This window comes from Variovorax boronicumulans (assembly GCF_040544675.1).
Taxonomy (GTDB): Bacteria; Pseudomonadota; Gammaproteobacteria; order Burkholderiales; family Burkholderiaceae_C; genus Variovorax; species Variovorax boronicumulans_D.
Window position 1 is genome coordinate 53,603 of record NZ_JBEPKK010000010.1, and the last position, 55,616, is coordinate 109,218.

The following is a 55,616-nucleotide window of genomic DNA, read 5'->3' on the forward strand; positions in this document are numbered from 1 at the left end:
CGGGGCACATCACGTCGGCCACGTACTTCAGTTCGCTGAAGAACGAATGCAACGACCGCTTCATCGCGCTGTGGCGCAAGCGCTATGGCGACCGGCCCACCAGCATGTGGTCCGAGGCGGCCTACAGCCAGGTCCACCTGTTTGCGCGGGCGCTGGAGCGCAGCGGCAGCCTGGACACGCGCAAGCTCGTCAATGCCGTGCGGGCGGTACGCTTCGAGTCGCCCGAGGGGCCGCTGTCCATCGATGCCGAGAACAACCACACTTTTCTCACGCCGCGCATCGGCGTGTGCCGCGGCGACGGGCAGTTCGACCTCCTGTGGGAGGGCGCGGAGCCGGTCAAGCCCGATCCCTATCTGTCGACCTTCGGGTTTTCCGAGTTCTGGCTGAGCTGACCCCATGAGCAGCTTGCGTCGCCTCTACGATGACCTGCGCAGCATCTGCGTCGCGGTGGTGTACCCGCCAGGCGAGGACCGCGACATTCTTCTCGACCAGCTCAAGCGCATCGGCTGCCGGCTCAAGATCATCTGGCCCTTTCCGCCGGCGCCGCCCACGGGATGCGACGTCATCTTCTTCCAGGTTTCGCAGGAACTGCAGGACAGCACCAGCTGGTGCGCCAGCGCGGTGGAGGCAACGCTGATCGCGCTGTCCGACTACGAGAGCCCGACCACGCTGAAGCTGCTGCTCGACACCAGTGCGCACGGCGTGCTGACCCGGCCGTTCCGTTCTTCGGGCGTGCTGAGCACGCTGGTGCTGGCGCGTTCGTCGCGCGGCTACCAGGAGCGGCTGCAGAGCAAGGTCAGCAAGCTCGAGGAGACGATCAAGTCGCGCCGGCAGATCGAGAAGGCCGTGCGCATGCTGGCCGAGACGCAGGCGCTGACCGAGGCCAAGGCCTATGAACACATGCGCACGCGTGCCACCACGCTGCGGGTCACGGTGGCGGAAGTGGCGTCGATGGTGGTCGAGGCGCACGAGGCGATGGAAAAGCTGGGTCTGGGGCGCTTGCGCGAGGGCGGCAGCGGAAGCTGAGCGGCGCCAACGCGCCGCAGTGGGCAACGGCCGCGTTCCTCAATTCCTCCTACACGGGCGAAAGCTGCCCACCGACGATTCGCGTGGCGTGGCTTGCCTAACTTTGGTCGAAGTTTTTTTCCTTCGCCCCTTCGCTCTTCAGCCCCACGCCCATGTTCGAACCCGCGCCCGACGACGCCCTGCGGCAACTGCAGCTTCGCCATGGCTGCGACCTGGCACTGAAGCATCTGGTGGATGCAGGCATCGATGTGCTGCCGCGGCCCGGCGCCGGCCAGACCCTGACGCGCTGGCGCGTGCTGGCCGAGGTGGCGGCCCACGACCTGTCGCTGGTCAAGCTCTTTGAAGGCCACACCGATGCGCTCGCCATCCTGGCTGAACTCGGCGGCGCGCCGGACACACCGGCCGGCGCATGCTGGGGAACATGGTGTGCAGAACCGCCCGATGCGCGCGTTGTGCTCGATGCGGAAGAGGGTGGCCGGGTCCGTCTGACCGGCACCAAGGCCTGGTGCTCCGGCGCAGCCAGCGTCACCCACGCGGTGGTCAGTGGCTGGAACGCCGAAGGCCAGCCCTGCCTGGCTGCGGTGGCGATGGACCAACCCGGCGTGCGCGTGACCGGCGAGGGCTGGCACGCGGTCGGCATGGCCGGCAGCGCCAGCGTCGACGTGCGCTTCGACAACGCCACGGCCGTGCAGATCGGCCGGCCCGGCGACTATGTGAGCCGTGCCGGCTTCTGGCAGGGCGGGGCGGGCATCGCGGCCTGCTGGTTCGGCGGAGCCTTGGGGCTTGCGCGAACAGTTCATCAATGCAGGGGACCCAAGCCCGACCCGCACCGGCTCGCGCACATCGGCGCCATCGAGGTGGCCCTGAGCGGCGCCGCCGCGCTGCTGCGCGAAGCCGCCGAGTGGATCGACAGCCACCCTGAAGAAAACGCCCAACGCATCGCCATGCGCGCACGCCTTGCGATCGAGCAGGCGGCCCACCAGGTCATGCATCACGCCGGCCGCGCGGTCGGCGCCGGCCCGATGTGCCGCGACCCGCGCTTCGCCCGCGCGATGGCCGACTTGCCCGTGTTCCTTCGCCAGAGCCACGCCGAGCGCGATCTCGCCGCGCTGGGCCAACTGGCCGCTGCCGAAACGGAGGCGCCGTCGTCATGGACTTTGTGACTGCAATGAACGCTGCCGACGTTGAAACTGAAACCGGCCGCGCCATCCGAGGCGAGGGCACCACCGAAGCCGAATGGCACAGCTGGTCCGGCCTGGCGAAGCTGCCTGTGATCGCACCGCAAGACCTGGTGCCCGAAGGCGCGCGCGCGGTGGTCGTCGCGCCGCACCCCGACGACGAGATCCTCTCGGTCGGCGGCTTGCTTGCACATCTCGCCGACCGTGGCCGGCAGGTCGAAGTGATCGCCGTCACCGACGGCACCGCCAGCCACCGGGGCTCCACCGAATGGCCCGCCGAGCGCCTGGCGCGCATCCGCCCCCGCGAAAGCAACAAGGCGCTGCGCTGCCTGGGCCTGTCCGTCGAGCCCACGCGGCTGGGCCTGCCCGACGGCGGCCTCAAGGAACTGCGCGCCGTGCTGGCGCTCAAGCTCGCGGCCTTGCTGCGTGCGAGCGACGTGGTGTTCACCACCTGGCGCAAGGACGGTCACCCCGACCACGAAGCCACCGGCGAAGCCTGTGCGCTGGCTGCGGTGAGCGCGGGCGCGCGGCTGGTTGAAGTGCCCGTCTGGGGCTGGCACTGGTCCCATCCCGGCGATGCGCGCATGCCTTGGCAACGGGCGTTCCGTCTTCCCCTGAGCGACGACGCGGTGCGGCGCAAGCGCGCGGCCGTCAACGCCTTCACCAGCCAGTTGCTGGGCGATGCGTCCACCGGCTCCGGCCCTGTGCTTCGGGCCAGCACTGTCCAGCGCGCCGCGCGTCCTTTCGAGGTGATCTTCCTGTGAGCAGCAACCCCAACACCGACAACGGCCACCGGCCTTATTTCGACGCGCTCTACGCCGCCAGCGAAGACCCGTATGCGCTGCGCCAGCGCTGGTACGAGGCGCGCAAGCGCGCGTTGCTGCTGGCCGCCTTGCCGCAGGCGCGCTACCGGCGCGTGTACGAGCCCGGCTGCGGCATCGGCGAGCTCACGCTGGCGCTCTCGCACCGCTGCGACCATCTGCTGGCCAGCGACTTTTCGGCCCACGCTGTGGAAATCGCACGCAAACGCACCGGCGCGCTCGCCAACGTGCGTGTCGCGCAGCACGCGCTGCCGGCCGACTGGCCGCGCGATGCGGGCCGCTTCGATCTCATCGTGCTGAGCGAGCTGGGCTACTTTCTGGACCGCAACGACATGCAGCGCCTCGCCCGCTGCTGCGAAGAAACGCTGGAGGCCGACGGCACGCTGGTGGCCTGCGACTGGCGGCCCGACTTCGCGCAACGCAGTCTGTCCACCCAGGAGGTGCACGGCGCGCTCGCGTCGCTCGGCCTGGCGAGGCTGGCACTGCATGAAGAAGACGATTTCGTGATGCAGGTGTGGACGCGCGACAGCCGCTCGGTGGCGCAGCGGGAGGGCATCCGGTGATCGGCGTCGTCATTCCCGCGCACAACGAGGGCGAGCGCATCGCTGCCGCGCTGGTCGCGGTGCTGGAGGCGGCGGCGCATCCGGCGCTGCTCGGCGAAACGGTGGGCGTGGCGGTGGTGCTCGACAGCTGCATCGATTCGACCGACGCGGTCGTCGCGCAGTACCCGGTGACACGGCTTGCGGTCGATGCCCGCAACGTCGGCGTGGCGCGAGCCGGCGGCGCTGGGCTGCTGATCGAGGCCGGCGCGCGCTGGCTGGCTTTTACCGACGCCGACACGCGTGTGTCGCCCGACTGGCTGGTCAAGCAACTGGCCGAGAACGCCGATGCCGTCTGCGGTTCGATCGGCGTGGACGACTGGGGGGTGCACGGCCTCGAAGGCAGCGCGGTGCAGGCGCACTTCACACGCCACTACGTCGATGCCAACGGTCACCGCCACATCCACGGAGCCAACCTGGGCGTGTCGACCGAGGCCTACCGCCGGGTCGGCGGCTTCCCGCCGCTGGCGTGCAGCGAAGACGTGGCGCTGGTCGAAGCCCTGGAGGCCGCCGGTGCCCGCATCGCCTGGAGCGCGGGACCGCGTGTGACGACCAGTGCCCGCACCGACGCCCGCGCACGCGGCGGTTTCGGCGACACCATCCTTGCGATGGTCGCGTCGCTTGCGAAGACGCCGGAAACGGGGCTGACCACGCTGTAGTCGACAGACAAGACTGACGCGCACCGCGTCCGTCTTCTTACCCGCGGCACGGATCGCGCGCCCAGCATGGAACGCATCTTCATCAACCGAAGGAGCACTGACATGCCCAGAGGCGACAAGTCGTCCTACACGGACAAGCAGAAACGCAAGGCCGAACACATCGAAGAAGGCTACGAGCATCGCGGCGTCGGCAAGGCCGAGGCCGAGCGCCGCGCCTGGGCCACCGTGAATGCGGAAACCGGCGGCGGCAAGAAGAGCGGCTCGGGGCGCGGCCAGGCCGAGAGCCACGCGCCTTCGCGCAAGGGTGGTCACAAGGGCGGGGCGGCTGCGGCATCCCGCACGGCGGCGGAGCGTTCGGCGTCCGCGAAGAAGGGCGCTGCCACCCGCAAGCGCAACGCCGAAGCGCGGCTGAATCGCACGGAGTGACCTTGTTGAGGGACCGTATCTCGGCGTCGGTCAAGAAGCCTTGAGATCGGTCATCGGACTGTCCGACTGCCGCAAAAGCGACTCGCTATCGGCGGGAACGCGACATTCCGAAGCTATCTTTGGCGTCATCAAGCCAACTTGCAATTCCGCGCCTTGGCGCCCCGAGGGCGAGAAGGCGTTGCGTTGCGCGGGCTTGGCCTGAACGGGTTGTCTATGCCGGCCAACGTCGCGCAAGTGCAGGTCATTCCGCACCCGCATCTGCGGTTTGCCGCAACGAATTCGCGTCGATACGATCCCGCGCCTTGCCCCTCAAAGGAACGCGCGGATGCCGCCAACGATTGTTTCTCCCTCGACGCTCGCACAGTCGAAAAACACCGACTGGCAGCAGCGCAGTCGGCGCCATGTATGGCACCCGTGCACGCAGAGCATCCGGCTTGAAGCGGTGCCGCCGTTGCCGATTGCGCGTGGCGAGGGTGTGTGGCTCTTCGACGCTGACGGCCGCCGCTATCTCGATGCCACCAGCTCGTGGTGGGTCAACCTCTTCGGCCATGCGCACCCGGCCATCAACGCGGCGCTGAAAGACCAGCTCGACACGCTCGCGCACGTGATGCTGGCCGGCTGCACGCACGCGCCCGCGGTGGAACTGGCCGAGCGCCTGGCCGCGCTCACCGGGCATGCGCTGGGCCATTGCTTTTATGCCTCCGACGGCGCCTCGGCCGTGGAGATCGCGTTGAAGATGAGCTTTCATGCGTGGCGCAATGCGGGCCATGGCGGCAAGAAGAACTTCGTCGCGCTGCGGCAGGGCTACCACGGCGAGACGCTGGGCGCGCTGCATGTGACCGACGTGCCCGTGTTTCGCGATGCTTATGCGCCACTGCTCGGCAATGCGCACTGGGTGGCTTCACCGGATGCGCGCTCGGCGTTGCCGCACGAGGACGCGCTCGACGTTGCGCTGCGCGCCGCCGGCGAGCTCGAAGCATTGCTGGCCGCGCAACATGCGTCCATCGCCGCCGTGATCGTCGAGCCGCTGGTGCAGTGCGCCAGCGGCATGGCGATGCACGACCCCGAATACCTGCGCCGCGTGCGCGCACTGTGCGACCGTTACGGCGTGCACCTCATCGCCGACGAAATCGCGGTGGGTTGCGGGCGCACGGGCAGCTTCTTCGCCTGCGAGCAGGCCGGCATCTGGCCCGACTTCCTGTGCCTGTCGAAGGGCATCAGCGGCGGCTACCTGCCGCTCGCGCTGGTGATGACGCGCGATGCGATCTACCAGGGCTTCGTGGACGACGACGTGGCGCGCAGCTTCCTGCATTCGCATTCCTACACCGGCAATGCGCTGGCCTGCCGCGCGGCGCTCGCGACGTTGGACCTGTTCGAGAGGGAAGACGCATTGCGGCGCAACCGCGATCGCGCGGCACGCCTGCTGCAAAGGCTGCGCGAAGGCTTGGAAGGGCTCGACGGCCAACCCGTCGTTCACCTGCGCCAACGCGGAATGATCACCGCCTTCGACGTGCGCGAGCCCGGCCCTCGCTTTGCCGAGCGCTTTCATCTGGCGGCGCGCGCCAACGGGCTGCTGATGCGCCCCATCGGCGCGACGGTCTACCTGATGCCGCCGTACGTCATCGACGACGACGAGATCGACATGCTGGTCGACGGCACGCTGGCCACGCTGCGAGCGGTTGCCACCGCCGATCGCGCGGAAGAAGAGAAAGAAGGAGGCGGACATGTTGCGCTTGCTTGAACGCCTGCAGGACGAGATCACCGCGCTCGATGCTCAGGCGCTGCGCCGCCGCCGGCAGATCGCCGAAACCGCCTGCGCACCCGAGCAGTCGCTCACGCTGGCCGGCACATCGGCACCGCGCACCATGCTCGGCTTCAGCAGCAACGACTACCTGGGCCTTGCCGCGCACCCGGCGCTCGCGGCCGCGCTGGCCGAAGGCGCGGCGCGCTATGGCACGGGCAGCGGCGGGTCGCACCTGATCCTCGGCCACTCGCGCGCGCATGCCGAACTCGAAGAGCTGCTGGCCGGGTGGATGGCCCCCTTCATTCCCGAGGCGCGCAGCCTGTTCTTCTGCACCGGCTACATGGCCAACCTGGCGGTGCTGTCGGCCCTGGGCGGCGCCCAAGCGGTGATCTTTTCGGAGTCGCTCAACCATGCGTCGCTGATCGACGGCGCACGGCTGGCCAAGGCGCGGGTCGAGCGCTATCCGCATTGCGACGTGGCAGCGCTGGATGCACAACTGGCCGCCTGCGATGCACCAGTCAAGCTGATCGTGAGCGATGCGGTCTTCAGCATGGACGGCCACATCGCACCGGTGGCCGAACTGCTCGCGCTGGCCGAGCGACACGACGCCTGGCTGGTGCTGGACGACGCCCACGGCTTCGGCGTGCTGGGCGACACCGGGCGCGGCGTGCTGCAGGCCCTGGCCCTGCGCTCGGAGCGGCTGGTGCTCATCGGCACGCTGGGCAAGGCGGCCGGCGTGTCGGGTGCCTTCGTAGCGGCGCACCGCACCGTCATCGACTACCTCGTGCAGCGCGCGCGCCCGTACATCTTCACCACCGCCGCGCCGCCGGCCATTGCGCATGCGCTGCTGGCGAGCCTGGCGCTGATCGAGGGCGAGGAGGGCGCCGCGCGCCGTGCGCAACTGAACGCGCGCATCGCCCAGCTGCGCCGGGGACTCGAAGCCATCCTCCCGGACGACGGCAGCGCATGGCTGCCCGATTCGCCCACGGCGATCCAGCCGCTGATCGTCGGCGACAACGCGCATGCCATGCGGACGATGGCGCAGCTCGATGCCCGCGGCTTGCGCATCGGCGCGATCCGTCCGCCGACCGTGCCGGCCGGCACGGCGCGGCTGCGCATCACGCTCTCGGCCAGCCACACCGAAGCCGATGTGCAGCGGTTGATCGACGCGCTCGGCAGTGCATTGGCCGAGCCCTGGAAGGAGGCGGCATGACGCAGCGCCGCTGGTTCGTGACAGGCACGGACACCGGCGTGGGCAAGACGCTGGTCAGCAGCGCCATGCTGAGCCTCCTGGCCGCATCGGGTCTGCGCGCGGTCGGCATGAAGCCGGTGGCCGCGGGGCTGGAGCAAGTCGACGGCGCATGGCGCAACGACGACGTGGAGCGCTTGCTGGAAGCCGGCAATGTCGATGCGCCGCTCGCGCTGCGCTGCCCGTACCTGCTGCGCGCGCCGATGTCGCCGCACCTGGCGGCCAGGGAAGAGGGCGTGCGCATCGCGCTGCCGCCCTTGCTCTCGGCTTTTGACGCGCTGTCGGCGCATGCCGATGCGGTGGTGGTCGAAGGCGTGGGCGGCTTCTGCGTGCCCTTCGGAGACGACCTCGACAGCGCCGATCTGGCCGTGGCGCTCGGCCTGCCGGTGATCCTGGTGGTGGGGCTGCGGCTCGGGTGCCTCAACCATGCATTGCTCACCGCGGAAGCCGTTCGCGCGCGCGGCCTGGTGCTGGCGGGCTGGGTCGCAAGCGTGATCGAGCCGCGGATGCTGGCGCCCGAGGCCAACCTGCAGACGCTGCGCAGCCGCCTCGGTGCGCCCTTGCTCGGGGTGGTGCCGCACCTGGCGCAAGCCGATGCAGCAAGCGCGGCGCGGCACCTCGACCTGCGCGCCCTGCGCGCGACGGCGGCCCACGCCGCGCGCCGTTCAGCCGCGCTGGCGCCGGCCTGAACCCGTCAACGCGTGAAACCCCTCAGGCGACGTGCTTGTCTCGGTTCGCGCGCTGGCGCTGCAGCATCCAGCCGGGGTACTCGGCCGGCAGCGCGCTCACCTTGTCGAGCGTCGCCAACTCGTCGGCCGACAACTTGATGGCCGTCGCCGCGATGTTGTCGTCCAGCTGCTCGGCGCGCTTGGCACCGACGATCACGCTGGTCACCACCGGCTGGTGCAGCAGCCAGGCCAGCGCGATCTGCGCGACCGACACCTTGCGCGCTTCCGCCAGCACGCGCATCGCGTCGATGCAGTCGTAGGCGCGGTCGCGGTTCACCGGCGGAAAGTCGAAGGTGGCGCGGCGCGTGCCTTGCGCCGCTTCGGTGTGGCGGTCGAACTTGCCGCTCAGCAAGCCGCCGGCCAGCGGGCTCCAGACCATCAGGCCCACGTTTTCGCTGCGCAGCATGGGCACCAGTTCGCGCTCCAGGTCGCGCCCGGCGATGGTGTAGTAGGCCTGCAGCGACTCGAAGCGCGCGAGCCGGTCGCGCTCGGCGATGCCCAGCGCCTTGGCGATCTGCCAGGCCGCCCAGTTCGACACGCCCACGTAACGCACATGGCCCTGCCGCACGAGGTTGTCCAGCGCGTGCACCGTTTCCTCGATGGGCGTGAGCGGGTCGAAGCCGTGGATCTGGTAGAGGTCGATGTGGTCCAGTTGCAGGCGCGCAAGGCTCGCCTTGACGCCGTCCATGATGTGAAAGCGCGAGGCGCCTGAAGAGTTCGGGCCCTTGCTGCCGGTTTCGCCGAGCACCTTGGTGGCCACCACCACGCTGTCGCGCGGAATCTTGAGGTTCTTGAGCGCCTGGCCGGTGATGATTTCGGACTGGCCTTCGGCGTACACGTCGGCGGTGTCGATGAAGTTGATGCCGGCATCGATGGCGCGGCCGACCAGGCCTTCGGCCTCGCTTTGGCCCAGGTCGCCGATCTGGCCCCAGATGCCCGAGGAGCCGCCGAAGGTCATCGTGCCGAGGCAGAGTTCTGAAACCAGGAGGCCGGTGCGGCCGAATTTGCGGTACTGCATGTCAAGGTCCTTTGCGTTGGAGAGGCGGGGAGCGGGCGTCGGCAAAAAGTATCCGCCCGCTGTGGCGGACGCGGCGAGCGCGTTCCTGCAAAGTCCTTGCCCATTTCTCCAGACCTCGCTCCGGACACGTGCAGAGTCGCAGGCGCGGCGCTAAGCTGCAAACCACCCGATCCTCCACGGTGCGCGCCACCGTGCTCCCAACCGCGACAAGGCCCTCTACATGTCCGACGAAACACCCGAAATCGCAGCCGAAATCGCTGGAGCCCTGGCCCAGCCGATGCCGCTGGAGCCCGAACTCGACGAAGCCAGGAAGGAACTGGTGGCGCTGATCAACCGCATCACCGGCGGGCGCGACGGCACGGTGGAAACGCCGGTGGCCGGCTTGCAGGTGTTTTGCATCAGCAAGCCCGACAAGCCCAAGCACGCCTTCGCCACCCCGGCGCTCGGGCTGATCGCGCAGGGCTCCAAGCGGATCATCATGGGCGACGACATCTATGTGTACGACCCCATGCACTACCTGGTGACCTCGGTCGACCTGCCGGTGTGCGGCCAGGTGCGCCTGACGAGCGACAACGAGCCTTACCTGGGCCTGCGGCTGGAGCTGGCGCTCGACGAGATCGGCGAGCTCATCGGCGACGAGAAGCTGCCCGCCAAGGCCAACGCGCCGGCTTCCCGCGGCATGTATGTCAACCGCATCGCCATGCCGGTGCTGGAGCCGGTGCTGCGATTGCTGCGGCTGGTCGAGACGGCGGAAGACATACCGATCATGGCGCCGCTCATCAAGCGCGAGATCATGTACCGCCTGCTGGTGAACGGCGAGGGCGCGCGCCTGCGCCAGATCGCGCTGCAGGACAGCCACACCCAGCGCATCGCCAAGGCCATCAGCGCGCTGCGCGTGAACTATGCGCAGTCGCTCAGGGTGGAAGACATGGCGCGCGCGGTGCACATGAGCGTGTCGTCGTTCCACCACCACTTCAAGGCCGTGACCGCGATGAGCCCGCTGCAGTACCAGAAGCAGCTGCGCCTGCAGGAGGCGCGCCGCCAGATGCTGGTGACGGGCATCGATGTGGCGAGCGCGGCGCACAGCGTGGGCTACGAAAGCCCCTCGCAATTCGCGCGCGAGTACGGCCGCATGTTCGGTGCGCCGCCGCTGCGCGACAAGCAGCGCTGGCTCAGCGAGGCGGGCAACGACGCGCAGGCGGCGGCGTCGATGCAGGCCGCCTGAGCGGCCCCGCATGTGACGGAAAAAGCGGAAGCGCTTTTTCCGTCACCTCCTGCCATTCCGTGCCTTGTCGCGAGGATGGCGGCAAAGCGATATCGCAAGGCCGCGCGAGCATCTGAACAAGACAGCGGAGGACCTGTGCGAGCACGGATTCGCACGGCCCGATAGCATCACTGGCTCGCGGCCTCACACCACCTCGGCGCTCACCGGACACCCTGTCCGGCGCAGCCTGCCCGACCCCGCGAAGAACCCCATGAGCGCCAGCACCAAAACTACAAACCGCCCCCTGGTCATTGCGTCGATCATGGCTTCCATGGCCATGGTCGCCATCGAAGCCACCATCGTCTCCACCGTCATGCCGCAGATCGCCTCCGAGCTCGGCGGGCTGCATCTCTACAGCTGGGTCTTCGCTTCGTTCCTGCTTGCACAGACCGCGATGACGGTGGTGTTCGGCAAGCTCTCCGACCTGTATGGGCGCAAGCCGGTCATGTACGTGGGCATCGCGATCTTCGTCATCGGCTCGGTGCTCGCGGGCTTTTCGTGGTCGATGCCGGCCATGATCTGCTTCCGTCTCATCCAGGGCATCGGTGCGGGGGCGATACAGCCGGTGGCGCTCACCATCGTGGGCGACCTCTATCCGGTGCGCGAGCGCGGCAAGGTGCAGGGCTACCTGGCGAGCGTGTGGGCCGTGTCCGCGGTGGTGGGGCCGATGATCGGCGCGCTCATCGTGCAGAAGCTGTCGTGGGCCTGGATCTTCTGGGTCAACGTGCCCATCGGCCTGGCCGCGGCGGCGGGCTTCTGGTTCTTTTTGCACGAGGCGCCCACGGTGCGCCGCTCGTCCATCGACATGCTGGGCGCGGTGCTCTTCACCGTCGGCATCGCGGCGTTGATGATCGCGCTGACCGAGTTCGGCGTGGGCAACACCGGTGTCGCGCTGGCCTGGAGCGCGCTGTTCGTGGTCACGCTCGTGCTGTTCATCGCGCAGGAGCGGCGCGCGCCCGACCCGATGGTGTCGCTCAAGCTCTGGGGCGGGCGGATGATCGCGACCGTCAACGGCGCGGCGATGCTGGCCGGCATGGTGCTGATCGGCATCACGACCTTCCTGCCGATGTACGTGCAAGTGGTGTTGCAGCGCTCGTCGGTGACGGCCGGGCTCACGCTCACGATGGTGATGCTGGGCTGGCCCATCGGCGCGACGCTCACTTCACGGACCTTTCACCGGATCGGGTTGTGGCGCATGGTGGTGGTGGGTGCGGCGCTGATTCCGGTGGGCACCTCGACCTTCGCATTGCTCGGCGCCGGCAGCTCGCCGGTGCTGCCCGCGGTCGGCTCGTTCGTCATCGGCCTGGGCATGGGCGTGATGAGCCTCGCGTCGCTGATCCTGATCCAGGAGGGCGTGGCGCTGTCGCAGCGCGGCATCGCCACCGCCTCGAACGTGTTCTCGCGCAACCTGGGCAGCGCATTGGGCGCGGCCTTCTTCGGTGCGGTCTTCAACTTCGGGCTGACGCGCGGGGACGGCACGCTGATGTTCACCGACGATCAGTTGCGGCTTCTGCTGCAGGGTGTGCATGGCTCGGTGGCAGGAGATGCGGGCATCCGGCTGGCGCTGGGGAGCTCGCTGCACCTGACGTTCCTGATGATGCTGGTGGTGAGCCTGGGGGTGGTGGCGCTGGCGTTGCTGTTGCCGAAGGAAGGGCTGGAGACCCGGGCGGTCGGGGATGAAGAGGCTGTGCAGAAGTAGCCGTGACGTGGTTCAGCGCAAGTGCGCAGGACACGAGCCCTGCGCTTGACGACCACGCATGCGCCGCCGGACATCCGGGATCGCTGAGGGCCCCTGCTAAACACCTGAGTTCGGCATTTATGTCCTGTTCAATGGACATTTCCCGGAATAAACCACAAAATGTGGCGTATGAAGGACAAAATCAGATTGCCCATCGAGCTCGGCCAAGCCATCCAGCGTGCGCGAAAAGACGGCCGCCTGAAGGCAACCGACATTGCCGCGCGCTCGGGCCGCGCGCGCAATGTTCTCTATCGACTGGAGCGAGGAGAAGACATCACCGTCGCCTCGCTGTTCGACATCCTGCGCGCGATGGATCTCACGATCCGCCTGGAGCGCCTGGGCATGCCGACGCTGGAGGAAGTCTCGGCGCGTTTTGGACACGAGGACGACGATGCTTCCTGAAAAGATCAGGCAGCTCGACGTCGAGATCGCCGGCGATGTGGCCGGCCAGTTGCTCAAGCACTCGGTCTACGAGTTCCGGTATCTGGACGGTCGCCTGACGCAGCCCTCGGTCGGGTTGCTGATGCCGCCGAGCCGGCCGACCTACCAGGACGGCGATCTCTTCGCCGTGATGGATCAGAACCTGCCCGAGGGCGACCTGTACCTCCGCCTGCGAGCGATGTTCCCCAAACAGCAGCTCACGCAGATGCACCTGCTCGCGGTGGTGGGGTCCAACGGCATCGGGCGCCTGGGCTTCCGGCTGGCAGGGACAGAGGCGCTTGCGGCGCCTCGGATCATCGACCGCAAGACCTTGCTCGCGACCCGCTACACGCCCGAGGTGTTCGACGAACTGGTGCGCGCCTACCTGAGCACGGGCGCCGGCATTGCCGGCATGCAGCCGAAGATCATGGTGCCGGACCGGGTGAGCGTGCCGGTGCCCACGATCATCGTGAAGGCCGGCGCCGCTTCGTATCCGGGCCTCGCAGCCAACGAGTTCATGTGCCTCACGGCCGCCGGCCACGCCGGCATCGAGACGCCCACCTTCGACCTCTCGGACGACGGGCAACTGCTTCTGGTCGACCGGTTCGACATCGGGGCGGACGGGTCTCGCATCGGCTTCGAGGACATCGCCGCGCTGATGAACCTTCGAGTGCGCGACATCCAGTCCGACCGCAAGTACCAAGGCAGCTACCAGCGCATCGCCGAGCTGATGCAGTACCTCCAACTGCCCAGCGAGAACCTCGCGCGTTTCTTCGAGCAGGTGGCGTTCAGCATCATGGTGCGCAACGGCGACGGCCACCTCAAGAACTACGGGCTGCTCTACACCTCGACCGCCGATTGCCGCCTCGCGCCGATGTTCGACGTGGTGACGACCGCGCTCTACCGGTACACGCGCTATGAAGGCGGGCCCGAGCTCGAGGACCGCACCATGGCGCTCAAGCTCTTCGCCGGCAAGGGCCACACGAAGGCCTACCCGACAACCGACGAGCTGCTGCTGTTCGGCAGCAAGGTCTGCGGCGTCGCAAAGCCGGAACTCGTTCTCGCGCGAATCGCGGAAGGCATGCACAAGGCGCTGGGCTTGGCGGCCGGTGACCAGCGAATCCCGAAGGACCTGCTGGAGAAGATGCGAGAGATCTGGACCGACGGGATGGTCCACGCGCTGCGCCGTTGAGTACCCAAGAACTCGCGGAGATCGACAGACACGCGGTGCAAGGCGGCATCCATCGCCGAGAAAAAACGTCGACCGATTTCGCGTGAGCGCCGCGCGGCAAGCGCACGAATTCTTTCAGCGTAATAGCGCCGGCTCACGTAGCACAAAGACCGCCAGAGCCCTCCCTTGTGCCGCAGCTTGCCTTCAAGATTTTCTTGCGCGCCTACTCCAGCGTGAACCCGATCTTCACAGTCACCTGCCAGTGCGCCACCTTGCCGTCGACCACATGGCCGCGCGTCTCGGTGACGTTGAACCACTGGATGTTGCGCACCGTCTCGTGCGCCTTGGCGATGGCGGTTTGCACCGCGTCCTCGATGCCGATGGGAGACGAGCCGGTGAGCTCGAGGGATTTGTAGACGTGGCTGGACATGTCTCTGCTCCTTGGTTGAGTCGGGGTCATCGTAGTCAGTGCGCGCCGCAGCAGGAAGAATTTTCTGCATCAGGAAACTCGCAATCCGTCTTTGGAAAAGCAGGGCGCTTGCGCACAATGGCCCAAGCAGTCATCCTCAAACTTCCATGTCCCAGCGCACTTCCTTTGTTTCTCCGGCGGCACAGGCCCGCCATGTTCTGGCGCTGACCGGCGCGGCCTGGCGCATTGCGACGCCGTCGCCGCGCGCGGTGGCGCGTCGTGCCCCGCACGGCCATGTGCCGGTCCGCGCGATGCGCCGGCTTCACGCAGCAGCATCAGCAGCAGCAACTGCAGCAAGCCTCGCCTTGCTGCCTCACTCGTGGTGACATGCTGATCGTCTTTTCGGGGTTGCCCGGCTCGGGCAAGACCACGGTCGCGCGCGAGGTGGCGGCGCGACTGGCCGCCGTTTACCTGCGCATCGACGTGATCGAACAGGCGCTGGTCGCGGCCAATTTGCTTGCGGGCGACGTCGGCCCCGCGGGCTACGAGGTGGCCTATGCATTGGCGCGCTCCAACCTTGCGCAGGGCCTCGCCGTGGTGGCCGATGGCGTCAACCCCTTGCCGGTGACGCGCGAGGCGTGGCGCGCGGTGGCGGCGGTCACGTCGTCGCGCGTGCTGGAGGTCGAGATCGTCTGCTCGGACGCGGTGGAGCACCGTCGGCGCGTCGAGCAACGCGAGGCCGACATTCAAGGGCACCGGCTGCCCGATTGGGCCGCCGTGTCTGGTCACGACTACGAACCCTGGACCACGCCGCGCCTGGTCATCGACACGGCCGCCACCAGCGTGGCCGATGCGGCGCGGCAGGTCGTTGCCGCGGCGCGTGCCTGAGTCGTTTCAAGACCCCGCGGCCTCAGGAACGCGCGGGGGCTGCCTCGCGCTCGCCTGCGCAGCCGGCCACCAGCCAGGCGGCGCACAGCAGCGGCAGCCACTTCAGGAGAGCGCGCAGAGCACGCGAACGCATCATGGCGCGACACCGGGCATGCCGCGGCGGATGGCTTGCGAGAAGTCTTCGGCGCCGGGGTTCTTGTCGAAGGCCTGCGCGCGGTCGGTGATGCGTCCGCCGGTGCGCAGCGCCTCCAGGCTGAAGCCGGGTGCGAGGCCGCCCACGTCGTAGAGGTAGTCGGGCAGGTAGCCCGAGGCCAGCAGCCGGTAGTCCATCGGCAGGCCCGGCACCACACGCTTGGCCAATTCATAGACGATGGTGGTGCAGTTGGCGAAGAGCGTGTTGTAGAAGCTGGGCGCGCGCACCAGCGCGTCGGCCTCGCCCAGGTAGGCGAGGAACAGCGAGCGCATCTGGGCCTGCGGCAACTGCACGCGGTACATGTACACGTCTTCGCCCCGCACGTTGGTGCGCACGCGCAGGATGTCGCGCTCGTCGGCCGCCACCAGGCTGGTTTCGAACTGCTTGAAGAAGCCGCCGATGGACGAGAAGCTCTCGCCGCGCTCCTTGCGGATCTCGATGGAGAAGGTGAGGAACCGGCCGTCGTCGAAACCGAAGGACACCAGCGTGTGCGCGATGGCCGGGCCGGTCCAGTGCGAGAGCGCCACGTCGACCGAACGGATGCGGTCCAGGTCGTACTGGCGGGTTTCCCAGCGCACGGTGCGATCGGTGTCGCTGCGCCAGTCGAAGTTGCGCACGTTCTGCATCGTGACCATGCGGCCGTCGACCTTGGCGACCAGCTGCTGTGCCACGTCGTCGGCCCACACCCGGTTCTGCGAAGGCTGGATGGTGCCCCACCACGAAAGTAGCAGCGCGAAGCCGACGATGTACGAAAGAAGAGGGCGGGCGGCCTTGCCGCGCCAAAGCAGCGCGATGGCCGCGAGGCCGAAGCAGGCCCAGAGCACCGCGGCGGCGATCTTGAGGGCGGCCGGGCCCGGCACCTGGTACCAGAGGGCCGTGGCCGCCCAAGCGGACGACAGCAGCAGGGCGAGGGTGGCAAGCAGGCGGCCCGCCAGGTGCAGGAAGTTGGGGGTCATGAAGCAGAACGTGTGAAAGCCGAATCGATGCGGCAGAAGCGCCGCCGTCCAGTGCCGGGGGGTGCTCGATTCTCGCGGGCAGCGCAGCCGAAGCTCAGAGCATGTACGTCACCAGCTTGAAGTCCGGGTCCTCGGGAAAGGTCTTCACGCTGAACCCCAGCCGCCGCACCAGCTTGAGCATGTCGGGGTTGGTGGCCAGCACCAGGCCGTCGATCTCCGAGAGGCCGCGATCGCGCGCCACGTCGATGATGCTTTCCATCAGCCGCGAGCCGATGCCCTTGCCGCTGAACTCGTCAGCCACCACCAGCGAGAACTCGCAGCTGGTCTGGTCGGGGTTGGTGATGTAGCGCGACACGCCCACGATGCGCTCGCTTTCCAGGATCGTGCCGTCGGGCGCGTTGCTGCGCTCCAGCACCACCGCCACCAGCGCCATCTCGCGGTCGTAGTCGATCAGGGTGAAGCGCGAGAGCATCGAGGGCGGCAGCTCGTGGAAGCGCGAGACGAAGCGGAACCACCGGCTCTCGGGCGACAGCCCCTGCACCAGCGCCTGCAGCATCTGCGCATCGTTCGGATGCACGGGCCGCACCGTGTACATGCCGCCGCCCGTGCCCGGCAGCGGCCACTCGCGCCGGTAGCGCGCGGGGTACGGCATGATGGCCAGGTGCTGGTAGCCGCTGCCCACGTGGCCCGCCACCGCCTGCGGGCTGCTGTCCACCACGATGCGCGCATCGACCGACACCGCGCCCGACTCGTCCACGATGATGGGGTTGATGTCCATCTCGCGCAGCTCGGGCAGCTCGCACACCATTTCCGACACGCGCAGCAGCACGTCTTCGAGCGCTTCCATGTCCGCCGGGTTCGCGCCGCGCCATTCGCCCAGCGTCTCGGCCACGCGCGAGCGCTCGATGAGGCGGCGCGCCAGGAACTGGTTGAGCGGCGGCAGCTCCATCGCGCGGTCGTTCATGAGCTCGATCATGGTGCCGCCCGCGCCGAAGACGATGACGGGGCCGAAGGGCTGGTCGGTCACCATGCCCACGTAAATCTCGCGGCCGCGCCGCGCGCGCACCATCTTCTGCACGGTCACGCCGTTGATGCGCGCCTCGGGCGCGAGGCGGGCCACGCGCTCCATCATTTCCACATAGGTGTCGCGCGCGTTGGTGCCGTTCAGCACGTTGAGCGCCACGCCCTCCACATCGGACTTGTGGCTGATGTCGGGCGAGTCGATCTTCAGCGCCACCGGAAACCCCAGCTGCGTGGCGATCATCATGGCTTCGCTCGCGCTGCGTGCGAGCAGGGTGCGCGTGATTGGAATGTGAAAGCACGACAGGAGCGACTTCGACTCCATCTCGGTCAGCACTTTTCGCCGCTCGGCCAGCACGCTTTCGATGAGCAGGCGCGCGCCTTCGATGTCGGGCTTGGCAAGCGCCGAGAGCGGGGGCGGCGTCTGCTGCAGCAGTTGCTGGTTCTGATAGAAGGCCGCGATATTGCCGAAGGCACCGACCGCCGCTTCCGGCGTGCGAAAGCTGGGAATGGTGGCCTCGGCCAGCACGGCGCGCGCGTTGCCGACGGACGAGTCGCCCATCCAGCAGGCCAGCAGCGGCTTGTTCATGGGGCGAGGAATGTCCGAGAGGGCGCGCGCCGTGGTGGCGGCATCGGCGCCGGCCTTGGGCGAGAAGATCGCGAGCACGCCGTCGATCTGGCTGTCGGCCGAGGCGGCGTCGATGGCGGCGCGGTAGTGCGCGGGCGTGGCGTCTTCCGACAGGTCGATCAGGTCGGCCAGGGTCGCGAGCGGGGGGAGCGCCGGCTGCAGCAGCTTCTGCGAAGGCGCGGAGAGCTTGCCCAGATCCAGCCCGATCTCGTTGATCCAGTCGGCCGCCAGCACGCCCGGGCCGCCGCCGTTGGTGACCACCGCGAGCCGCTTGCCCACCGGGCGGTAGCGCGAGGCCAGGCACTTGGCGGCCGAGAACAGCTCGACGAAGGAGCGCACCCGCACTGCACCGGCCCGGCGCAGGGCCGCGTCGAACACGTCGTCGCTGCCCACGATGGCCGCGCTGTGCGTTTGCGCGGCCGCGTTGCCCGCGGGCTTGCGGCCGGCCTTGAGCACCACCACCGGCTTGGCATGCGAGGCCGAACGCAGCGCGCTCATGAAGCGGCGCGCGTCGGAGATGCCTTCCAGGTACACGATGATGCTGTGGGTGGCCTGGTCGTTGGCCAGGAAATCCAGCACCTGGGGAATGTCCACCGAGGTGTGCGGGCCCAGCGACACCACGCTGGAAAACCCCACGCCGTTCTGCCGCGCCCAGTCGAGCATCGACGCGGTGAGCGCGCCCGATTGCGACACCAGCGCCAGCGGCCCGGCCTTGGCCAGCGGCCCGGCGACGCTGGCATTGAGGTGCAGCAGCGGCCGCTGAAAACCCAGCGAGTTGGGCCCCAGCAGGTGCACGCCTTCGCGGCGCGCAATCTTGCGCCACTGGGCCGCCTGCTCGGGCGCAATGCCGCTGGAGATGACGACTGCCGCGCTGCAGCCGATGCGCCCGGCGATCTCCAGGGCGGCCGCCACATCCTGTGGCGCCAGCGCGATGAGGGCCAGGTCGGCGTGGGTCTGCGACAGCTCTTCGAGCGTGCCCTTGGTGTGAACGTCAAGAAAGCGCAGCACGCCGTCGAAACGCTGGGCCCTGAAAGCCTCGCGCAGCAGATGGCCCGAGGCGGTCTGGCCGCCGGCCGCACCGGCATTGCCCACGAAGACCACGGCGGAGGCGGGTGCGAAGAGCGGCGTCAGGTAGTGCTTGTCCATGCCGCAAGTTTGCACCGTTCGAGGGGGCCTGTCGCTGCCGGCGCGAGCGCCTTTGCCCGCAACCGCCGGGCCCATCGGGCCTCCTGTACACTCCGCCGCTCATGTCGTGCCTCCACCTCCCCACCGCATCCGCCGCCGCCCCCATGGGCTGCATGATGCTGCCTGCTCTCCCGCAGGCAATGGGTGCACGAATGATTACCTCCATTACCACCGCGGCCACCTGAGCACGCGCAGGTGGCCGTTCCGGCAGCCACCTGGTCCATCGCTCTTCTCCCCGAACGAATGAAACCCAGCTCTGGCAGCTGGGTTTTTTGTTTGTTTTTGTCGTTCGGAGATGTCCATGTACCGCGATCCAGTCCAGTCCCTTCAGCCCCTTCACGGTGTTCCCGCGGCCATGCGCCCGCTGCGCGTGGGCATGATCGGCATCGGCACCGTGGGCGCGGGCACCTTCGGTGTGCTGGCGCGCAACCAGGCGCTCATCGCGGGCCGGGCCGGCCGCGGCATCGAGGTGGTGATGGTGGCGGCCCGCAACCTTGCACGCGCGGCAGGCATCGTGGGCCCGGGCGTTCCAGTTACCGACGATCCGATGCGCGTGGCCACGCACCCCGACGTCGATGTGCTCGTCGAAGTGGCGGGCGGCACCGGCCCGGCGCGCGGCTGGGTGCTGGCCGCCATTGCGCACGGCAAGCATGTGGTCACGGCCAACAAGGCGCTGCTGGCCGAGCACGGCACCGAGATCTTTTCGGCCGCACGCGCGCACGGCGTGGCAGTGGCCTACGAAGGCGCGGTGGCGGTGAGCATCCCCATCGTCAAGGCGCTGCGCGAAGGGCTCACCGCCAACCGCATCGAATGGGTGGCGGGCATCATCAACGGCACCACCAATTTCATCCTGAGCAAGATGCGCGACGAGGGGCTGGACTTTGCCGCCGCGCTCGCAGAGGCGCAGGCGCTGGGCTACGCCGAGGCCGACCCTACCTTCGACATCGAAGGCATCGACGCCGCACACAAGCTCACGCTGCTGGCCGCCAACGCCTTCGGCACCCCGGTGCGCTTTGCCGACGTGCAGGTCGAGGGCATCACCGCGCTGCAAGGCCGTGACGTGGCCTGCGCCGAGCAGTTGGGCTTTCGCATCAAGCTGCTGGGCGTGGCGCACCGCAGGGAAGAGGGCGTGGAACTGCGCGTGCAGCCCGCGCTGGTGCCGGCCGCGCACCTGATGGCCCATGTGAACGGGTCCATGAATGCCGTCATGGTCAAGGGCGATGCCTCGGGCGTCACGATGTACTACGGCGCGGGCGCCGGCTCGGAGCAGACGGCATCGGCCGTCATCGCCGACCTGGTGGACGTGGCGCGGCTCGACGGCACGCAGGCCGCGCAGCGCGTGCCTCACCAGGGCTTTCATCCGCATGCGATGAACACCCTGCCGGTGCTGCCGCGCGCCGCGGTGCGCACGTCGCACTACCTGCGGGTGCCGGTGCACGCGGCCAGCCACATCGAAGCCGTGGCCGCCTTGCTGGCCGAACTGAAGCTGCCCGTGCAGCAGATGGTGCTGGCGGCAGATCAACCGGGGTCGGCAGACGCTCATCAGGTGCTGGTGCTGACGGCGCCGGCCGTGCAGGGCACCGTCGACCTGGCCGTGCACGCGCTGCAGGCGCACCCGGCGGTGGCCGGAACCGTGGCCACGCTGCGCGTCGAAACCCTAGGCTGACAGCCGGTACCAGGCCGCGCCGTCCGATGCGATCTCGCAGACTGCTTCGCCGCGGTGCAGCAGGTAGTTGAGGCACGCCAGGCTCTCGCCCGTGGCCATGCCCAGCAGCGGAACATCGGATTCCGCGATGCTGCGCGCGAACAGGCTGCCGAACACATCGACCGCGCGCCGGGGCGTCTTCAGCGTGTTGCGCAGCCGGTCGAGCGAGCGCTCCTGCCCCGTCTGCAGCCGGTCGATGCGCGCATGCAGCCCGCGAAAGCACTCGTTGTGCGAGGGCAGCACCAGCACGTCGTCGGGCACCTCGCGCTTGAGCTTGGCCAGCGACGCAAGCCAGTCGGCCATCGGATCGGCATCGGGCTCCGAGGGCGACACCGACACGTTCGACGAGATGCGCGGCAGGATCTGGTCGCCCGAAATCAGCACCTTGAGATCGGGGCAGTACAGGCACGCATGCTCGGGCGAATGGCCGTTGCCGGTGACGATGCGCCATTCGTGCGCGCCGATCTGCAGCAGCTCGCCGTCGCGCAGGCGCCTGTAGCTGTCGGGCAGCGGGTGGATGTGCTTGCCGAAATTGCCGAAGCGCGTGCGGTAGGTTTCGATGGCCGCATCGCTCCAGCCGGCGCGGCGGTAGAACGCGATGGCGTCGTCGGGCGCTTCGCGGCCGGTGTCGGACACCATCACGCGGCACATGAGGTATTCGGAGCGCGTCATCCACAGCCGCACGCCGAACTTGCGCGTGAGCCAGCCGGCCATGCCCACGTGGTCGGGGTGCATGTGCGTCACGAACACGCGCGTGAGGCCGCGCGTGTCGGGCGAATTGGCGAAGAGTTCGCGCCACACCGCCACCGTTTCCTCGGTGCGCACGCCGGTGTCGACCACGGCCCAGCCCTCGCCGTCGTCCAGCGCCCACAGGTTGATGTGGTCCAGCGAGTAGGGCAGCGGCATCCGGATCCAGTGCACGCCGGCGGCCACCTCGATGGACTTGCCGCGCGGCGGCAGCTCCGCAAACGGGTAGCTGAGCTTGCCCTTGGCGGCTTCCGCCGATTCTTCGAGACCGTCCATGGCTGTGGTGTTTCCAGTTGAATGAGGTGGCCGGAGCCTTCGGCCCTGCGGCATTTTTTGGGGAGCGAACGGTGCGGGCCGGCGCGTTTGGCAGCGCGGCCCGAACGGGTTCGGTGGGTACGGCATCGTAGTGCGTCCGTTCGCGGCTGACATAAAATGAGAACCATTCTTATTAACGGTGGCGGCATGCCGCCTTGCCGCTCTGTCATGTCCGCCGCCGAAGCCGCCTTCCAGCAAGTCCACACCCTCTACAGCGAGCACCACGGCTGGCTCCAGTCGTGGCTGCGCAAGAAGCTGGGCAACTCCTTCGATGCGGCGGATCTTGCGCAGGACACCTTCACCCGCCTGCTCACCGCGCGCAACCCCGAAACCATCGTGCAGCCGCGCGCCTACCTGACCAGCGTTGCAAAGAACATCCTGGTCAACTGGTACCAGCGGCAGGCCCTGGAGCGCGCCTATCTGGAAGCGCTGGCCCTCATGCCGGAGCCCGAGGCGCCGTCGCCCGAGCAGCGCCTCCTGATCCTGCAGACGCTGCACGAGATCGACGCGATGCTCGATGCGCTCAAGCCTGCGGCGCGCCGCGCCTTTTTGCTGTCGCAGATCGAAGGCATGAAGTACGAAGACATCGCGCGCGAACTCGGCGTGTCGCTGGTCACCGTCAAGCGGTACATGCAGCAGGGCTTTCGCGGCTGCCTGGCGTTGATGGATTGACCGCGGGATGAAGCCGCTCGCACTCGCGCAGTCCCCGCAGTCCGCACGGTCCGCGGCGCCCGAATCCCGTGCGCTCGACGAAGCGGCCGACTGGCTCGTTCGGCTGAACGACGGCGACGTCTCCGACGAGGACCGCCGCGCCTGCGAGCGCTGGCGCCAGAGCCATCCCGACAACGCCCGCGCCTGGGCGCGCGCCGAACTGCTGATGAACAAGCTGGAAGGCCTGCCGTCCGCGTTGGCGATGCCTTCGCTCTCGCGGGCCACGCGGCCGGGAAGGCGCGCAGCCGTCGGCCGGCTGGCCGCATTGCTGGCCGCGGTGCCGGCAGGCTGGATCGGCTGGCAGCTTGCCGGCGAACACGGCTGGACCGCCGAGCACCGCACCGCCGCCGGCGAGCGCCGCGAACTGCGGCTGGCAGATGGGAGCCGCATCACGCTCAACACCGCCAGCGCCATCGACGTGCGCTTCGACGGCACGCAGCGCCTCGTGATGCTGCGCGCGGGCGAGATCCTCGTCGCCACCGCACCCGACACCGCCGCCACGCACCGCCCGTTCCGGGTGCGCACTGCCAGCGGCGCGATGGAGGCGCTGGGCACCCGCTTCAGCGTGCGCGCGGAAGGGGAGGCCACGCGCATCGCGGTGCTCGAAGGCGCGGTGCGCATCTCGCCGGGCGGCAGCGGCGCGCCTGCGTCGCGCGTGCTGCCGGCGGGGCGGCAGGCGCGCTTCACGGCCGGCGGCATCGACGACTCCACGCCGGCCGACGAAGCCGATGTGGCGTGGACCCAAGGCATGCTGCTCGCCGACCGGATGCGCCTGGCCGACTTCGCGGCCGAGCTGTCGCGCTACAGGCCCGGTGCGTTGCACTGCGACGCGGCCGTTGCCGACCTGCGCATCTCCGGCGCTTTTCCTGTGTCAGATACCGATCGCGCGCTCGGCATGCTGGTGTCGACCTACCCGGTGGACGCGGTGATGCGGCTGCGGGGCTACTGGGTCACGCTGGTGCCCAAGAATATTTCTGCAAGTATTTCCGGCAAGGGGTGAGACTTTTTTTCGTTTCGGCTGGCAAGGAAGGTGAAGAACCCACCGTTGCCCAACCGAAAGGCCCGTTGCCCATGTCCGCATCCCGTCCGTCCGTTCCGCGCCCGCATGCCGAACGCCGCTTGAACTTCGCCCTTCGCCACGCCCTGCTGGCACTGGCCCTGGGCGGCCTCGCCGGCGCCGGCGCGCCTTTTGCCTTCGCGGCCGAGGCGGTGTCGCTGGATGCCGCGGCCGAGCGGTCCTACGACATTCCCGCCGGCCCGCTCGGGCGCACGCTCGCCGCTTTCGCGGCCGGCAGCGGCATTGCCTTGTCCTTCGATCCCGCGCTGACCGAAGGTCTCGCCAACCCGCCGGTTGCGGGGCGCTACACCGCCCGCGAGGCCGTCACCCGGCTGCTGGCGGGCAGCGGCCTGCAGGTGGTTGCGCGCACCGACGGCAGCTACACGCTGGGCCGGCGCGCGGCGAACGTGGCGGCAGGTGGCATCGACACGCTCGCGCCTGTCACCGTCACCGCCGAAGCCGACCGCAGCGGCACCACCGAAGGCACCGGCGCGTACACCACGCCCGCCACGGTGGCGGCGACCGGGCTGTCGCTGTCGTTGCGCGACACGCCGCAGTCGGTCACCGTGGTCACGCGCCAGCAGATCGAAGACCAGAACATGGTGTCGCTCGGACAAGCCATGAAGAACGTGACGGGCGTCTTCGCGACCAGCTCCGACACCGACCGCACCGACCTGTACGCGCGCGGCTTCTACATCGACAACTATCAGTACGACGGCGTGCCGACCACGGTCACGACCGACTTCTTCGGCGCCTCAAACAACAACCCGGCGCTGTACGACCGCATCGAGGTCGTGCGCGGCTCGACCGGCTTGCTCACCGGCGCGGGCAACCCCTCGGCCTCGATCAACCTGGTGCGCAAGCGCGCCGACAGCAAGGTGTTCGCCGGCTCGGCCTCGCTGGGCCTGGGCTCGTGGAACCAGCGCCGTGCCACGATCGACCTCTCGACGCCGCTGACCGAAGACGGCCGCGTGCGCGCCCGCATCATCGGCGTGACCGAGGCGCGCGACTCCTTCATCGACTTGTACAAGGGCCGCAAGAACGTGCTGTACGGCGTGGTCGATGCGGACCTCACGCCAAACACCACCCTGAGTGTCGGCCTCGACCACCAGGCCAATCGCCCGACTGCCTCGACCTGGGGCGGCCTGCCGCTGACCTTCAGCGACGGCGGCCCCACCGACTGGGCGCCCTCCAGGAGCATCGGCACACCCTGGACACGCTGGGACGCCACCAACACCACAGCATTCGCGAACCTCGCGCACCGCTTCGACAACGGCTGGAAGCTCAAGGCCAACCTGTCCCATCGCCAGAGCGAGCAGGACGCCAAGCTGCTGTACCTCTTCGGCAACCTCGACCGCTTCACCGGCACCGGGCTGGGCTCGCTGCCCGGCTACTTCGAGCACGAGTTCCGGCAGAACAGCATCGACCTGCAGGCCACCGGCCCCTTCGACCTGGGGGGCCGCACGCACGAACTGGTCGTGGGCATGAGCAACAGCCAGTCGCGCTACGTGGAGGCCAACCATGCACGCATCAGCGCGCTGCCGGGCACCGGCAATTTCTATCTCTGGAACGGCTCGTACCCCGAGCCGACCTGGGGACCGCTGAAGGCGTCGGCCATCAGCAAGACCCGCCAGACCGGCTACTACGGCGCCGCGCGCCTGTCGCTCGCCGACTCGCTCAAGCTGATCGTGGGCGGGCGCCAGAACAGCTGGCGCTCGACGCGCGCGACCGCCGATGCGAACACCACCCGGCGCCACGAGGTGTTCACGCCGTATGCAGGGCTGGTGTACGACCTGAACGACACCTACTCGCTCTACGCGAGCTACACCGACATCTTCCAGCCGCAGGACTACCGCGACGCAAGCGGCGCCTACCTCGATCCGATCACCGGCAAGAGCTACGAGGTGGGGGTCAAGGGAGAGCACCTGAACGGCAAGGTCAACACCTCGTTCGCGGTCTTTCGCGCACAGCAGGAAAACGTGGCGCAACGCGACGGCACCCGCCTCGTGGCGAACTCCACCGACAGCGCCTACTACGGCGCCAAGGGGGTGGTCAGCAAGGGCTTCGAGGCGCAGGTGTCCGGCGAACTGGCCAGCGGCTGGAACCTTGGCGCCGGCATCGCGCGCACGCTCGGGCGCGACGGCGAAGGCGAGCGCATCAACACCGCCATGCCCAGGACGCTGGCGAACCTGTTCACCACCTACCGGCTGCCCGGCCGCTGGCACCAACTGACCGTCGGCGGCGGCGTCAACTGGCAGAGCCGCACCTACTACCGCTTCAGCGTGGGCGACGTCGCGATGCGCTACACCCAGAAGTCGTTCGCGGTGACCAGCCTGATGGCGCGCTACGCGTTCACGCCGAAGCTGTCGCTGCAGGTCAACGTGGAGAACGTCTTCAACAAGCGCTACTACAGCAACATCGACGGGCAGGCCTTCGCGGGCACGCCGCGCAATGTGGTGGCCACGATGAACCTCAAGTTCTGACCCAGCCCGGCGGGCGGCTACACTCCCGCCGCCCGCAGCAAGTCTCTCTGGCTGCGCCGGCATGGGCACAGTGCCCCATTTCAATCTCAAGGAAATCTCAGTGAACCGTATCGAACTGGTCGAAAAAATCGCCGCCACCCACAACGTCAGCAAGGCAGAGGCCGCGCGCATTCTCGAAACAGTGACCGGCTCCATCGTGGCCGCGGTGAAGAAGGGCGACCCCGTCCAGATCATCGGCTTCGGCACCTTCAAGCAAGTGGCACGCGCCGCACGCAGCGGCTTCAACCCGCAAGCCGGCACCAAGATCAAGATCGCCGCACAGAAGGTGCCCAAGTTCGTGCCGGGCGCTTCGTTCAAGGCCGCCGTGGACCCCAAGGCTGCCAAGCGCAAGGCCGACAAGGCGGCAGAGAAGCCCGTGGCAAAGAAGGCTGCGGCCAAGCCGGTGACCAAGAAGGCCGCCGTGGCCGCCAAGAAGAAGTAATCGAGCAAGACACTCGCCGCCGTACCGCGGCGAATGCGCACAGACGGCCCTTCGGGGCCGTTTTTTATTGGGCGGCCGCGGATCGCGACGAAAGCTTTTCAACGCATTTCTGCGAGAAAGCATCGCCACCGCCCACAGGCAAACCCTGCCTCGCACCCATCGTCAGACATCGCTGCTTGCGCTTAGGGCTGCGAAGCCCTAACTTGCAGGTCATCGCCAGATTCTTGGTTGTGATGCATCCGGCAGGTCAATGAACCCATCAGGTACTACGAAACTCCGCATCGGCCTCAACACCCGCCTCAGCCTGGGCGCCGCAGCAGTCGTGCTCGCGGCCACATTCGCGATCGCCACCGTGGCCCTGCAGCTCGTCAAGAACAGCCTGCGGGCCTCGATTGCGAATGAAGAATTCGCGCGCGTTTCCGCCCTTGCGGATGCGGTAGACCAAAAGTTCATCAGCCGGCGAATCCTGCTCAAGACCTTTGGCGACAGCGTGGAGGCGCAGGGCATCTCCGACGCCGCGCTGTTGCAGGCCTTTCTGGAGCAACACAAGTCCCTTCGCGGAGCCTTCGACAACGTGGCATTCATCGGCCTCGACGGCAGCCTGGTCGCCAATCTCAACGGCGCCCAGCAGATCGGGCGGGTCAACATCAAGGATCGCGCGTACTTCCAGGAGACGGTTGCTTCCAGGGCCGGCGTGACCTCGCAGCCCTACCGCAACCGGCTGAACGGCCTGGCGCAGGTGGCCATCACCGAGCCGGTGCTGGACGCTGCGGGCAACGTGCTTTTCGTGATTTCGGGCTCCGTCAACCTGAAGGAGCGAAACATCCTGGGCGAGCTTGCCGATGTGCGCTTCGGTCAAACCGGCTACCTCTTCATCACCACCACCGACGGCATCGTCGTGGACCATCCGCGCGAGGAGCGCGTGCTCCAGCCGGCGAGTTCGGGCGGCACGCGCAACCCCGAGATCGAGCGCGCGATCTCGGGCTTCGAAGGCACCACCGAAGGCGTCAACCGCGCGGGCGTGCAGGGCCTCTATGCCTTCAAGCGCATCCGCGAGGCGAACTGGATCATGGGCGCCATGTATCCGCGCGACGAGGCCTTTGCCCGCGTGGATGCCATCGAGCGCGCGGCCTGGGGCTGGGCGGTGGTGCTGGCCTTGCTGGCGGGCACGGTCGCGCTGGGCGTGGTGCGGCGGCAGCTCAAGCCGCTCACGGCCTTGCACCGGCACATGCTGGACGCGCAGGCCGCGCCGGCCGAAGTCGCAGCGCCGCGCACCTATGCCCGCGACGAGATCGGCGACCTGTCGCGCACCTTCGACCGGCTGATGCTGCAGAGGCAGTCGAGCGAGAAATTCCTGCGCGACATCACCGACAACCTCCCGGCCATGGTGTCGCATGCCGATGCGCAGGGCCGCTACACCTTCGTGAATGCGCGCCTCTGCGAAGCGCTGGGCCAGAGCGCCGCAGAGCTCATCGGCCAGCCCGTGCAGAGCATGCGCGGTCCCGGCGCCGATGCGTCGCTGGACGCCGGCCTTGCGCGTGTGGCGGCCGGGGAGTCCGTCACCCTCGAGCGACGGGGCGCGCCGGGCCGGGCCGCGGGCGAGCGCTTCTTTCAGACCCACCTCATTCCGGATCTGGACCAGGCCGGCCGCTTCCGCGGCTACTACGCCATGACCTTCGACGTGACCGAACGCAAGCGCATCGAGGTCAGCCTGGCGCACAGCGAGGCCCAGGTCCGGGTCATTGCGGACAACATTCCGGCGCTGGTTTCGCATGTGGATGCATCGCTGAACTACACCTTCGTGAACGCGCATATCCGGGCGCTGCACAAGAGCGATGCGATGGTCGGCCGGTCGATGCCGAAGGTGCGCGGCGAAGCCGATTTCGCCATCGTCGAGCCCTACATCCGGCGTGCGCTTGCCGGCGAAACGGTGGTCATCGAGAAGAGGGGCGATCCGGCGCTGGGCATCGGCGAGCGGACCTACAAGGCCCACTACATCCCCGACCAGGACGCCACCGGCGCGGTGCAGGGCGTGTTCGCGATGACCTTCGACATCACCGACGACGTCGACATCCGGCGGGCCCTGACCGCGCAAGAAAAGCGCCTGCGCGACGTGACCGACAGCATTCCCGCCCTGGTGGGCTATTTCGACAGCGAGCAGAACTGCCTGTATGCCAACAGCCGGGCGCGGCAGATGGCAGACCACGGCGACCGCCCGCTGGACGGCGTCACGATGCGGTCTTCGCTCGGCGAGGCCATGTACAGCCAGCACCTGCCGTACATCCCCACGGTACTGGCCGGAAACCAGGTGCACTTTGCAATCCAGGCGCCGCTTCATGGCCGAGATGGCCACTTCCAAGTGCACATGATCCCGGACAAGGACCTGGCGGGCCGGGTGCCGGGCTTCTACCTGATGGCCTTCAACGTCACGGCGCTGAAGGAGGCCCAGCTGCACCAGGCCGAGAGCGAAGACCGCCTGCGCACCATCACGGACAACCTGCCAGCGCTCATCACCTACATCGACCGCGATGAAAAGATCGCCTTCGCCAACGGCACCTACCGCGAGTGGCTGGACGTGGAGCCCGCGGAACTGCTCGGCCGCCACATCGGCGAAGTGACCGGGTCCGAGCTCTATGCCATGCGCAAGGAGATGATCGCGCGGGCGCTGGGCGGCGAGCGCGTCGAGTTCGAAGCCCAGATCGACACCAAGGACCAGCGTCGCCTGACCCGCACCAGCTACGTGCCCGACAAGGCGGCGGACGGCACCACCCGCGGCATCTTCTCGCTGAGCCTGGACATCACCGCGCTGAAGGCCGTGGAGAACCAACTGACCGAGCTGGCCCGGCGCGACACGCTCACGGGCCTGCCGAACCGGCTCGCGCTGAACGAACTGTTGCCCGCGGCCATCCTGCGGGCGCGGCGCACCGGCAGTGCCATTGCGTTGATGTTCCTGGACATCGATGCGTTCAAGGCCATCAACGACACGCTGGGCCATGCCAGCGGCGACAGCGTGCTGGCCGAATACGCCCGGCGCCTGTTGGCCAGCGTGCGAAGCACCGACACCGTGGCGCGGCTCGCGGGGGACGAGTTCGTCGTCGTGCTGGAGAACCTGCATACCAGGGACGCAGCGGCGGCGGTGGCGCGCAAGATCCTCGCGCAGATCAGTGCGCCCGCGTTCGAATTCGACGGCCGTTCGCTGCAGGTCACGACCAGCATCGGCGTGGTCTTCCGGGAAGGCGACAAGGCCACGGTCACCGCCGAAGAGTTGCTCGCGCGCGCGGACAGCGCGCTCTACGCCGCCAAGTCGGCGGGGAGAAACAGGTTCGAATTTTCCGTTTGACTCCGACTTTCTTAACGTCATCGCGCGGCCCGGGCCGCCCACAGGAAACCCATCCCATGTCATCTACCGAAGTCGTCACCCCCGAACAACTGTTGACCGAACTGGAGGCCCAGAGCCGCATGCCGATTGCGCGAATCGGCGAGGCACTGACCGCGCTGGGCATGGTCAGCGAGGAGCAGTTGCGCGCGGGGCTGGCGCAGCAGCAGCTCGATCCCAAGGTGCCGCTGGGCGAAACCCTGGTGCGCATGGGCGTCGTCAGCCGGGCCCAGTTGCAGACCGCGCTGGTCAGGAAGATGGGCTACCCGCAGGTCAACCTGCATCTGTTTCCGGCCGCCACCGAGGCCTTGCGCAAGATCGGCCACAGCGTGGCCCAGCGCCTTCAGGTCATGCCGCTCATGCTTCACGAAGGGCGCCTGGTCCTCGCGCTGGACGATCCCGCCAACCGGCGCTCGGTGATCGACGAAGTGGAGTTCATCGCCCAGATGAAGGTGGTGCCGGTGCTCGGCAAATGCTTCGACCTGGACAGCGTGCTGCACAAGGCCTACGAAAAAGTCGGCGAACCCACCAAGAACCGCTCGGCCGAGCTCGACCCCATGCGCCCCCTGGAGTTCGACATGCCGGGCACCAGCGAGCTGCTGGAAACCCTGGAGAAGGAAGGCCCCGCGGCGGCGGCCCGCACCGAGGCGCCCATCGAGCAATCGGACAACTCCCTGGTGCGGATGATCAACAGCATGATCCAGGAGGCGCACCGCGAGGGCGCATCGGACATCCACATCGAGAGCTGTCCGGGGCACGAAAAAACACGCATCCGGTTTCGCCGCGACGGGCGGCTCTATACCTACTTGGAGCTGCCTTCGAACTACCGCAACGCCATCGTCGCGCGCGTGAAGATCATGTGCGACCTGGACATCAGCGAAAAGCGCAAGCCGCAGGACGGGAAGATCAATTTCGGCAAGTACTCGCCGCAGCATCGCATCGAGCTGCGCGTGGCCACCATTCCCACCAACAACGGCCTGGAAGACGTGGTGATGCGCATTCTGGCGTCGGCCAAGCCCATTCCCATGAGCGAGCTGGGCCTTTCGCAGCGCAATCTGGCGCAGCTCACCCAGGCCGTGGAGCGCCCCTACGGCCTGGTGCTCTGCGTCGGGCCGACCGGCTCGGGCAAGACCACCACGCTGCACTCGGCGCTCATGCACATCAACACGCCCGAGCGAAAGATCTGGACGGCGGAAGACCCCATCGAAATCACCCAGGCGGGCCTGCGGCAGGTGCAGGTCAATCCCCGCATCGACTGGACCTTTGCCAAGGCCCTGCGGGCCTTTGTGCGCGCGGACCCCGACGTGATCATGGTCGGTGAAATCCGGGACCAGGAAACCGCCAGGACCGCCATCGAGGCATCGTTGACCGGCCACCTCGTGCTGTCGACCCTGCACACCAACAGCGCCCCCGAAACCGTGACCCGGCTGCTGGACATGGGCATGGACCCCTTCAATTTTGCAGACTCGTTGCTGGCGGTGCTGGCGCAGCGGCTGGTGCGGCGCCTGTGCACCCAGTGCATCACCAGCAGTCCCGCCAGCCCGGAGACGGTCGAGGAACTGCTGGCCGACTACATGCACGTGTTCCCGGCACAAGACACCCCGGCCGAACGCGAAGCCGTGCGCGACGACTGGGTCCGCCGCCATGGCCGCGACGGGCAACTGCAGGCCTTTGCCAGCACCGGATGCAGCCACTGCGACGGCACCGGGTTCAAGGGCCGCGTCGGCATCCACGAGCTGATGGTGATGTCCAAAACGCTGCGCGGCCTGGTGCAGGGCGGGGCGCGCGCGGAAGAACTGCAGCAGGCGGCCATGCGCGAAGGCATGCGCACCTTGCGTCAGGACGGCATCGACAAGGTGCTGGCCGGGCAAACGACCATCGAGGAGGTCCGCGCCACCAGCAATGCCTGAGCCGGGGCCGCGCGATGCCTCAGGCGGCGCCCCAGTTCACCGCCGGCAACGCGGCGATGCCGGGCCTGGCGAACAAATACCCCTGGAACAGATCCACGCCCAGCCCATGAAGCACATCGACTTCTTCTGACACCTCGACGCCTTCCGCGATCAGGTCGATCTGGAGCTCGTCGCATGTGGCGACGAAGCCCTTCACGATCGCCAGCCGGACCGGGTCGGCGTGGATGTTGCGCACCAGGCTCATGTCGATCTTCACCACATCGGGCTGAAAGGCCGCGAGCAGCTCGAAGCCTGCATAGGCCGCACCGAAATCGTCGATGGCGGAGGTGAAGCCGTGGTGCTTGTGCTCGCGAAAGACCGCCGCGAGGGCGGCGAGGTCGTTCACGCGTTCATCCTCGGTGATTTCGAACATCAGGCGGTTCACCGGAAAATTGCATTGCTCCGCGGCCGCCATGGCGGTGCGCAGGCACTCGGGCTGCCGGGCGACATCGTTGGGCAGCACATTCAGACTGAGCCTGGACGCCATGCCCAGCGCCGCGGCCATTTCGATGGCCCTTACGCGGCAAGCCTCGTGAAACGCAAAGCGGCGCGAGGCATGAACGCCGGCGAGCACTTCGGCGGCGCTCTCTCCGGCCAGGCCGCGCACCAGGGCCTCATGCGCAAAAATCTCGCGCCGCGCGACATCCACGATCGGCTGGAACGCCATGGTGAACGCCGAGCTGAAGCCGGGAAAGCAGGCGTCGGCCATGGTTTCGGTTGTCGTCACGCAGATGGATCTCTCAGGGGAAGGGAAGGAAGGAAAAGAAGGGTTCGGGGCGAGGGGGCAATCTACACCGTGGCCGGTGCTTTACCTATACGCTGAATTGCGAGCGGCGACAAACAGGGCCGTGAAGATGCCGACCCGGCGTGCAAGGCTTCGACAGACTCGCCCGAACGGCTCGCCGCCCCGCACCGTCCTGCTCTAATGCCTCCCTCTGCGACGACGCCCCGCACACGCTGCCTCACACCCCCATGACCCGCTTCCTCCACACCGCCGACTGGCAGATCGGCCGCCAGTTCGCCACCTTCGATCCCGAGCACGCGCCCATCCTGGCCGAGGCGCGCATCGCGGTGGTCGAGCGCCTGGCCGCGCTGGCCACCGAGCATCAGGTCGATGCCGTGCTCGTGGCCGGCGACGTGTTCGATGTGCAGACCGTTTCGGAGCGCACGCTGCGCCGGCTGTTCAATGCGCTCGCGGGCTACGCCGGCCCCTGGCTGATGATTCCCGGCAACCACGACGCCGCGCTCGCGGAAAGCGTGTGGACCCGCGCGCAGCGCCTGGGCGCGGTGCCGTCGAACGTGCATCCGCTGCTGGCGCCCGATGTGCGCGTGTTCGAGGACCAGGGCTTTGCCGTGCTGCCGGCGCCGCTCGCGCAGCGCCACACCTACAACGACCTCACCGCCTGGTTCGACGCGGCGCCAACGCCTTCGTGCCTGTTGCGCATCGGCCTGGCGCACGGGAGCGTGCAGGGCCTGCTGTCGGAGGACATCGATTCGACCAACCCCATCGCGCCCGACCGCGCATCGACGGCGCGGCTGGACTACCTTGCGCTCGGCGACTGGCACGGCTGCAAGCGCATCGACGCGCGCACCTGGTATGCAGGCACGCCGGAGCCCGACCGCTTCAAGGACAACGGGGCAGGGCATGCGCTGCTGGTGGACATCGCTGCGCCAGGTGCCGAGCCGCAGGTCAGGCAACTGGCGGTCGCGCAGTTTCGGTGGCAATCCATCAACGCCGTCGTGCAGATCGACAGCGACGCCGACGCCTTGACGGCCCAGCTGGACCAGCTGGGCGCGCACGACGTGGCGGACCTGCGCGTGCAGGGCCGCATCGACGTCGCCGGGCAGCAGCGGCTGCAGGCGGCCATCGGCCGCGCGGAGGCGCGGGCGCGGCACCTGCAGGCCGATCTGTCCGGCCTGCGGCTGGTGCCCACCGACGAAGACATCGCCGGCCTGCAGGCCGACGGCTACCTGGCCGAGGTGATCCAGGAGCTGCGCGCGGCGCAGGCCCACGCCGATTCACCCGACTCGCCCGAGGCACGCATTGCGCAGGACGCGCTGGCCCTGCTGGCGGCCGAACTGTCGCAGCGCGTGCCGGTGGCTGCAACGGCGGAGGGCACCTGAGCCATGAAGCTGCAGATCACCCGCCTGCGCGTCGAACAGCTGCGGCGCTTTCGCGCGCCCTTCGAGCTCGACGGATTCGAGCCCGGGCTCAACATCGTGGCCGCCGCCAACGAGGCGGGCAAGAGCACGCTGGTGCGCGCGATCCGCGCGGCCTTCTTCGAGCGCCACCGTTCCACGGCGGTCGAAGACCTGCGGCCCTGGGGCGAGGGCAGCGCCGCCGCGCCGCAGGTGGAGCTCGACTTTCTCATCGACGGGCAGAGCCATCGGCTGGTGAAGAGTTTCCTGGGCAAGAAGCGCTGCACGCTGGTGGCCGGCGCGCGTTCGTTCGACGGCACCGATGCCGAAGACCACCTGGCGCAGCTGTTCGGTTTCTCGTTCGCCGGCAAGGGCGCGAGCAAGCCCGAGAACTGGGGCATTCCGGGCCTGCTGTGGGTGGAGCAGGGGCGCGGGCAAGAGCTGGACGTGACGCACGCGCGCGACCACCTGCACGATGCCCTGCGCGAACCCGCCGGCGATTCGGCCGCGGCGCTGGCAGCCAGCGGCGGCGACGCGATCCTGGACAGCCTGCGCGCGCAGCGCGACGAGCTGCTGACCTCGACCGGCAAGCCGCGCGCCGCGTATGCCGAAGCCATCGCGCAGGTCGCAACGCTCGAAGCAGGGCTCTCGGAACTCGATGCGCAGATCACCGCGTACCGCCAGCAGGTCGATCAACTTGCCGCCATGCGCCAGCAGCACCAGGCCGACGAAACCGCCAGGCCGTGGGAAGCCTTGCGCCTGGAGCTGCATGACGCACAGGCCCGCAACGAGGCGCTGCAAGCCGGCCAGGCGCAGTTGCGCAACGACCGCGCGCGTCTGCAACAGTTGCAGGAAACCCGCGAACTGCTTGCCAAGGAGCTGGCCGGGCTCGCCCAGCAGCAGACCGTGGCGCAGGCGCGCGAGCGGGCCAGCGAGGAAGCGGCCCGACAGGTGCAGGACAGCGATGTGGCCCTGGCCCATGCACGCCAGCAGGCGGCGGACGCGCAACGCCGTGTCGACGGCGCCCGCGAAACCTGGCGCGCCGCGAGCCAGCAAGCCCAGCGCCGCCATCTGCAGCAATTGCTGCAACAGGCACAGGCCGATGCGGCACGCAGCGCGGAGGCCTTGGCGCGGGCCGAAGAAGCCAACGAACGGCTGGCCGCGCTGCAGGCCAGCGCCGCGGCGGCGCCGAAGATCCGGCCCGCCGATGTGGCGCAGCTGCTCAAGCTGGAGCGCGCCGAGCGCGATGCCGACCTGCGCCGGCAGGCCGTGGCCACGCGGCTGCAGTTCGTGCTGCCCGACGGCCAGGTCGTCGCGCTGCAGGCACAGGACAGGACGCAGGAACTGAGCGGGCAGGGCGAGCGGCTCATCGACGCACCCGCCACGCTGCACCTGCCGGGTGGCGGGCAACTGACCATCACACCGGGCGGCGACGACCTGGCCGCGCTGGCGCGCGCGCACAGCGATGCGCGCGATGCCTTGCAGGCGGCGCTGCAGGCCGGCGGCGTGGAAGACATCGCGCAGGCCCAGTCGCGCCTGGGCGCCTCGGCCGATCTCGATGCGCAGATCAAGCTCGCACAGCAGGCGCTGGGCATCGTCGCGCCGCGCGGGCTGGAGGTGCTGCGCGCCGAACTCGCCGAGGCGCAGTCCCGCATCGCGACCACGCAGGCGGCGCAGCAACGCCTGCCGGCGGCATCGTCCGAACCCACGCTGTCGATCGAGGAAGCCGAAGCAGCGCAGTCCGCCGCCGTGGCGGCCGAGCAGGCAACGCAGAAAACCCTGGCTGAAGCGCAGCGCCGGCAGTCCGTGGCGCAGGAGGCCAGCGAGTCGGCCCGCCGCGAGCTCGCGGCGGCACAGGCCACGCTCGCCGACCCGGGCCGGCAGCAACGCCATGCCCAGGCCAGCCAGCAATGGCTGGCCGCGGGCGCCGAGGCCGAGGCGCTCACCGCCCGCATCGACGCCACCCATGCCGACGTGCAGGCGGCCCGGCCCGACATCGTGCTGCAGGACATCGACCGCCTGCAGCGCAGCATCGAGCAGGTCACGCGCAGCCACCAGCAGCGCCGCGAGCAGTTGCTGCTGCTCGAAAACACGCTGCAGCAGGCCGGCGCGCAGGGCCTGGAGGAACAGCGCGAGGCCCAGGCCGGGCTACTGGCACAGGCGCAGCGCCGGCACACCGACCTTCAGCGCCGCGCCGATGCGCTCGCGCTGCTGTGCGACAAGCTCGAGCAGAAACGCCAGGCCACGCTGACTCGGCTGCAGGCCCCGCTGCAGGCGCGCATGCAGCACTACCTGCCGCTGCTGATGCCGGGCGCGACCGTGCAGATGGACGCAGGGCTCGCGCCCGCCATGCTCACCCGGCCCAACGCCGCCGGCGCCAGCGAAAGCGGGCAACTGCATGAGATGAGCTTCGGCGCGCGCGAGCAGCTGCGGCTGATCAGCCGCTTTGCCTATGCCGACCTGCTGCAGGAGGCCGGCCGCCCCACGCTGCTGATCCTGGACGACGCGCTGGTCCACAGCGACGCGCCGCGTCTCGCGCAGATGAAGCGCGTGCTCTTCGATGCCGCGCAAAGGCACCAGGTGCTGCTGTTCACCTGCCACCCCGAGGACTGGCGGGACATGGGCGTGGCGCTGCGGCCGCTGGACTGACCGCGGGTTGGAGGTTCGCGGTGCCCCGGGTTCTTATCGGAGCACGAGCACCGGCAGCATCGAATGCGCCAGCACATGCTGCGTCTCGCTGCCCAGCAGCAAACGCTTGATGCCCTTGCGGCCGTGCGAGGCCATGACGATCAGATCGCTCTTGTGCTTCTTCGCCGCGGCGAGGATCGACTCCGCCACCAGGTCCGAGTTGACCGTGGCTGTCTTCACGCGCACGCCGCTTTCCTTGGCGCGTGCGCTCACGGCGTCCAGCATCGTCTGCGCCTTGTCGGCCCATTGCTTCTCGACGCGGCCGATGTCTTCCGCGGAAAAGGTCATCGCGCCCTCGAAGTAGCTGCGCGGATAGCGCGGAACCACGTTGAGCGCCACCAGGTCGGCGTCGTGCCGGGCGGCCAAGGCGATGGCGCTGGTCACGGCCTTCTTCGAGAGCGTGGAACCGTCGGTGGCAACGAGGATGCGTTTGAACATGGGGGTCTCCTGCAAGGTGTGCGGCGAGCTTAGGCACGGCGCGGCCCCGGAGGTTGATGCAGATCAAGGGTCGCGGCGATGGCGGCCCGTAGCCTTGCTGCGATGCAAGCTTCGCTGGCCCCGCTTTCCGCGCTTTCTTCCCGTTCTCCGGCCTCTGCACCAGCCTCGTTCGCGCCGGCGGATGAGCAGAACTGGCAGGTGCTCGACGACCCGGCCGAATGGCCTGCGTTCGGCCAGCCCGATCCAATCGAGAAGGCCGAGAAAGGCGAACAAGGCGGGCAGGGCGATGGCGCCACCGGCCGGTGGACATCGCATGCGGCGGTGCAGGGCATGCATTGCGCCGCCTGCGCCTTCACCGTCGAGGCCGCGCTGCTCGGCGTGCCGGGCGTGATCGAGGCGCAGGTCAGTGCGGCCAGCCGCAGGGCGCGGGTGGTGTGGTCGGCCGCGGCCACCCGGCCTTCGCGCTGGTTCGAGGCCGCGGCCGCCGCCGGATACCCGCTGCTCCCCGCCGGCATCCGGCCCGACAGCGCGCAGCGCGCGCAGCGCGCGCAGGACCTGCGCATGGCGCTGTGGCGCTGGCTGGTCTCGGGCCTCTGCATGATGCAAGTGATGATGTACGCCTACCCGGCCTACATCGCCAGGCCCGGCGACATGACGGCCGATGCGGCGCAGCTGCTGCGCTGGGCGTCCTGGGTGCTCACGCTGCCGGTGGTGCTGTTTTCCTGCGGCCCCTTCTTTCGCAGCGCCTGGCGCGACCTGCGCACGGGAAGCGTCGGCATGGACCTGCCGGTCGCCTTCGGTGTGCTCGTGACCTTCGCGGTCAGCAGCGCCGCGACCTTCGACGCGGGCGGGCCGCTCGGCGGCGAGGTGTATTTCGACTCGCTGACGATGTTCGTCTTCTTCCTCCTGACCGGCCGCTGGCTGGAGGCACGGCTTCGCGACCGCACCGCCGGCTCGCTCGAAGCGCTGATGAACCGGCTGCCGGACGGCATCGACCGCCTCGCACCCGACGGCAGCTGGACCCGCGTGGCCGTGCGACGGCTGGCCGCCGGCGACGTGGTGCGCGTGCGCCCGGGCGAGGCGTTTCCGGCCGACGGCCTGGTGATCGAAGGCGACACCAGCGCCGACGAAGCCTTGCTCACCGGTGAATCGCGGCCGGTGCCGCGCCCCTGCGGTGACCGCGTGCTGGCCGGCAGCCACAACCTCTCCGCCGTGGTGCGGGTGCGCATCGAGTCGGTGGGCGAGGGCACGCGCTTTGCGCAGATCGTGCGGCTGATGGAAAGCGCCGCCGCCAGCAAGCCGCGCCTGGCGTTGCTGGCGGATCGGGTGGCGCGGCCGTTTCTTGTGGCGGTGCTTGCATCGGCGGCGCTGGCGGCGCTGTTCTGGTGGCAGGCGGACCCGGGCAAGGCGCTGATGGTGGCGGTGGCCGTGCTCATCGTGACCTGCCCCTGTGCGCTGTCGCTCGCGACACCGGCCGCGATGCTCGCGAGCGCCGGCGCCCTGGCGCGCGGCGGCGTGCTGACCTCGAACCTGCAGGCGCTGGAGGCGCTCGCATCGGTCGACACGGTGGTGTTCGACAAGACCGGCACCTTGACCGGCGATATCCCGCGCCTGGAGCGCGTCTATTGCCGGCAGGGGCTGCGTCCCGGCGATGCATTGGAAATGGCCGCGGCGCTCGGTGCGCAGTCGCTGCATCCGGTGGCGCGGGCGTTGGTGAACGCATGGCAGGCGCAGTTCCGCTCGCCGCCCGACTGGACCGTGGAACAAGCCGGCGAGACGGCAGGGCTCGGGCTCGAAGGGGTGATGCGCCGGCCGAAGGCGAGCGCGGGCCGTTTCATGCGCCTCGGGTCGCCGGGCTTTTGCGAGGTCGAGCCGCTGGATGTCAACACGGCGCAGGTCCATCTTTCCGATGACGAGGGCTGGGTCGCCAGCTTCGTGCTCGCTGAAGAACTTCGCCCCGATGCCGCCGCGGCCGTGGCCGCGCTGCGCGCGCAGGGCCTCACGGTGCGGTTGCTCTCGGGCGACCGCGACAGTGCGGCCCGCGAGATCGGCGCCCGCGCCGGCATCGACTTTGCAGAGGGCGACTGCACGCCCGAAGACAAGCTGGCCGTGCTCTGGCGCCTGCAGGCCGAGGGGCGGCAGATCGCGATGGTGGGTGACGGCCTGAACGACGGCCCCTCGCTGGCCCGCGCGAACGCCTCGTTCGCCTTCGGCCGTGCCGTGCCGCTGTCGCAAGCGCGTGCCGATTTCGTCGTGCTGGGCGACCGGCTGGCGACCGTGCCAGAGGCCATCGCGCAAGCCCGCAAGACGCTGCGCGTGGTGCGCCAGAACCTCGGCTGGGCTGCGGGCTACAACGCGCTCTGCGTGCCGCTCGCCGTGGCGGGCTGGCTGCCGGCATGGCTGGCCGGCCTGGGCATGGCGGCGAGTTCGCTGGTGGTGGTGCTCAACGCGGCGCGGCTGGCGGGTGGTGCGGCGGCAGCTGCAACAGCAACTGCCGCCGGCGGCGAGGCGGGCCGCTGATGGACATCCTCTTCCTGCTCATTCCGCTGTCGGTGATGCTGGTCCTGGCGATCTTGGGCGGGCTCTGGTGGGCCATCGAGCGCGGCCAGTTCGACGACGTCGAGGCCGAAGGCGACCGCATCCTGCGCGGCGATTGATTTGCATCAACCCCCGAGGGGAGGGCGGCGCTGAAACTGCCCTCAACTCATTCAAGGGCACGACGATGCAACAACCGAACCCACCTGCCGCGGCATACGACGACACCGTCGTGCGGCAGTTCGCGCTCATGTCCGTGGTCTGGGGCGTGGTCGGCATGCTGGTCGGCGTGATCATCGCCTCGCAGCTGACATTTCCCGAACTCAACCTCGGCATCCCATGGCTCAGCTACGGGCGGCTGCGGCCGCTGCACACCAACGCGGTGATCTTCGCGTTCGGCGGTTGCGCACTGATGGCCACGAGCTTTCATGTGGTGCAGCGCACCTGCCAGGTACGGCTGTTCGCGCCGAAGCTCGCGTCCTTCGTGTTCTGGGGGTGGCAGGCCGTGATCGTGGCGGCCGCCATCAGCCTGCCGATGGGCTACACCAGCGGCAAGGAATACGCCGAGCTCGAGTGGCCCATCGACATCCTGATCGCGGTGGTGTGGGTGTCCTACGCCGTCGTGTTCTTCGGCACCATCGGCATGCGGCGCGTGCGCCACATCTACGTGGCGAACTGGTTCTTCGGCTCCTTCATCATCGCGGTGGCCTTGCTGCACATCGTCAACAGCGCGGCGATTCCGGCGGGCTGGATGAAGAGCTACTCGGCCTATGCCGGCGTGCAGGACGCGATGGTGCAGTGGTGGTACGGCCACAACGCCGTGGGCTTCTTCCTCACCGCGGGCTTCCTCGGGATGATGTATTACTACATCCCCAAGCAGGCCGGCCGGCCGGTGTATTCGTACCGGCTCTCCATCGTCCACTTCTGGGCGCTGATCTTCACCTACATGTGGGCGGGTCCGCACCACCTGCACTACACGGCGCTGCCGGACTGGACGCAGTCGCTGGGCATGGTGTTCTCGCTGATCCTGCTGGCGCCCAGTTGGGGCGGCATGATCAACGGCGTGATGACGCTCTCGGGCGCCTGGCACAAGCTGCGCACCGACCCGATCCTGCGCTTCCTGATCGTCTCGCTGTCGTTCTACGGCATGTCGACCTTCGAGGGGCCGATGATGTCCATCAAGACCGTCAACGCCCTGAGCCACTACACCGACTGGACCGTGGGCCATGTGCACTCCGGCGCGCTTGGCTGGGTCGGCTTCATCACGATGGGCTCGCTCTACTACCTGATTCCGCGCATGTACGGGCGCACCGCCATGCACAGCGTGAAGGCCATCGAATTCCACTTCTGGGTGGCCACCATCGGCATCGTGCTGTACATCGCCGCCATGTGGATCGCCGGCGTGATGCAGGGCCTGATGTGGCGCGCGATCAACCCCGACGGCACGCTCACCTACACCTTCGTGGAGAGCGTGAAGGCCACCTTCCCGTTCTACCTGGTGCGCCTGATCGGCGGGCTGCTCTACCTGTCGGGAATGCTGGTGATGGCCTGGAACGTGTGGATGACGGTCATCTCCGGTTCCTCGGTGCGCGCCGAAATCCCGGCCCCCGCCATGGCCCACGCCTGAGGACGCACGATGAACCCGAACCCCGAAAAATCCACCGGCTTCAGCCACGAGAAGATCGAGACCAACAACCTGCTGATGATCGTGCTGATCCTGCTGGTGGTGGCCATCGGCGGCCTGGTGGAGATCGTGCCGCTGTTCTTCCAGAAGTCGACCACCGAGGCGGTGCAGGGCGTCAAGCCGCTCACGCCGCTGCAACTGGCCGGGCGCGATGTTTACCTGCGCGAAGGTTGCTACAACTGCCACTCGCAGATGATCCGGCCCTTTCGCTCGGAGACGCTGCGCTACGGCCACTACTCAGTGGCCGGCGAGTTCGTCTACGACCATCCGTTCCAGTGGGGCAGCAAGCGCACCGGGCCCGACCTGCACCGCGTGGGCGGCAAGTACAGCGACGAATGGCATCGCATCCACCTGAACAACCCGCGCGACCTGGTGCCCGAGTCGAACATGCCGGCCTACGCGTGGCTGGAGAAAACCCTGGTCGACGCGCAGGCCCTGCCCAACCACATGCGCGCATTGCGCACGGTGGGCGTGCCCTACAGCGACGAAGAGATCGCCGGCGCCACCAAGGCGGTGGACGGCAAGACCGAGATGGAGGCCACGGTGGCCTACCTGCAATCGCTGGGACTGGCGCTCAAGTGAGCGGCAAAGGACACCAACCATGATCGACATCACCATCCTGCGCGTGGCCGCAACCGTTGCCTGCTTCGTCGTCTTCATCGGCATCGTGGCCTGGGCGTATTCGCGGCGCAATGCGCGCGACTTCCAGGACGCGGCCCGGCTGCCGTTCGAGCAGGACTGAGGAGCGCACGAGCATGAGCGATTTCATCAGCCGTTTCTGGTCGAACTATGTGGCCGTGGCCTCGTTGCTGAGCATCCTGGGCTGCGTGCTGCTGCTGTGGTTCACCGCGCGCAAGCGGGTGGCGCCCAGCGAGGACAACACCACGGGCCATGTGTGGGACGAGGACCTGCGCGAAGCCAACAACCCGCTGCCGATGTGGTGGGTCGGGCTCTTCGTGCTGACCATCGTGTTCGGGCTGGGCTACCTGGCCGTGTATCCGGGCCTGGGCAGCTTCAAGGGGCAGTCCGACTGGAGCTCGCGCGGCGAGTACGAGGCCGAGGTGGCCAAGGCCACGCAGGAGCTCGCACCCATCTACGCACGCTACACGGCCATGCCCGTCGAAGAGGTCGCACGCGACCCGCAGGCCAGGGCCATCGGCGAGCGGCTCTTCATGAACAACTGTTCCCAGTGCCACGGCTCCGACGCGCGCGGCAGCAAGGGCTTTCCCAACCTCACCGACAAGGACTGGCTGCACGGCGGCACGCCCGAGAAGATCGCCGAGAGCATCACCAAGGGACGCGTGGGCGTGATGCCGCCCATCGCGGCGGCCGTCGGCACGCCCAACGATGTGAAGAACGTCGCCAACTACGTGCTGAGCCTGTCGGGCGAGCCGAACGACTCGGTGCGCGCCGGCCTCGGCAAGTCGAAGTTCGCCGCATGCGCCGCCTGCCACGGCATCGGCGGCGTCGGCAACCAGGCCCTGGGCGCGCCCAACCTCGCCGACAAGGTCTGGCTCCACGGCTACGGCGAGGCGGCCATCGTCCAGATGATCAATGCGGGCAAGCACAGCGAGATGCCCGCGCAGGAAGGGCGCCTGACCGAGGCGCAGATCCGGATGCTCGCGTCGTATGTGTGGGGCTTTTCGAATACGGCCGCGGCCACGCCCTGACCGCGCACCTCGATGACCCGCAAGATCATTCCCATTGCCGCCGCGGCAGCCAGCGAGCACGGTGGCCTCTACGAGGCCACGCAGAAGATCTACCCGCGCACCGTGCGCGGCATGTTCGCGCGCTGGCGCTGGGCCATGGTGTTTCTGACCCAGCTCGTGTTCTACGGGCTCCCATGGGTGCAGTGGGGCGAGCGGCAGATGGTGCTGTTCGACCTGGCCGCGCGCCGCTTCTACATCTTCGGGCTGGTGCTGTATCCGCAGGACCTGATCTATCTGTCGGGCCTCCTGGTGGTGAGCGCGCTCTCGCTGTTCCTGTTCACCGCGGTGGCGGGGCGGCTGTGGTGCGGCTTTGCCTGTCCGCAGACCGTCTACACCGAGATCTTCATGTGGGTGGAACACAAGATCGAGGGCAACCGCACCGCGCGCATGCGGCTGGACACCGAGCCGATGTCGGCCGAGAAGCTGGTCAAGAAATGGTTCAAGCACACCGTGTGGATCGGCATCGCGATGTGGACCGGCTTCAGCTTCGTGGGCTACTTCACGCCCATCCGCGAACTGGGCATGGCCTTCCTGCAGACGCAGATGGGGTCGTGGGAAGTGTTCTGGGTTTTCTTCTACGGCTTTGCCACCTACGGCAACGCCGGCTTCATGCGCGAGCAGGTCTGCAAGTACATGTGCCCCTATGCGCGCTTCCAGAGCGCGATGTTCGACCGCGACACCCTCATCGTCAGCTACGACCCGCAACGCGGCGAGCCGCGTGCGCCGCGTCGCAAGGGCCCCGATCCGCGCACGCTGGCGCTGGGCGACTGCATCGATTGCGGCCTGTGCGTGCAGGTGTGCCCGACCGGCATCGACATTCGCCAGGGCCTGCAGTACGAATGCATCGGCTGCGGCCTGTGCGTGGATGCCTGCGACACCGTGATGCAGAAGATGGCCTACCCGCCGCGGCTGATCCGCTACGACACGCAGAACGGCATGGAGGCCGGCTGGTCGCGCCGCCAGTTGCTGCGGCGCGTGCTCCGGCCGCGCGTGCTGGTCTACACGGCGGTGCTGATGCTGCTGGTGGCGGGCATCCTGGGCAGCCTGCTCGCGCGCACGCCCTTCAAGGTCGATGTGGTGCGCGACCGCGCATCGCTGGCCCGCATCGCCGAGGGCGGGCGGCTGGAAAACGTCTACCGCCTCCAGATCATGAACGCCACCGAAGCACCCCAGCGCTACCGGATCACGGCCGAGGGATTGCAGGGCCTGAGCGTGTCGGCGGAGCAGCCGGTGACGGTCGAGGCGGCCCAGTCGCGCTGGGTCGCCGTGCGCCTGCAAGTGCCTTACGGCGCGGTGCCCGCCGGTTCGCACACGGTGCATCTCGCGATTCGCGAAGAGGGCAGCGGTGCGCAGGTGTCTGAAAAAGCGGCCTTCCTGGTGCCGCGCTGAAAGCCCGAGATGAATGCTGCAACAACGAACGACAAGCCAACCGATGCCTGGTGGCGACATCCGCTGATGTGGATGGTGATCGGCGGCCCCGCCGTGGTGGTGGTCGCGAGCTTCGTGACCTTCTGGCTGGCCTGGCGCAGCCCGGATGCTCTGGTGTCGGAGGACTACTACCGCGAAGGCGTCGAGATCAACAAGACCCTGGCGGCCCGCAAGCTGCTGCCCGCAGTGGCCGGCCGCAACCACGCCGCCACGCCGACAAACGATGTGCCGCTGCCGGCGCCAAAGGCCGTGCCATGAGCGGGATGCGCCGGATGGTCGGCGTCCTGTGGCCGTCGTTCCTGGTGGCTTGCGCCATGGAGATGCTGGTGTTTGCGCTCGTCGACCCGGTCGATGTGTACTGCGGCGCCGATGCGCTGGGCATGTCGCGCCAGGGGGCCTACACCGCCGCGTTCTTCATTTTCTGGCTGATGGCGGCGGCCTCCAGCGCCTGCACCGTGCTGCTGGTGGAGCCGCGCGACGCTGAAGAACGGCGAGAAGCCTCCTCGTGAGCATGACGGCAATGGCTCTTTCCGCTCCAGTGCCCATCTGTCCGAAGGTGCCGCTGCCCGTCGAGTTGCTGTGTCAGTTCGATGTTCCCGGGCCGCGCTACACCTCCTATCCCACCGCCGACCGCTTCGTGGAGGCTTTCGACGCCGAGGCTTACGCGCAGGCGCTGTGCAAGCGGCGCGAGGCGGGCGCCGAGGCGCCGCCCCTGTCGCTCTACGTTCACATTCCGTTCTGCGAATCGCTCTGCTATTACTGCGCGTGCAACAAGATCGTCACGCGCCACCGCGAACGCGGCCGGCAATACCTGGCCTACCTTGCACGGGAGGTGCAGTTGCAGGTCGCACAGCTGGGGCGCAGCACCACTGTCTCCCAGTTGCACCTGGGCGGCGGGTCGCCCACGTTCCTGGACGACGCGGAACTGGGCGAGCTCATGGCGTTGCTGCACCGCTCGTTCGTGTTCGCTCCGGGCGGCGAACGCTCCATCGAGATCGATCCGCGCACGGTCGACGCGCAACGCCTGGCCAGCCTGGCCGCGCTGGGCTTCAACCGGCTGAGCTTCGGCGTGCAGGACTTCGACCCCGGGGTGCAGAAGGCAGTGCACCGCATCCAGCCTGCGTCGCAGGTCTTCGCGCTGATGGACAAGGCTCGCGCGCTGGGTTTCGAGTCGATCAACGTGGACCTCATCTATGGATTGCCGCGCCAGAACGATACGTCCTTCGGGCGCACGCTGGCGCAGATCCGCGATCTGCGGCCCGATCGCATCGCCCTCTATGGCTATGCGCACCTGCCCGAGCGCTTCAAGCCGCAGCGGCGCATCGCAGCCGACGAGCTGCCCGATGCGGCCACCCGGGTGCGCATGCTCGCCGCCGCGATCGAACGGCTCACCGAGGCGGGCTACGTGTATATCGGCATGGACCATTTCGCGCTGCCCGACGACCCGCTTGCAATGGCGAAAAGAGAAGGGCGCCTGCACCGCGACTTCCAGGGCTACGGCGTGCGGCCCGAGGGCGATCTGGTTGCGCTGGGCGTGTCGGGCATCGGCCGGGTGGGCGCCACCTACAGCCAGAACGCCAAGACGCTCGACGACTACTACGACCTGCTCGACCAGGGGCGCCTGCCCGTGGTGCGCGGCCTTGCGCTCTCGCGCGACGACCTGCTGCGGCGCGCGGTGATCATGGCGTTGATGTGCCGTGGCCGCGTCGATTTCAACGCGATGGGCGAGGCCTACGCGGTCGATTTCCGCCGCTACTTCGCGACCGAGTTCGCAGCGCTCGGTCCGCTGGTGGCCCAGGGCCTGGTGCGGCTGAGCGACCACGACCTCGTGGTCACCGAGCAAGGGTGGTTTCTGGTGCGAGCTGTCGCGATGGTGTTCGACCGCTATTGCCGCGAGAACCGCGCGCGCTTCTCACGGGTGGTCTGAGCATGCAGCTTGCGCTCGCCGGTGCCGCGTTGGTGATGGGCCTTGCGGGCGGGCCGCATTGCGTGGCGATGTGCGGCGCGGCATCGGCGGCGGTGATACGGATCGTGCCGGTGATGTCCATCGTTCCGGCGGGGCAGGGCGCAGTGCCCATCGGCGGTGCGGCGCCGGCCGCTTTCCATCTGGGCCGTATCGCAAGCTATGCAATCGCAGGTGCGATCGCTGCCGCGAGCGTTGAAACCCTGGCCCAGGCCAGCATCCATGTCGCCGCATTGCGGCCGCTGTGGGTGCTGATGCATGTCTTCGTGTTCGCCTGGGGCGCGATGCTCGCCGCCACGGGGCGCCAGCCGCTGTGGGCGCAGCGCATTGGACGCGGCCTCGAAGCGCGTCTTCGCCCGCTCGCGGGACGCACATGGCTGGGCGTGCTGGCCACCGGCATGCTGTGGGTGGCGCTGCCGTGCGGGCTGCTCTATTCGGCGCTGATGATGGCCAGCCTGGGCAATGGGCCGTTGCAGGGTGCGATGCTGATGGCGCTGTTCGCGATCGGCAGCGGCGCTTCGTTGCTGCTGGGCCCTTGGCTCTGGCAGCGGCTTCGCTGGGTTGGCGGTGCGCACCAGGCCTGGGGCGCGCGGCTGGCCGGCGTGCTCTTGGCGGGCGTTGCGGCGCAGGCCGTGTGGTGGGACCTCATGCGCCAGATCGACGCCTGGTGCCGCTGAACCAGGCATCGATGTGTGCGGGCTCCGGCGGCGCGCCCGTGCGCAGGGTCTGCCGGCCCGTGGGCGTGACCTGGAAGACGATGGCGGCTTCCTCGCACAGGGGCTGGTCGCAGCCCATCTGAACCGGAGGAATCAGCGCCCCGATATGGCTGGCAGCCTGGAGCACGCGCAGCCTGTCGATCAGCAGCGGGTCGGCCTCGATGCAGGGCAGCGTGGCCGCGGCAAGCTTTTCGAGCAGGCTCATGCACATCGCGGGCGATCTGCGGGGTGGAGCGTTGCGCACGGCATGGCGGTGTTCATGGCGAGTTCCTTTGAGGAGGTGAGTGCAGTAGCGGGGTCACTGCGTGCAGCCCGCAATTCAAGCGATGGCTTCCAGCAGCAAGGCCTGGAGCACGAAGCGCCGGTTGTCGGCCAGCGGGGTCCTGTCGCCGAGCAGCTCGGCCAGGCGGTCGGCCGGATGGTCCTTGGTGGCGGCGCCGTCGAAAACCGGAATGCCCGCGTGCTGCGCGATGCATTCCACCAGCGCGTGAGCCAGGCCCTGGCACTCCACGGCTTCATAGAGCCGGCCGAGCATGCGGGCGGTGTGCTGCACGTCCTGTGGCGAATCCACCAGCGACATGCCCGAGCGCATGACGGCCACGCGCGCGCCCAGTTCCTCGGCGGCGCTGCGAAACAGCGCCTGCGCGTCGTCGGGCTGCGTCTCGCATAACAGTCCCAGGTTCTTTCCGCGCAGCAGCCTGGGCGTGTTCCCTTCCAGCGCGGCGCGCTGGAGCTGCCGTGCGCGGCACAGCAGGCTCGTCACCTTCAGTGGCGACAGCTGCGGTGCGGCGGCGGCGGGCGCGCGGGTCTTGGGGAGAAGGGGCATGGCGATGGTCGGTGTGTGGCCGGCCAAGGTAAGGGACGGCCACCTCGCGGCGGTTGATGCAGGTCAAGGCTGGAGCGCGGGCCTGCGTGACTTGCGGCACGCCGGCGGCCGTTGATACACGCCGGACACACTTCATTCACCGAGCGTTACCCACCGACGCCGAGTGTTGGCATTGCGGTGCCGCGGGCTTCATAGCATCGGTCCATCGACACGCGACAGCCATCGACACGCGACAGCCACTCGCCACGACAGATCACCCAAGGACCCCAGATGCTCGACACCGCCACCGCCCAGACCTTCGCCCCCCTTCGTACCGGCACCGCACGGGCCGAAGCCGGCCCGGCATGCGCGGGGCGGCAGACCGCCGACACCCTGAAGCTCTTGGCCGAGCAACTCAAGCCGCAGCGCCGCGTCGTGCACACGGGCGACGTCATCTACCAGGCGGGCGAGCGCTTCGGCAATCTCTACATCCTGAACTCGGGCTTCTTCAAGATCGTGAACCTGTCGGCCGACGGGCGCGAGCAGGTGGTGGGCCTCAAGTTCCGCGGCGACTGGCTGGGCTTCGACGGCATCGCCGGCAGCCGCTATTCGTGCGACGCGGTGGCCATGGACACCGGCGAGATCTGGGCGGTGTCGTACGAGTCGCTGCTGGCCGCATGTGCCCGGCATCCCGCCGTGCTGCAGGTGCTGCACACCGCCATGAGCCGCGAGATCTCGCACGACCGCGACTCGCTGATGTCCGTCTGCACGCTGCCGGCCGATGCCCGCGTGGCCGAGTTCCTGCGCTACTGGGCCCAGACGCTGGCCGAGCGCGGCATGCGCACCGACGAGATCACGCTGCGCATGACGCGCGCCGAAATCGGCAACTACCTGGGCATGACGCTGGAGAGCGTGAGCCGGGCGCTGTCGCGGATGGCGCGCGACAACGTGATCGGCTTCGCCACCAAGGGACGCCGCGATGTGCAGATTCCCGACGTGGGTGCGCTGTCCGCCTTTGTGCAGCGCTGCCTGTCGCCGGTGACGGCACCCGCGATGGTGCCGGCGCCCGCCATGCTCCAGTAAGAGACTCGCGCCGAGCCGTTCAGGCGCGCCCGGCCAGTACCTTCGCCATGGCCTGCGCGAGTTCGGAGCGCGTGTAGGGCTTGCGCAGCAGCTCCCAGCTCTGCGGCACTTCGCGGTCGGCATCCAGCAGCTCCGAAGAGAAGCCCGACATCAGCAGCACCGCCAGCTGCGGAAAGCGCCGCTGCACCTCGGCCGCCAGGCGCGTGCCGCGCATGCCGGCACCCAGGGCGATGTCGCTGAGCAGCAGGTCGAGCGGCTCCGCCCCCGCATCCAGCAGCGAGAGCGCCTGTTCGCCGGTGGCGACCGCGACCACCTCGCAGCCCAGCGTGGCAAGAAACGTCTGGACCACTTTGCGAACCTCGGCGTCGTCCTCCACCAGCATCACGCGCAGGCCTGCGGGCACGGTTTCATCGGCGTGCGCGTCCATGGCGGGAGCAAGGGCAGGGCGGGCGTCCTGCTGCTGCGGCAGGTAGAGCGTGACCGTGGTGCCCTGGCCGGCCTTGCTGTCGATCGCCACGGCGCCCCGCGACTGGTTGACGAAGCCGTAGACGGTGCTCAGGCCCAGGCCCGTGCCGCGGCCGGCCTCCTTGGTGGTGAAGAAGGGCTCGAAGGCGCGCTCCTTCACGTCTTCTGACATGCCGGTGCCGCTGTCGGCGATGGAGATCGCCACGAAGCGTGCGGCGGCGTCGATGCCCGGTGCGTCGCGCTCGCCGAGCAGGGCGGCCGGCAGGGCGCCGCACACCTCGGTGCGAAAGCGCAGCGTGCCGCCCTCGGGCATGGCGTCGCGCGCGTTGATGGCGATGTTGAGCAGCGCCGATTCCAGCTGCCCCGGGTCGGCCATCACGGGCGGGCAGTCGGGCGCGGTGTCGATCTCGATGCGGATGCGCTGGTCCAGCGTGCGGCGCAGCATGTCGGCCAGCGAATGCAGCAGCCCCTGCGTGTCGACGGCGCTGGGCTGCAGCAGCTGCCGCCGCGAGAACGCGAGCAGCTTGCCGGTGAGTTCGGCGCCGCGCCGCGTGGCGCGCGTGGCGGCGCCCAGCAGCTGCTGGGCGTAGCTGTCCTGCGCGAGCGCGGGCATTTCTTCGAGCACCTGGAGGTTGCCCTGGATGACGGTCAGCAGGTTGTTGAAGTCGTGCGCGATGCCGCCGGTGAGCTGGCCGACGCTCTCCAGCCGCTGCGCGTGGTTGAGCGCCTCCTCGGTCTGCACGCGCTGCAGGCTGGTGGCCAGCAGGTTGGACAGCGATTCGAGAAAGCGCACCTCTTCGTCCCCGAAACGCCTGGACTCCTTGGAGCGCACCGACAGCATGCCGATCACGCGCCCGCGATCGCTCAGCGGCACGGCCAGCGCGCTGACCAGGCCCGCATCGAGATAGACCTGGGGCACGGCAAAGCGATGTTCCAGGCTGTAGTCGGGCACCACCACCGGCCGGCCCTGGGACAGCACGAAGCCGGGCGGGGTGTCGGGCCGGTTGGGCAAGCGCGTGCCGACCTCCTCGCCGGCGAGCAGGCCCACGCCGCTGGCCACCCGGAATTCGAGGCGGTTGGCCTCGAGCAACCACACCACCGCGACCTCGACCTGCAAGGCCGTGGTGATGAGTTCAGGCACGTGTTCGAGCACCACCCGCAGGTCGCGCGTGTCCACCGCCAGGCGCCCGAGCTGGGCCAGGTGCTCGCTGTAGCGGGCGCGTTGCAGCGCCTGCTTCACGCGGGGGTAGGCCCCAATGTCGCGGATGGCGGCCACCACGAAGGGCAGCCCGTGGCTCTGCAGCGGGCTGAGCGCGATCTCGACCATGACTTCGCTGCCGTCCTTGCGCTTGGCCACCAGCTCCATGTGCGTGCCCATGGGGCGAGCGCGGGGCGCGCGGCCGTAGGCTTCGCGGTACGAGGCATGGCGCGGCCGGATGCTGTCGGGCACCAGCACATCGACATTGAGGCCCACCAGCTCTTCCACGGGGTAGCCCAACAGCGCGGCCGCCGAAGGATTGGCCAGCATGATGCGGCCCGACTGGTCCACCAGCAGCAGCGAATCGGGGTAGGCGATGAAGAGCGAGCGGAAGACACTGCCTTCCTCGACGCCCGACGGCAAGCCCTGGATGGGCAGGTCGAAGAGGAAGGGCGGGGTGCCCGGCGTGTCAGCCATGGACCACCGGCGGGATCAGGATGTAGCCCGCGCCCCGCACCGACTTGATGAGCTGCGGGTCGTCCGCATCGGCCTCGATCTTCTTTCGCAGGCGCCCGACCTGCACGTCGATGGTGCGATCAAAAGGCGCGGCTTCGCGTCCGCGTGTCTGCTCCAGCAGGAAGTCGCGCGACAGCACGCGGCCGGGATGGCGGGCAAAGGCCTGCAGCAGCTCGAACTCGCCGCCGGTCAACGCCACTTCGGCGCCTTGCGGATTCAGGAGGCTGCGCGCGGCGGTGTCCAGCTGCCAGCCGGCAAAGCGCAGCTTGTGCGCGGACGCTGCGGCGGGGGCTGCGGGCGCGGCGAGCGCCGGCGAGAGCGGCGCCGGGGGCGTCAACCGCCGCAGCACCGCCTTGACGCGCGCGACCAGTTCGCGCAGGTCGAAGGGCTTGGTCACGTAGTCGTCGGCGCCGACCTCCAGACCCACCACCTTGTCCACCGCATCGCCCCGGCCGGTGACGATGACCAGCCCGCAATGCCAGCGCTCGCGCATGCGGCGCGCGATGGAGAAGCCGTCTTCACCGGGCAGGCCGAGATCGAGCAGCACCAGGTCGGCGGGGTCGGAGTCCATCAGCGTCATGAGGGCGCTGCCGTTGTGGACCTGGGTGACGCGAAAGCCATGGCCCTGGAGGTAGTTGGCCAGCAGCAGCGTGATGTCGACTTCGTCGTCGAGCACCGCGATGTGGGGGGCAGTTTTCATGCGTGGGCAAGGAATTGGGGCACGGATGTCGTAGATATCCTCAAGCCGGGGGCAGGGTAGCACGCAAGCCTTGCGCGGTGTTGTCGTTGCATTGATCCCGCGCAAGCTCGCGGGCGCGGTGCTGCGTCAGCATGGCGGTGAACGCCCCTCGGGCGAGAAGGACACACACATGGGCACCGATTTCACTTTTCCGCTCGCGCTGTGCAAGGCGCAATACAGCATCTGGCTGCACGCGCTCCAGATGGTCGAGACCATCGGCGCGCGCGCCTTCGAGGACGGCATCGCGCTGACCCGCGCGGAATCCGATGCGGTCATGCGCGCCGGGGACTGGCACGCGCTGGCCGCGGCGCCGTTGCAGGCGTTCCGGCATTTCAGGGCGAGCGAGGCGGTCGATGCGTCCCGCACGGTGTTCGCGGAAGCTGGTGTCGACGCGACGCCTTCGCGGCAGGCTGTGGTGACCGATGCCTTGCGCAGCTTGCATGTGGCACTGGATGCGGGCCCGTCTGCGGCGCCATCCCCGCGCCGGGTGCATGCCGTTCGCAAGGCCAGCGCAACGCGCGCAAAGAGGTGATGTCGGCGCGCCTCGTTCATTGCGCCAGCCATCGCCATCCGTTATGCGGCACGGGTCGCCGCCGGGCGTTTGCGTCCTTCGAGCAGTTCGAAGATGCCCATGCCGGCCAGCATGGCCGCCACGAAGACAAGCGCCTTGACTTCGCCCATGCCAAGCGCCACCAGGCCCGGGCCGGGGCAGAAGCCCGCAATGCCCCAGCCCACGCCGAAAAGCATGCCGCCCACCAGCAGGCGCCGGTCGATGTGACGTGCGGTGGGCAGGCGCATCTGGGCACCCAGCAAGGACACCGTGCGGCGCCTGGCCACCATGAACGCGACCATGCCGACGGCAATGGCGCCCGCCATCACGAAGGCCAGCGAAGGATCCCAGGCGCCGGCAATGTCCAGGAAGCCGAGCACCTTGGCCGGGTCGGCCATGCCGGAGAGGATGAGGCCGAGTCCGAAGACCAGGCCGGCGAGCAACGACGCAAGGGCAATCATCTGGAATCTCCTCAAAGGCCGAACAGGTGACGGGCCACGAACACCGTGGCGAAGCCGGCGCCCATGAATGCGATGGTTGCCGCGAGCGAGCGCGGCGACAGGCGAGACAGCCCACAGACCCCGTGGCCGCTGGTGCAGCCCGACCCGTACCGGGTGCCCAGGCCGACGAGCAGCCCGGCCAGGACGAGCGCGCCGTATCCGGCGTCGATCCGGGGCAGGGGCACCACCGCAACGATCCCATAAACCGCCGGCGCGCCGACCAGTCCGAGCACGAAGGCGACCCGCCAGGCAACGTCGCCCCTCAACGGTCGGAGCAGCCCGCCGAGCACCCCGCTGATGCCTGCGATGCGGCCGTTGAGCAGCGCGAACATCGCCGCGGCAAGGCCGATGAGCACGCCGCCGGCCAGCGCCGTGAACGGGGTGAAGTGGTTCCAGTCGATGGACATCATTCTTCCTTGGGGCAGTAAAGGCGATAGAGGACCGCCAGGATTTCAAGCAAAGCCGGATCGGCCACGCTGTAGAAGATGCTCTTGCCTTCGCGGCGGGTGTCGACCACGCCCTCGCCGCGCAACACGCTCAGTTGCTGCGACAGCGTGGGCTGGCGAATGCCCAGCTTCTGTTCGAGGTCGCTCACGCACATCTCGCCTTGCGAGAGCTGGCACAGCAGCAAGAGCCGGTCTTCGTTGGCCAGGAGCTTGAGCGCCGCGACCGCCTTGCCGGCGGCGCCGCGCAGGAGGTCTGGGTCGATGGCCAGGGTGGAGGTCTTCATGGGTTCACGTTTCGGCTTCAGTTTCAGCCCATATAGTATATATAAACATATAATGTTTGTGAGCTAACTGAACATCACAGATAGAACACCTATGACATCCCGCACGACGATCCAAGGCTTTTTCGACCCGGCGACGTGGACGGTGTCGTATGTCGTGTGGGAGCGCGCGAGCCGGCATGCCGCGGTCATCGACCCGGTGCTGGACTTCGACTTCAAGTCAGGCCGCACCGGCACCGCGTCGGCCGACCGCTTGCTGGCCTTTGTGCGGGAGCACGAGCTGCGCATCGACTGGATCCTGGAGACGCACGCGCATGCCGATCACCTGTCCGGCGCTCGCCACGTCCAGGCGCAGGCCGGCGGCAAGATCGCGATCGGACAAAACATCCGCGTCGTGCAGTCGACGTTCAAGAAGCTCTTCAACCTGGAGCGCGGGTTTCTGCCGGACGGAAGCCAGTTCGACCATCTGTTCAAGGACGGCGAGGTTTTCCGCATCGGCGATGTGGAGGTCACCGCCTTGCTGGTGCCGGGCCACACCCCTGCGGACATGGCCTATCTGGTGGACGGCGCCGTCTTTGTTGGCGACACGCTTTTCATGCCGGATCTGGGCAGCGCCCGGGCCGATTTTCCCGGTGGCGACCCACGGCAGCTCTACGGCTCGATGCGCAGGCTGCTGGCGCTGCCGCCCGACACCGCCGTGTACGTTTGCCACGACTACCCGCCAGCGTCGCGGCCCGCCCGCTGGCAGAGCACGGTCGCCGACCAGCGCGCGCACAACATCCACGTGCGCGACGGCATCGGCGTCGATGAGTTCGTGGCCATGCGCACAGCCCGCGACGCGACCCTGGAAGTGCCGACGCTGATTCTTCCGTCGATCCAGGTGAACGTGCGCGGCGGCCGATTTCCGCCGGCGGACGACAACGGCGTCTCGTACCTCCGGATTCCGCTGAACGCGCTGCCTGCGAGCCGGTAAAAGAGGCGGTGGGAGAGGGCGGGGCACACGGAGCGACGGCGCGCCGTGCCCTGAGGGCGCGCATCGGCTACCTACTGGCTCGCGAGCACGCCGATCGGCAGCTTGAAGCGCTCGTGCTCGGCCTTGGCGTCGTCGGGTGCGCGCACCAGCAGCACCGGCACCGGCGACATGCGCAGGATATGTTCGGCGCTGCTGCCCATGACCCAGCGGCCGATGCCGCGGCGGCCATGGGTGCCGATCACGATCAGGTCGGCATCAGATGCCTGCGCTTCGGCGACGATCTGCTCGTGCACGGCGCCTTTGAAGCGGTCGATCAGCACCACATCGGCTTGGACACCGTTTTCGGCAGCCCGGGCCCGCGAAGCTTCGAGCAGCTTCGTGGCGTTGCCGCGCAGTTCCTGGAGCCAGTTGCCGGCATAGCCCGAGTAGGCGTCCATGGCGAGCGCGAACGACAGCTCGTCGATGACGTGCACCAGGCGCAGACGCCCGCCCGTGAGCTTGGCCAGATGGATGGCTTCGGTCAGGCCGCGGCCGGACGTGGAACTGCCATCGATGGGAACGAGGATGCGCTGGTACATGGCATGAGTCCGGAGTGGAGGGGATGCAACCAGTATCC

The 55,616-nt window shown here is 68.5% G+C and carries 53 protein-coding genes (1 of these 53 cut by a window edge); 38 read left to right on the forward strand and 15 right to left on the reverse strand.

Annotated features, from left to right (window positions below):
• From ABIC90_RS18080 to bioD, 10 genes are all read left to right on the forward strand, one after another.
• Positions 1-392 carry the 3' end of a transporter substrate-binding domain-containing protein gene (locus ABIC90_RS18080; protein ID WP_354356351.1) on the forward strand. It extends 757 nt beyond the left edge of the window, so only the last 392 of its 1,149 coding nucleotides appear in the window; its start codon lies beyond the left edge, outside the window; its stop codon occupies positions 390-392.
• Positions 393-396: 4 nt separating this feature from the next.
• Positions 397-1,026, forward strand: coding sequence for an ANTAR domain-containing response regulator (locus ABIC90_RS18085; RefSeq protein ID WP_354356352.1), 630 nt, complete (start codon positions 397-399; stop codon positions 1,024-1,026).
• A 152-nt stretch (positions 1,027-1,178) separates the two neighbouring features.
• Positions 1,179-2,189: an acyl-CoA dehydrogenase gene (locus tag ABIC90_RS18090; RefSeq protein ID WP_354356354.1), complete on the forward strand. Its 1,011-nt coding sequence runs from the start codon at positions 1,179-1,181 to the stop codon at positions 2,187-2,189.
• 5 nt (positions 2,190-2,194) lie between these two features.
• A complete protein-coding gene (locus tag ABIC90_RS18095; RefSeq protein ID WP_354356356.1) occupies positions 2,195-2,968 on the forward strand; it encodes a PIG-L deacetylase family protein in 774 nt (257 codons plus the stop codon).
• On the forward strand, positions 2,965-3,588 hold the full coding sequence (locus tag ABIC90_RS18100) for a class I SAM-dependent methyltransferase (protein ID WP_354356362.1): 624 nt from the start codon (positions 2,965-2,967) through the stop codon (positions 3,586-3,588). The genes ABIC90_RS18095 and ABIC90_RS18100 overlap by 4 nt, the downstream gene beginning before the upstream one ends.
• Positions 3,585-4,283: a glycosyltransferase gene (locus ABIC90_RS18105; RefSeq protein ID WP_354356364.1), complete on the forward strand. Its 699-nt coding sequence runs from the start codon at positions 3,585-3,587 to the stop codon at positions 4,281-4,283. The genes ABIC90_RS18100 and ABIC90_RS18105 overlap by 4 nt, the downstream gene beginning before the upstream one ends.
• Before the next feature lie 102 nt (positions 4,284-4,385).
• Positions 4,386-4,709 (forward strand): plasmid stabilization protein, encoded by a 324-nt coding sequence (locus tag ABIC90_RS18110; RefSeq protein ID WP_354356366.1) that lies wholly within the window; start codon positions 4,386-4,388, stop codon positions 4,707-4,709.
• A gap of 325 nt (positions 4,710-5,034) precedes the next feature.
• A complete protein-coding gene (gene bioA / locus ABIC90_RS18115; RefSeq protein WP_354356368.1) occupies positions 5,035-6,450 on the forward strand; it encodes an adenosylmethionine--8-amino-7-oxononanoate transaminase in 1,416 nt (471 codons plus the stop codon).
• The gene (gene bioF / locus ABIC90_RS18120; protein WP_354356370.1) at positions 6,434-7,666 is read left to right on the forward strand and encodes an 8-amino-7-oxononanoate synthase; all 1,233 of its coding nucleotides are present in this window, start codon (positions 6,434-6,436) and stop codon (positions 7,664-7,666) included. Before bioA ends, bioF begins: the two co-directional genes overlap by 17 nt.
• Entirely contained in the window at positions 7,663-8,391 is a 729-nt protein-coding gene (gene bioD / locus ABIC90_RS18125; RefSeq protein WP_354356372.1) for a dethiobiotin synthase, read from the forward strand. Before bioF ends, bioD begins: the two co-directional genes overlap by 4 nt.
• A gap of 22 nt (positions 8,392-8,413) precedes the next feature.
• On the opposite strand, the gene ABIC90_RS18130 is transcribed toward bioD, so the two are convergent.
• A complete protein-coding gene (locus ABIC90_RS18130; protein ID WP_354356374.1) occupies positions 8,414-9,448 on the reverse strand; it encodes an aldo/keto reductase in 1,035 nt (344 codons plus the stop codon).
• Between the two features lie 220 nt (positions 9,449-9,668).
• Here ABIC90_RS18130 and ABIC90_RS18135 point away from each other — a divergent pair, with 220 nt between their 5' ends.
• From ABIC90_RS18135 to ABIC90_RS18150, 4 genes are all read left to right on the forward strand, one after another.
• Positions 9,669-10,673 (forward strand): AraC family transcriptional regulator, encoded by a 1,005-nt coding sequence (locus tag ABIC90_RS18135; RefSeq protein WP_354356376.1) that lies wholly within the window; start codon positions 9,669-9,671, stop codon positions 10,671-10,673.
• 250 nt (positions 10,674-10,923) lie between these two features.
• Entirely contained in the window at positions 10,924-12,411 is a 1,488-nt protein-coding gene (locus ABIC90_RS18140; RefSeq protein ID WP_354356378.1) for an MFS transporter, read from the forward strand.
• 168 nt (positions 12,412-12,579) lie between these two features.
• Positions 12,580-12,852, forward strand: coding sequence for a helix-turn-helix transcriptional regulator (locus tag ABIC90_RS18145; RefSeq protein WP_354356380.1), 273 nt, complete (start codon positions 12,580-12,582; stop codon positions 12,850-12,852).
• Positions 12,842-14,062, forward strand: a complete 1,221-nt coding sequence (locus ABIC90_RS18150; RefSeq protein WP_354356382.1) for a type II toxin-antitoxin system HipA family toxin — start codon at positions 12,842-12,844, stop codon at positions 14,060-14,062. The genes ABIC90_RS18145 and ABIC90_RS18150 overlap by 11 nt, the downstream gene beginning before the upstream one ends.
• A 202-nt stretch (positions 14,063-14,264) precedes the next feature.
• On the opposite strand, the gene ABIC90_RS18155 is transcribed toward ABIC90_RS18150, so the two are convergent.
• Complete coding sequence (locus tag ABIC90_RS18155) at positions 14,265-14,471, reverse strand: dodecin (RefSeq protein ID WP_354356384.1); 207 nt, start codon at positions 14,469-14,471, stop codon at positions 14,265-14,267.
• A gap of 366 nt (positions 14,472-14,837) precedes the next feature.
• Here ABIC90_RS18155 and ABIC90_RS18160 point away from each other — a divergent pair, with 366 nt between their 5' ends.
• Positions 14,838-15,338: an AAA family ATPase gene (locus tag ABIC90_RS18160; RefSeq protein ID WP_354356386.1), complete on the forward strand. Its 501-nt coding sequence runs from the start codon at positions 14,838-14,840 to the stop codon at positions 15,336-15,338.
• Positions 15,339-15,470: 132 nt separating this feature from the next.
• On the opposite strand, the gene ABIC90_RS18165 is transcribed toward ABIC90_RS18160, so the two are convergent.
• Positions 15,471-16,487: an Lnb N-terminal periplasmic domain-containing protein gene (locus tag ABIC90_RS18165; protein WP_354356388.1), complete on the reverse strand. Its 1,017-nt coding sequence runs from the start codon at positions 16,485-16,487 to the stop codon at positions 15,471-15,473.
• A gap of 94 nt (positions 16,488-16,581) precedes the next feature.
• Entirely contained in the window at positions 16,582-19,281 is a 2,700-nt protein-coding gene (locus tag ABIC90_RS18170; RefSeq protein WP_354356390.1) for a bifunctional acetate--CoA ligase family protein/GNAT family N-acetyltransferase, read from the reverse strand.
• Between the two features lie 340 nt (positions 19,282-19,621).
• On the opposite strand from ABIC90_RS18170, the gene ABIC90_RS18175 reads away from it, so the two are divergent.
• The gene (locus ABIC90_RS18175) at positions 19,622-20,986 is read left to right on the forward strand and encodes a homoserine dehydrogenase (RefSeq protein ID WP_354356392.1); all 1,365 of its coding nucleotides are present in this window, start codon (positions 19,622-19,624) and stop codon (positions 20,984-20,986) included.
• On the opposite strand, the gene ABIC90_RS18180 is transcribed toward ABIC90_RS18175, so the two are convergent.
• The gene (locus ABIC90_RS18180) at positions 20,978-22,048 is read right to left on the reverse strand and encodes an MBL fold metallo-hydrolase (RefSeq protein WP_354356394.1); all 1,071 of its coding nucleotides are present in this window, start codon (positions 22,046-22,048) and stop codon (positions 20,978-20,980) included. The genes ABIC90_RS18175 and ABIC90_RS18180 overlap by 9 nt on opposite strands.
• A gap of 207 nt (positions 22,049-22,255) precedes the next feature.
• Between ABIC90_RS18180 and ABIC90_RS18185 the strand changes: the two genes are divergently transcribed.
• From ABIC90_RS18185 to ABIC90_RS18210, 6 genes are all read left to right on the forward strand, one after another.
• Positions 22,256-22,759 (forward strand): sigma-70 family RNA polymerase sigma factor, encoded by a 504-nt coding sequence (locus ABIC90_RS18185; RefSeq protein ID WP_354356396.1) that lies wholly within the window; start codon positions 22,256-22,258, stop codon positions 22,757-22,759.
• A gap of 7 nt (positions 22,760-22,766) precedes the next feature.
• A complete protein-coding gene (locus tag ABIC90_RS18190) occupies positions 22,767-23,798 on the forward strand; it encodes a FecR domain-containing protein (RefSeq protein WP_354356398.1) in 1,032 nt (343 codons plus the stop codon).
• 71 nt (positions 23,799-23,869) lie between these two features.
• Positions 23,870-26,338 carry a TonB-dependent siderophore receptor gene (locus ABIC90_RS18195; protein ID WP_354356400.1) on the forward strand — a complete coding sequence of 823 codons (2,469 nt, stop codon included), beginning with the start codon at positions 23,870-23,872 and terminating at the stop codon, positions 26,336-26,338.
• 100 nt (positions 26,339-26,438) lie between these two features.
• Positions 26,439-26,819 carry an HU family DNA-binding protein gene (locus tag ABIC90_RS18200; RefSeq protein WP_354356402.1) on the forward strand — a complete coding sequence of 127 codons (381 nt, stop codon included), beginning with the start codon at positions 26,439-26,441 and terminating at the stop codon, positions 26,817-26,819.
• A gap of 250 nt (positions 26,820-27,069) precedes the next feature.
• The gene (locus tag ABIC90_RS18205) at positions 27,070-30,159 is read left to right on the forward strand and encodes a sensor domain-containing diguanylate cyclase (protein ID WP_354356404.1); all 3,090 of its coding nucleotides are present in this window, start codon (positions 27,070-27,072) and stop codon (positions 30,157-30,159) included.
• 56 nt (positions 30,160-30,215) lie between these two features.
• A complete protein-coding gene (locus ABIC90_RS18210) occupies positions 30,216-32,105 on the forward strand; it encodes a GspE/PulE family protein (protein ID WP_354356406.1) in 1,890 nt (629 codons plus the stop codon).
• 19 nt (positions 32,106-32,124) lie between these two features.
• Here the strand turns inward: ABIC90_RS18210 and ABIC90_RS18215 are convergent, their stop codons facing one another.
• Entirely contained in the window at positions 32,125-32,871 is a 747-nt protein-coding gene (locus ABIC90_RS18215) for an EAL domain-containing protein (protein WP_354356408.1), read from the reverse strand.
• A gap of 245 nt (positions 32,872-33,116) precedes the next feature.
• Between ABIC90_RS18215 and ABIC90_RS18220 the strand changes: the two genes are divergently transcribed.
• Together ABIC90_RS18220 and ABIC90_RS18225 are read left to right on the forward strand one after the other, a co-directional pair.
• A complete protein-coding gene (locus ABIC90_RS18220) occupies positions 33,117-34,268 on the forward strand; it encodes a metallophosphoesterase family protein (protein WP_354356410.1) in 1,152 nt (383 codons plus the stop codon).
• A gap of 3 nt (positions 34,269-34,271) precedes the next feature.
• Positions 34,272-36,932 (forward strand): AAA family ATPase, encoded by a 2,661-nt coding sequence (locus ABIC90_RS18225; RefSeq protein ID WP_354356412.1) that lies wholly within the window; start codon positions 34,272-34,274, stop codon positions 36,930-36,932.
• A gap of 33 nt (positions 36,933-36,965) precedes the next feature.
• On the opposite strand, the gene ABIC90_RS18230 is transcribed toward ABIC90_RS18225, so the two are convergent.
• Positions 36,966-37,409, reverse strand: coding sequence for a universal stress protein (locus ABIC90_RS18230; RefSeq protein ID WP_354356414.1), 444 nt, complete (start codon positions 37,407-37,409; stop codon positions 36,966-36,968).
• 102 nt (positions 37,410-37,511) lie between these two features.
• On the opposite strand from ABIC90_RS18230, the gene ABIC90_RS18235 reads away from it, so the two are divergent.
• The 11 genes from ABIC90_RS18235 (at position 37,512) to ABIC90_RS18285 (ending at position 47,405) form a co-directional block, all read left to right on the forward strand.
• On the forward strand, positions 37,512-39,929 hold the full coding sequence (locus ABIC90_RS18235; protein WP_354356416.1) for a heavy metal translocating P-type ATPase: 2,418 nt from the start codon (positions 37,512-37,514) through the stop codon (positions 39,927-39,929).
• Positions 39,929-40,066: a cbb3-type cytochrome oxidase assembly protein CcoS gene (ccoS, locus tag ABIC90_RS18240; RefSeq protein WP_354356418.1), complete on the forward strand. Its 138-nt coding sequence runs from the start codon at positions 39,929-39,931 to the stop codon at positions 40,064-40,066. The genes ABIC90_RS18235 and ccoS overlap by 1 nt, the downstream gene beginning before the upstream one ends.
• A 65-nt stretch (positions 40,067-40,131) precedes the next feature.
• The gene (gene ccoN, locus ABIC90_RS18245) at positions 40,132-41,571 is read left to right on the forward strand and encodes a cytochrome-c oxidase, cbb3-type subunit I (protein WP_354356420.1); all 1,440 of its coding nucleotides are present in this window, start codon (positions 40,132-40,134) and stop codon (positions 41,569-41,571) included.
• Positions 41,572-41,580: 9 nt separating this feature from the next.
• The gene (ccoO, locus tag ABIC90_RS18250; RefSeq protein WP_354356422.1) at positions 41,581-42,210 is read left to right on the forward strand and encodes a cytochrome-c oxidase, cbb3-type subunit II; all 630 of its coding nucleotides are present in this window, start codon (positions 41,581-41,583) and stop codon (positions 42,208-42,210) included.
• 19 nt (positions 42,211-42,229) lie between these two features.
• Positions 42,230-42,370 carry a cbb3-type cytochrome oxidase subunit 3 gene (locus tag ABIC90_RS18255; protein WP_354356424.1) on the forward strand — a complete coding sequence of 47 codons (141 nt, stop codon included), beginning with the start codon at positions 42,230-42,232 and terminating at the stop codon, positions 42,368-42,370.
• Positions 42,371-42,383: 13 nt separating this feature from the next.
• Positions 42,384-43,298: a cytochrome-c oxidase, cbb3-type subunit III gene (gene ccoP, locus ABIC90_RS18260; RefSeq protein ID WP_354356426.1), complete on the forward strand. Its 915-nt coding sequence runs from the start codon at positions 42,384-42,386 to the stop codon at positions 43,296-43,298.
• Between the two features lie 12 nt (positions 43,299-43,310).
• A complete protein-coding gene (gene ccoG, locus ABIC90_RS18265; protein WP_354356428.1) occupies positions 43,311-44,726 on the forward strand; it encodes a cytochrome c oxidase accessory protein CcoG in 1,416 nt (471 codons plus the stop codon).
• Positions 44,727-44,735: 9 nt separating this feature from the next.
• Entirely contained in the window at positions 44,736-45,023 is a 288-nt protein-coding gene (locus tag ABIC90_RS18270) for a FixH family protein (RefSeq protein WP_354356430.1), read from the forward strand.
• Positions 45,020-45,274 carry a hypothetical protein gene (locus tag ABIC90_RS18275; RefSeq protein WP_354356432.1) on the forward strand — a complete coding sequence of 85 codons (255 nt, stop codon included), beginning with the start codon at positions 45,020-45,022 and terminating at the stop codon, positions 45,272-45,274. The genes ABIC90_RS18270 and ABIC90_RS18275 overlap by 4 nt, the downstream gene beginning before the upstream one ends.
• A gap of 11 nt (positions 45,275-45,285) precedes the next feature.
• A complete protein-coding gene (gene hemN / locus ABIC90_RS18280) occupies positions 45,286-46,692 on the forward strand; it encodes an oxygen-independent coproporphyrinogen III oxidase (RefSeq protein ID WP_354356434.1) in 1,407 nt (468 codons plus the stop codon).
• A 2-nt stretch (positions 46,693-46,694) separates the two neighbouring features.
• The gene (locus ABIC90_RS18285; protein WP_354356436.1) at positions 46,695-47,405 is read left to right on the forward strand and encodes a sulfite exporter TauE/SafE family protein; all 711 of its coding nucleotides are present in this window, start codon (positions 46,695-46,697) and stop codon (positions 47,403-47,405) included.
• Here the strand turns inward: ABIC90_RS18285 and ABIC90_RS18290 are convergent.
• Complete coding sequence (locus ABIC90_RS18290) at positions 47,374-47,649, reverse strand: hypothetical protein (protein ID WP_354356438.1); 276 nt, start codon at positions 47,647-47,649, stop codon at positions 47,374-47,376. The genes ABIC90_RS18285 and ABIC90_RS18290 overlap by 32 nt on opposite strands.
• Before the next feature lie 114 nt (positions 47,650-47,763).
• A complete protein-coding gene (locus ABIC90_RS18295; protein WP_354356440.1) occupies positions 47,764-48,270 on the reverse strand; it encodes an ornithine carbamoyltransferase in 507 nt (168 codons plus the stop codon).
• Positions 48,271-48,540: 270 nt separating this feature from the next.
• Here ABIC90_RS18295 and ABIC90_RS18300 point away from each other — a divergent pair, with 270 nt between their 5' ends.
• A complete protein-coding gene (locus tag ABIC90_RS18300) occupies positions 48,541-49,332 on the forward strand; it encodes a Crp/Fnr family transcriptional regulator (RefSeq protein WP_354356442.1) in 792 nt (263 codons plus the stop codon).
• 19 nt (positions 49,333-49,351) lie between these two features.
• Here ABIC90_RS18300 and ABIC90_RS18305 read toward each other — a convergent pair whose 3' ends face one another.
• Both ABIC90_RS18305 and ABIC90_RS18310 read right to left on the reverse strand, forming a co-directional pair.
• Positions 49,352-51,472 carry a PAS domain S-box protein gene (locus ABIC90_RS18305; protein WP_354356444.1) on the reverse strand — a complete coding sequence of 707 codons (2,121 nt, stop codon included), beginning with the start codon at positions 51,470-51,472 and terminating at the stop codon, positions 49,352-49,354.
• Positions 51,465-52,211: a response regulator transcription factor gene (locus ABIC90_RS18310; RefSeq protein ID WP_354356446.1), complete on the reverse strand. Its 747-nt coding sequence runs from the start codon at positions 52,209-52,211 to the stop codon at positions 51,465-51,467. The genes ABIC90_RS18305 and ABIC90_RS18310 overlap by 8 nt, the downstream gene beginning before the upstream one ends.
• A 169-nt stretch (positions 52,212-52,380) precedes the next feature.
• On the opposite strand from ABIC90_RS18310, the gene ABIC90_RS18315 reads away from it, so the two are divergent.
• Positions 52,381-52,782, forward strand: a complete 402-nt coding sequence (locus ABIC90_RS18315) for a hypothetical protein (RefSeq protein ID WP_354356448.1) — start codon at positions 52,381-52,383, stop codon at positions 52,780-52,782.
• A gap of 41 nt (positions 52,783-52,823) precedes the next feature.
• On the opposite strand, the gene ABIC90_RS18320 is transcribed toward ABIC90_RS18315, so the two are convergent.
• Genes ABIC90_RS18320 through ABIC90_RS18330 form a run of 3 tightly spaced genes read right to left on the reverse strand, consistent with a single transcriptional unit; the run spans position 52,824 to position 54,030 of the window.
• Positions 52,824-53,261 carry a YeeE/YedE family protein gene (locus ABIC90_RS18320; RefSeq protein ID WP_354356450.1) on the reverse strand — a complete coding sequence of 146 codons (438 nt, stop codon included), beginning with the start codon at positions 53,259-53,261 and terminating at the stop codon, positions 52,824-52,826.
• 11 nt (positions 53,262-53,272) lie between these two features.
• Positions 53,273-53,707: a YeeE/YedE family protein gene (locus tag ABIC90_RS18325; RefSeq protein WP_354356452.1), complete on the reverse strand. Its 435-nt coding sequence runs from the start codon at positions 53,705-53,707 to the stop codon at positions 53,273-53,275.
• Positions 53,707-54,030 carry an ArsR/SmtB family transcription factor gene (locus ABIC90_RS18330; protein WP_354356454.1) on the reverse strand — a complete coding sequence of 108 codons (324 nt, stop codon included), beginning with the start codon at positions 54,028-54,030 and terminating at the stop codon, positions 53,707-53,709. The genes ABIC90_RS18325 and ABIC90_RS18330 overlap by 1 nt, the downstream gene beginning before the upstream one ends.
• 91 nt (positions 54,031-54,121) lie before the next feature.
• Between ABIC90_RS18330 and ABIC90_RS18335 the strand changes: the two genes are divergently transcribed.
• Positions 54,122-55,000, forward strand: coding sequence for an MBL fold metallo-hydrolase (locus ABIC90_RS18335; RefSeq protein ID WP_354356456.1), 879 nt, complete (start codon positions 54,122-54,124; stop codon positions 54,998-55,000).
• A gap of 71 nt (positions 55,001-55,071) precedes the next feature.
• On the opposite strand, the gene ABIC90_RS18340 is transcribed toward ABIC90_RS18335, so the two are convergent.
• Positions 55,072-55,578: a universal stress protein gene (locus ABIC90_RS18340; protein WP_354356458.1), complete on the reverse strand. Its 507-nt coding sequence runs from the start codon at positions 55,576-55,578 to the stop codon at positions 55,072-55,074.
• Between the last annotated feature and the right edge of the window lie 38 nt (positions 55,579-55,616).

Bases quoted from the DNA above. Each gene is read 5' to 3' on its own strand.
- ABIC90_RS18230 (WP_354356414.1), bottom strand. From the start codon at position 37,409: ATGTTCAAACGCATCCTCGTTGCCACCGACGGTTCCACGCTCTCGAAG.
- ABIC90_RS18290 (WP_354356438.1), bottom strand. From the start codon at position 47,649: ATGAGCCTGCTCGAAAAGCTTGCCGCGGCCACGCTGCCCTGCATCGAG.
- ABIC90_RS18095 (WP_354356356.1), top strand. From the start codon at position 2,195: ATGAACGCTGCCGACGTTGAAACTGAAACCGGCCGCGCCATCCGAGGC.
- bioD (WP_354356372.1), top strand. From the start codon at position 7,663: ATGACGCAGCGCCGCTGGTTCGTGACAGGCACGGACACCGGCGTGGGC.
- ABIC90_RS18255 (WP_354356424.1), top strand. From the start codon at position 42,230: ATGATCGACATCACCATCCTGCGCGTGGCCGCAACCGTTGCCTGCTTC.
- ABIC90_RS18190 (WP_354356398.1), top strand. From the start codon at position 22,767: ATGAAGCCGCTCGCACTCGCGCAGTCCCCGCAGTCCGCACGGTCCGCG.
- ABIC90_RS18145 (WP_354356380.1), top strand. From the start codon at position 12,580: ATGAAGGACAAAATCAGATTGCCCATCGAGCTCGGCCAAGCCATCCAG.
- ccoS (WP_354356418.1), top strand. From the start codon at position 39,929: ATGGACATCCTCTTCCTGCTCATTCCGCTGTCGGTGATGCTGGTCCTG.
- ABIC90_RS18170 (WP_354356390.1), bottom strand. From the start codon at position 19,281: ATGGACAAGCACTACCTGACGCCGCTCTTCGCACCCGCCTCCGCCGTG.
- ccoN (WP_354356420.1), top strand. From the start codon at position 40,132: ATGCAACAACCGAACCCACCTGCCGCGGCATACGACGACACCGTCGTG.
- ABIC90_RS18285 (WP_354356436.1), top strand. From the start codon at position 46,695: ATGCAGCTTGCGCTCGCCGGTGCCGCGTTGGTGATGGGCCTTGCGGGC.
- ABIC90_RS18155 (WP_354356384.1), bottom strand. From the start codon at position 14,471: ATGTCCAGCCACGTCTACAAATCCCTCGAGCTCACCGGCTCGTCTCCC.
- ABIC90_RS18180 (WP_354356394.1), bottom strand. From the start codon at position 22,048: ATGGACGGTCTCGAAGAATCGGCGGAAGCCGCCAAGGGCAAGCTCAGC.
- ABIC90_RS18135 (WP_354356376.1), top strand. From the start codon at position 9,669: ATGTCCGACGAAACACCCGAAATCGCAGCCGAAATCGCTGGAGCCCTG.
- ABIC90_RS18315 (WP_354356448.1), top strand. From the start codon at position 52,381: ATGGGCACCGATTTCACTTTTCCGCTCGCGCTGTGCAAGGCGCAATAC.
- ABIC90_RS18310 (WP_354356446.1), bottom strand. From the start codon at position 52,211: ATGAAAACTGCCCCCCACATCGCGGTGCTCGACGACGAAGTCGACATC.
- ABIC90_RS18220 (WP_354356410.1), top strand. From the start codon at position 33,117: ATGACCCGCTTCCTCCACACCGCCGACTGGCAGATCGGCCGCCAGTTC.
- ccoO (WP_354356422.1), top strand. From the start codon at position 41,581: ATGAACCCGAACCCCGAAAAATCCACCGGCTTCAGCCACGAGAAGATC.
- ABIC90_RS18110 (WP_354356366.1), top strand. From the start codon at position 4,386: ATGCCCAGAGGCGACAAGTCGTCCTACACGGACAAGCAGAAACGCAAG.
- ABIC90_RS18225 (WP_354356412.1), top strand. From the start codon at position 34,272: ATGAAGCTGCAGATCACCCGCCTGCGCGTCGAACAGCTGCGGCGCTTT.
- ABIC90_RS18130 (WP_354356374.1), bottom strand. From the start codon at position 9,448: ATGCAGTACCGCAAATTCGGCCGCACCGGCCTCCTGGTTTCAGAACTC.
- ABIC90_RS18085 (WP_354356352.1), top strand. From the start codon at position 397: ATGAGCAGCTTGCGTCGCCTCTACGATGACCTGCGCAGCATCTGCGTC.
- bioF (WP_354356370.1), top strand. From the start codon at position 6,434: ATGTTGCGCTTGCTTGAACGCCTGCAGGACGAGATCACCGCGCTCGAT.
- ABIC90_RS18195 (WP_354356400.1), top strand. From the start codon at position 23,870: ATGTCCGCATCCCGTCCGTCCGTTCCGCGCCCGCATGCCGAACGCCGC.
- ABIC90_RS18275 (WP_354356432.1), top strand. From the start codon at position 45,020: ATGAGCGGGATGCGCCGGATGGTCGGCGTCCTGTGGCCGTCGTTCCTG.
- ABIC90_RS18270 (WP_354356430.1), top strand. From the start codon at position 44,736: ATGAATGCTGCAACAACGAACGACAAGCCAACCGATGCCTGGTGGCGA.
- ABIC90_RS18235 (WP_354356416.1), top strand. From the start codon at position 37,512: ATGCAAGCTTCGCTGGCCCCGCTTTCCGCGCTTTCTTCCCGTTCTCCG.
- ABIC90_RS18175 (WP_354356392.1), top strand. From the start codon at position 19,622: ATGTACCGCGATCCAGTCCAGTCCCTTCAGCCCCTTCACGGTGTTCCC.
- ABIC90_RS18305 (WP_354356444.1), bottom strand. From the start codon at position 51,472: ATGGCTGACACGCCGGGCACCCCGCCCTTCCTCTTCGACCTGCCCATC.
- ccoG (WP_354356428.1), top strand. From the start codon at position 43,311: ATGACCCGCAAGATCATTCCCATTGCCGCCGCGGCAGCCAGCGAGCAC.
- hemN (WP_354356434.1), top strand. From the start codon at position 45,286: ATGGCTCTTTCCGCTCCAGTGCCCATCTGTCCGAAGGTGCCGCTGCCC.
- ABIC90_RS18210 (WP_354356406.1), top strand. From the start codon at position 30,216: ATGTCATCTACCGAAGTCGTCACCCCCGAACAACTGTTGACCGAACTG.
- ABIC90_RS18300 (WP_354356442.1), top strand. From the start codon at position 48,541: ATGCTCGACACCGCCACCGCCCAGACCTTCGCCCCCCTTCGTACCGGC.
- ABIC90_RS18335 (WP_354356456.1), top strand. From the start codon at position 54,122: ATGACATCCCGCACGACGATCCAAGGCTTTTTCGACCCGGCGACGTGG.
- ABIC90_RS18185 (WP_354356396.1), top strand. From the start codon at position 22,256: ATGTCCGCCGCCGAAGCCGCCTTCCAGCAAGTCCACACCCTCTACAGC.
- ABIC90_RS18160 (WP_354356386.1), top strand. From the start codon at position 14,838: ATGCTGATCGTCTTTTCGGGGTTGCCCGGCTCGGGCAAGACCACGGTC.
- ABIC90_RS18090 (WP_354356354.1), top strand. From the start codon at position 1,179: ATGTTCGAACCCGCGCCCGACGACGCCCTGCGGCAACTGCAGCTTCGC.
- ABIC90_RS18325 (WP_354356452.1), bottom strand. From the start codon at position 53,707: ATGTCCATCGACTGGAACCACTTCACCCCGTTCACGGCGCTGGCCGGC.
- ccoP (WP_354356426.1), top strand. From the start codon at position 42,384: ATGAGCGATTTCATCAGCCGTTTCTGGTCGAACTATGTGGCCGTGGCC.
- ABIC90_RS18165 (WP_354356388.1), bottom strand. From the start codon at position 16,487: ATGACCCCCAACTTCCTGCACCTGGCGGGCCGCCTGCTTGCCACCCTC.
- bioA (WP_354356368.1), top strand. From the start codon at position 5,035: ATGCCGCCAACGATTGTTTCTCCCTCGACGCTCGCACAGTCGAAAAAC.
- ABIC90_RS18295 (WP_354356440.1), bottom strand. From the start codon at position 48,270: ATGCCCCTTCTCCCCAAGACCCGCGCGCCCGCCGCCGCCGCACCGCAG.
- ABIC90_RS18150 (WP_354356382.1), top strand. From the start codon at position 12,842: ATGCTTCCTGAAAAGATCAGGCAGCTCGACGTCGAGATCGCCGGCGAT.
- ABIC90_RS18205 (WP_354356404.1), top strand. From the start codon at position 27,070: ATGAACCCATCAGGTACTACGAAACTCCGCATCGGCCTCAACACCCGC.
- ABIC90_RS18320 (WP_354356450.1), bottom strand. From the start codon at position 53,261: ATGATTGCCCTTGCGTCGTTGCTCGCCGGCCTGGTCTTCGGACTCGGC.
- ABIC90_RS18340 (WP_354356458.1), bottom strand. From the start codon at position 55,578: ATGTACCAGCGCATCCTCGTTCCCATCGATGGCAGTTCCACGTCCGGC.
- ABIC90_RS18330 (WP_354356454.1), bottom strand. From the start codon at position 54,030: ATGAAGACCTCCACCCTGGCCATCGACCCAGACCTCCTGCGCGGCGCC.
- ABIC90_RS18140 (WP_354356378.1), top strand. From the start codon at position 10,924: ATGAGCGCCAGCACCAAAACTACAAACCGCCCCCTGGTCATTGCGTCG.